Source organism: Streptomyces lacaronensis (assembly GCF_047337785.1).
In the GTDB taxonomy this organism is placed as follows: domain Bacteria; phylum Actinomycetota; class Actinomycetes; order Streptomycetales; family Streptomycetaceae; genus Streptomyces; species Streptomyces lycopersici.
Map to the genome: position 1 here is coordinate 1,537,702 of NZ_JBLHDK010000003.1, position 57,671 is coordinate 1,595,372.

Annotated in this window: 10 protein-coding genes and 1 pseudogene (2 of these 11 only partly in view); 4 read left to right on the plus strand and 7 right to left on the minus strand. The window is 72.3% G+C overall.

Annotated elements, in window-relative coordinates; translation table 11 throughout:
* The 6 genes and pseudogenes from ACMTAK_RS07085 to ACMTAK_RS07110 all read right to left on the minus strand — a co-directional run.
* A pseudogene (locus ACMTAK_RS07085) lies at positions 1 to 1,411 on the minus strand (type I polyketide synthase) (its annotated part extends 3,614 nt beyond the left edge of the window); the annotation flags it as partial.
* Positions 1,412 to 1,427: 16 nt separating this feature from the next.
* A complete protein-coding gene (locus ACMTAK_RS07090) occupies positions 1,428 to 13,580 on the minus strand; it encodes an SDR family NAD(P)-dependent oxidoreductase (protein WP_413805380.1) in 12,153 nt (4,050 codons plus the stop codon).
* Positions 13,581 to 13,622: 42 nt separating this feature from the next.
* Entirely contained in the window at positions 13,623 to 25,949 is a 12,327-nt protein-coding gene (locus ACMTAK_RS07095; RefSeq protein ID WP_413805381.1) for an SDR family NAD(P)-dependent oxidoreductase, read from the minus strand.
* A 16-nt stretch (positions 25,950 to 25,965) separates the two neighbouring features.
* Positions 25,966 to 38,103, minus strand: coding sequence for an SDR family NAD(P)-dependent oxidoreductase (locus ACMTAK_RS07100; RefSeq protein WP_413805382.1), 12,138 nt, complete (start codon positions 38,101 to 38,103; stop codon positions 25,966 to 25,968).
* Between the two features lie 41 nt (positions 38,104 to 38,144).
* Complete coding sequence (locus tag ACMTAK_RS07105; protein WP_413805383.1) at positions 38,145 to 44,834, minus strand: SDR family NAD(P)-dependent oxidoreductase; 6,690 nt, start codon at positions 44,832 to 44,834, stop codon at positions 38,145 to 38,147.
* A 41-nt stretch (positions 44,835 to 44,875) separates the two neighbouring features.
* Positions 44,876 to 52,204 (minus strand): type I polyketide synthase, encoded by a 7,329-nt coding sequence (locus ACMTAK_RS07110; protein WP_413805384.1) that lies wholly within the window; start codon positions 52,202 to 52,204, stop codon positions 44,876 to 44,878.
* 244 nt (positions 52,205 to 52,448) lie between these two features.
* Between ACMTAK_RS07110 and ACMTAK_RS07115 the strand changes: the two genes are divergently transcribed.
* The 4 genes from ACMTAK_RS07115 (at position 52,449) to ACMTAK_RS07130 (ending at position 57,051) form a co-directional block, all read left to right on the plus strand.
* Positions 52,449 to 53,261 (plus strand): SAM-dependent methyltransferase, encoded by an 813-nt coding sequence (locus ACMTAK_RS07115; RefSeq protein WP_413805385.1) that lies wholly within the window; start codon positions 52,449 to 52,451, stop codon positions 53,259 to 53,261.
* Between the two features lie 727 nt (positions 53,262 to 53,988).
* Positions 53,989 to 54,759, plus strand: a complete 771-nt coding sequence (locus ACMTAK_RS07120; protein ID WP_413805386.1) for an AfsR/SARP family transcriptional regulator — start codon at positions 53,989 to 53,991, stop codon at positions 54,757 to 54,759.
* An 18-nt stretch (positions 54,760 to 54,777) separates the two neighbouring features.
* Complete coding sequence (locus ACMTAK_RS07125; RefSeq protein WP_413805387.1) at positions 54,778 to 55,017, plus strand: DUF5988 family protein; 240 nt, start codon at positions 54,778 to 54,780, stop codon at positions 55,015 to 55,017.
* 87 nt (positions 55,018 to 55,104) lie between these two features.
* Positions 55,105 to 57,051, plus strand: coding sequence for a Xaa-Pro dipeptidyl-peptidase (locus ACMTAK_RS07130; RefSeq protein ID WP_413805388.1), 1,947 nt, complete (start codon positions 55,105 to 55,107; stop codon positions 57,049 to 57,051).
* On the opposite strand, the gene ACMTAK_RS07135 is transcribed toward ACMTAK_RS07130, so the two are convergent.
* On the minus strand, positions 56,951 to 57,671 hold the 3' portion of the coding sequence (locus tag ACMTAK_RS07135) for a class I SAM-dependent methyltransferase (protein WP_413805389.1). Its footprint extends 143 nt past the window's final position; 721 of the gene's 864 nt are visible here — the last part of the coding sequence; its start codon lies off the right edge, out of view; the stop codon is at positions 56,951 to 56,953. The genes ACMTAK_RS07130 and ACMTAK_RS07135 overlap by 101 nt on opposite strands.

Genomic DNA, 57,671 nt, shown 5'->3' on the forward strand with positions numbered 1-57,671 from the left:
CCTGCCCGGCAGGCGGACTCGGCTCGGGGGCCTGCTCCAGGATCAGATGGGCATTGGTGCCGCTGATCCCGAACGACGACACCCCGGCCCTGCGGGGGCGCTCACCCCTCGGCCACGCCACCGGTTCCGTCAGCAGCCGCACCCCGCCGCCTTCCCACTCCACATGCGAGGTCGGCTCATCGATGTGCAGGGTCACCGGCAGCGTCTCGTGGCGGAGCGCCATCACCATCTTGATCACACCGGCCACCCCGGCGGCCGCCTGGGCATGGCCGATGTTCGACTTCAGCGACCCCAGCCACAGGGGCCGTTCACCGGGCCGGTCCCGGCCGTAGGTGGCCAGCAGCGCGTGTGCCTCGATCGGGTCGCCGAGGGAGGTGCCCGTGCCATGGGCCTCCACCGCGTCGACCTGATCGGCGGCGAGCCGTGCGTTGGCCAGGGCCTGGCGGATCACCCGCTCCTGCGATACGTCATTGGGCGCGGTCAGTCCGTTGCTGGCACCGTCCTGGTTGACGGCCGAGCCCCGGATCAGGGCCAGCACCCGATGGCCGTTGCGCCGCGCGTCCGACAGCCGCTCCAGCAGCACCAGGCCGACGCCCTCGGAGAAGCCCGTGCCGTCCGCAGCGGCCGCGAAGGACTTGCAGCGGCCGTCCGGGGCCAGCCCGCGCTGCCGGGAGAACTCGGCGAACGCGGTGGGTGTGGTGAGCGCGGTGACCCCGCCCGCGAGCACCAGATCGCATTCGCCCTGGCGCAGCGCCTGGCCCGCCAGATGCATGGCCACCAGCGACGACGAACACGCCGTGTCCACCGTCACCGCCGGGCCCTCCAGACCGAAGGTGTACGCCACCCGGCCGGAGACCACGCTGGTGAGGCTGCCGGTCGTGGCATAGCCCTCGAAGCCCTGCGGCACCTGGGGCATCCGGGACAGATAGTCCTGGCTTGACACGCCCGCGTACACACCGGTCCGGCTGCCCTTCATCGTCATCGGGTCGACGCCAGCGCGCTCGAACAGCTCCCAGGCCACCTCGAGCAGCAACCGCTGCTGCGGATCCATCGCCAGGGCCTCGCGCGGGCTGATCCCGAAGAACTCCGCGTCGAAGCGGTCGGCGCCGTCCAGGAATCCGCCGTGCCGGACATAGCTGGTGCCGGGGTGGTCGGGGTCCGGGTGGTAGAGGCCCTCCAGATCCCAGCCGCGGTCGGTGGGGAACGCGGTGATGCCGTCGCCACCGGAGGCCACCAGCTCCCACAGCTCCTCGGGGCAGCCGACCCCACCCGGATAGCGGCAGGCCATGCTCACGATGGCCACCGGCTCCTGCAACCGCTCCTCCATCTCGCGCAGCCGCTGACGGGCCTGCCCGAGATCCACCGTGACCCGCTTCAGATACTGGCGGAGTTTCTCTTCCGTACCCGACATCAGTCCTCACTCACGCTCAAGAGGGCAGTTCCCTGTCGATGAACTCGAACAACTCGTCGTCCGACGCGGAGGCGAGGCCGCCGTCGTCAGCGGCGGGGCGGTGCTCGCCGGTGGCCTCGGCCGGTGTGTCGTCGTTGAGCCGCCACAGCAGCGCCTCCAGGCGCTTCGCCAGCCGACCGCGGGCCTCGTCGTGGGCACCGAGCCCCGCCATCGCCGCCTCCAGCCGCTCCAGCTCGCCTAAGACGGGCGCCGAGGTGTCCGGCTGCGCGGGGCACAGCCGCGTCCGCAGTTCGGCGGCGATGGCCGAGGGCGTCGGATGCCTGAAGACGACGGTGGCGGGCAGCCGCAGCCCGGTGGCGGCGGCGAGCCGGTTGCGCAGTTCGACACCGGTCAGCGAGTCGAAGCCCAGGTCCTTGAACGGGGCGTCACCGGACACCGCCCCGGCGTCGGCGTGGCCCAGGACCGCCGCGGCCTGCGTGCGCACCAGCGTGAGCAGGATCCGGTGCTGCTCCTCCGCGGGCACCGCCGTGAGCTGGGCGACCAGACCGGCGGCGGGCGCCCTGGTGGCGGCGGTACGACGGGGGGTCGTCCCGCTGTCGAGGAGCGTGCGCAGCAGGGCGGGCAGGGTGTCCGCGGGCTGGGCGGCCAGGGTCCGGAGGTCGAGCCGTACGGCCGCGGGTTGCGGGGCGCCGTGCCAGCATGCGGCGTCCATCAGCCCCAGTGCCTGCTCGCCGGACATGGCGGCGATGCCGGAGCGGGACATCCTGGCCAGGTCCGCCTCGTCCAGATGCCCGGTCATACCACTGGCATCGGCCCACAGTCCCCAGGCCACCGAGACCGCCGGGAGGCCCATGGCCTGGCGGTGGACGGCCAGGGCGTCGCAATAGGCGTTGGCCGCCGCGTAGTTGGCCTGGCCCGGACTGCCCATCACGCCCGCGGCCGAGGAGAACATCACGAACATGCCGAGCCGCAGCCGCGCGGTGGCGGTGTGGAGATGGGCCGCGGCCGTGGCCTTGGGCCCCCACACCCGCGCCAGACGCTCCGGGGTCTGCGAGGTGACCACCGCGTCGTCCAGCACACCCGCCGCGTGGACGACACCGGTCAGGGGGTGTGCCGGGTCGATGCCCGCGACGAGGTCGTGCACCGCGGGGCCGTCGGTGACGTCCACCGCCTCGATCCGGGCCTCGGCCCCCAGGTCGGCGAGTTGGGCCACCAGTTCCTTGGCCCCGGGTGCGTCGGGGCCGCTGCGGCTCACCAGCAGCAGATGGCGGACGTTCCAGGTGCGGACGAGATGTCCGGCGACCAGTGCGCCGAGGGTGCCGGTGCCGCCGGTGATGAGCACGGTGCCGTCCGGGTCCACCGGGGCGGGGACGTCCAGGACCAGCTTGCCGGTGTGCCTGGCCTGGCTGAGATACCGCAACGCCTCACGCGCCCGGCTGAGCGGCCACGCCTGTACCGGGGGCGGTTCGAGCACACCGGAGGCGAACAACTCGCCCAGTTCGCCCAGCATTTCGCCGATGCGGTCCGGACCGGCGTGGGTGATCAGGTCGTAGGCCCGATACGTCACTCCGGGGTACTCGGCCGCGATCAGCTCCGGGTCGCGGATGTCGGTCTTGCCCATCTCCAGCAGTCGGCCGCCCTCGCGGAGGAGACGGAGCGAGGCATCGACGAAGGGCCCGGCGAGGCTGTTGAGCACCACGTCCACACCCCGGCCACCGGTGGCCTCCCGGAGTGCCTCTTCGAAGGCAAGGTCGCGCGACGAGGCCCGGTGGGCCGCGTCGATGCCCATCTCCTCCAGGGTCCCGTGCTTCGCGGGGCTCGCCGTCGCGTAGACCTCCGCGCCCAGGTGCCGCGCCATCCGCACGGCGGCCGTTCCCACGCCACCGGTCGCGGCATGGATCAGCACCGACTCTCCGGGCCGTAGCCCGGCGAGGTCCGTCAGTCCGTACCAGGCGGTCAGATACGCCACCGGCACGGCCGCCGCCTGCCGGAAGCTCCAGCCATCCGGAATCGGCGCCAGCAACCGCGCGTCGGTGACCGCGAGCGGTCCGAACGACTGGTCCAGGACGCCCATGACACGGTCGCCCACGGACACATGGGTCACCTCGGGGCCGATGTCCACCACGACCCCGGCGCCCTCACCGCCGAGTCCGGTCTGGCCGGGCACCATGCCCAAACCGACCACGACATCACGGAAGTTGACACCGGCGGCGCGTACGGCGATCCGCACCTGGCCCGCGCCCAGAGGCTCCAGCACCTCGGGGCAGGGCACCGGTACGACGTTCTCCAGGGTCGCCGTGCCCGCGGTGTCCAGCCGCCATGCCTCGGGCTGCGCCACGGGGCCCGCCAGCCCCGCGCCACCGGTACCGGCATGGACCAGACGGGGCACGAGGACCCGACCGGCGCGGAGGGCCAGTTGGGGCTCGTCCATCTCCACGGCGCGCGCCACGGCGATGCGCACGGCGTCGGTGTACGGGTCGGCTTGGGAGCCGGGCCCATCGTCGCGGTCGAGGAGGACGAAGCGGCCGGGGTTCTCCGACTGTGCGCTGCGCACCAGGCCCCATACGGCGGCCGCGGCCAGGTCCACCCGGGCGGTGCTCTCGGGGCCGTCCACCGCCACCGCGCCTCGCGTGATCACCACCAACCGGGCGTCCGTCAGAGGTGGTTCGGCCAGCCAGCCCCGTACCAGCTCCAGCGCCCGTTCGGTCGCCGACAGCGCCTCGGCCGACGCCTCCTCGGCGCCCTCACCGGTGGGCCTGGTCAGGTCGGTCAGGTCGGCGAGAACGACGGGCGGTACGGGCTCGTCGTCTTCGAGTGCCGCGACGAGCGCGGCCGGATCCGGGTGGCCGCCGGCCCCCAGGACCGCCCAGCCATCGTCCCCGGCCACCGCCTCTCCGGCCCCTGCCACCGCCTCTCCGGCCCCGGCCGCGAGCGGCAGGGGAGTCCACTCGATGGTGAACAGACTGTCCGTGGCATGGCTGCCGGGGGCCACCGCCGCCCGCAGCTGATCGACGCTCGCGGGCCGCATCGCCACGGAGTCGACGGTCAGCACCGGAGCGCCGACGGCGTCGGCCACGGTCAGCCGCAGTGCGCGCTCGCCCTCGGCGGTCTCCTGGTGGGGAGAGAGACGTACCCGGACCGTGGTCGCCCCGGCCGCCCACAACGTCACGCCGTTCCAGGCGAATGGCAGCCAGACCCGGCCATCGGTGGGTTCGTCACCGGTCGTGCCGGTGTCACCGTGCGTGTCGAGCTGGTCGATCAGCAGCGCGGGATGCAGCGCGGTGTCCAGCAGCGCCGGATGGATACCGAATCCGGTCTGCTCCCCTGCGGCCTCGGGCAGGACCACCTCCGCGCACACGTCGGCCCCGTCCCGCCACACGGCCCGCAGCCCCTGGAAGGACGGTCCGTAGGCATAGCCCGAGGCCGCGACCCGGTCGTAGAACCCCTCGACGCCGAGCGGTGCCGCACCGGCCGGAGGCCACGCACCGCCCAGTCCCGGCGCCTCGTCGGAGCGGTCCGGGGGCGGGCTCAGCACACCCTCCGCATGGCAGATCCAGCCCGTGCCGGAGTCTCCTTCACCGGCGGCGGGCCGGGAGTACACCCGCACCTCGCGGCGCCCGTCCTCGGCGGCCTCGCCCACGACGATCTGCACCCGTAGCCCGCCCGACGGCGGCAAGACGAGTGGCACGTGCAGCGCCAGCTCGTCCACGCCGCCACAGCCGACCTCATCGGCCGCCCGCAGCGCCCACTCGGCCAGCGCCGCCCCCGGGACCAGCACCGCGTCCGCCACCATATGCTCACCGAGCCATGGGTGCGTACGCGCCGAAATCCGGCCCGTCAGCACATGGCCACGGCCATCGGCGAGTTCCACGGCGGCGCCCAGCAGCGGATGTCCGGCGGAGGCAAGCCCCAGGTCGGCCGGGTCGCCGGCGCGTCCGCCGTGGCCATCGAGCCAGTAGCGCTCGCGCTGGAACGCGTAGGTGGGCAGAGGGACCACACGGGGTGCCGGGGAATCCGGGTACAGGGTGGTCCAGTCGACGTCGACCCCGGCGGTGAACGCCTGGGCGAGCGAGTGGAGGAGCTGGGCCTGGCCGCCGTGATCGCGGCGCAGGGTGGGCACGGTGACGGCCGGAATCTCGGCTTCTTCGAAGGTCTCCTGCAAGCCGAGGGTGAGCACGGGGTGGGTGCTGGCCTCGATGAACACCCGATGGCCATCGGACAGCAGGGCCTGGACGGCATCGGTGAACCGGACCTGCTCACGGAGGTTCCGCACCCAGTAGTCCGTATCCAGGGCGGAGCCGTCGGTCCGGCCACCGGTCACGGTCGAGTAGAACGCCGTACCCGAACCGGACGTATCAAGCGGACGGACACCGGTCAGGAGCTCGTTCAACTCCTCACGGATCTCGTCCACTTGAGGTCCGTGCGAGGCATAGTCCACCTCGATCGGCCGCGCCCGCTCCCCCGCGTCCTGGCACGCGGCCACGACAGCGGCCACCTTCTCCGGCGGACCCGAGACCACCGTGGACGAGGGGCCGTTGACGGCTGCGACGCCTACGCCTCCGGCCTGGTTCCCCAGGTCGGAGAGCAGTTGGCCCGCCCGCTCCTGGCCAACGCCGAGGGAGGCCATCGCCCCGCCACCGGCCAGCCGCCGCAGCGCCTTGCTCCGCTGCGCCACGACCTTGGCGCCGTCCTCCAACGACAGGACCCCGGCCACCACGGCCGCCGCGATCTCGCCCTGGCTGTGGCCCACCACCGCCGCAGGACGTACGCCATGTCCGGCCCACACCGCCGCCAGCGACACCATCACGGCCCACAACACCGGCTGGACCACATCCACCCGCCCCAGATCCGCCGCGCGCTCCGCACCGCGCAACACATCCGTGAGCGACCAATCCACATACGGCGCCAGCGCCCGCTCGCAGTCCGCCACCCGGGCCGCGAACACGGGCGACGCTTCCAGCAGCGCTGCTCCCATACCGGCCCACTGCGAACCCTGGCCGGGGAAGACCAGCACCGGGCCTGCGTCTCCCGTCAGCGCCGCCGCTCCCGACCGCACGACGCCCGGATGCGCCACATCCTCCGCCAACGCCTCCACGGCGGCCAACAACTCCGCGCGGTCATCGCCCACCACCACCGCTCGATGCTCGAACACCGATCGCGTGGTGACCAAAGACCACCCCACATCGACGGGCGAGAGCTCGGACGCGCCGCCCACGCGGTCGGCCAGGGCGGCGGCCTGGCCGCGCAGCGCCTCCGCGCTCCGCGCCGAGAGCACCCAAGAGAACGTGCCCAGGTCGGAGGAGAACGGCTCCGTCTCCGGCCCGTCCGCCTTGGGAACCTCCTCCTCAGGAACCTGCTCCAGGATCACATGGGCGTTGGTTCCGGAGGCGCCGAACGAGGACACCCCGGCCCGGCGCGGCCGCTCACCGTCCGGCCACTCCACCGGCTCGGTCAGCAGCCGCACCGCACCGCTCTCCCAGTCCACATGCGAGCTCGGCTCATCGATATGCAGCGAGGCAGGCAGCATTCCATGGCGCATGGCCTGCACCATCTTGATGACGCCCGCGACACCCGCCGCCGCCTGCGTATGCCCGATGTTGGACTTGATCGAGCCCAGCAGCAGCGGCCGCTCGACCGGGCGTTCCTGACCGTAGGTGGCCAGGAGCGCCTGCGCCTCGATCGGATCCCCCAACGTCGTACCCGTACCGTGCGCCTCCACCGCGTCGACATCCGATGCCGACAACCCGGCGCTCGCCAGAGCCTGCCGGATCACCCGCTGCTGCGACGGACCGTTCGGTGCCGTCAGCCCATTCGACGCGCCGTCCTGGTTGACCGCCGACCCACGGATCACCGCCAGCACCTCATGGCCGTTGCGCCGGGCGTCCGACAGCCGTTCCAGCAGCAGAACGCCCACACCCTCGCCCCAGCCCGTACCGTCAGCGGCCGCCGCGAAGGGCTTGCAGCGGCCATCGGGGGCCAGGCCGCGCTGACGGGAGAAGCCGGTGAACACATCCGGGGTGGCCATCACCGTCACCCCACCGGCCAACGCCAGCGTGCACTCCCCCTGCCGCAACGCCTGCGCCGCCAGATGCATCGCCACCAACGACGACGAACACGCGGTGTCCACCGTCACCGCCGGGCCCTCGAAGCCCAGCGTGTACGCCACCCGACCGGAGACCACACTGCCCGAACCCGCGAGCATCGCATAGCCCTCGAGCTTCACATCCGCGCCGCCGCCGCTGAGCCCGGCGGCGTAGTCGTGGTACATCACGCCCGCGTAGACACCGGTCGGGCTGCCCTTCAACGACACCGGGTCGATCCCCGCCCGCTCCAGCACCTCCCACGACGCCTCCAACAGCAACCGCTGCTGCGGATCCGTCGCCAGCGCCTCGCGCGGATTGATCCCGAAGAACGCCGCATCGAACGCATCGGCGTCATGGAGGAAGCCACCCTCGTTCGCATAGCTGGTGCCCGGGTGATCGGGGTCCGGATGGAACAGCCCGTCCAGGTCCCAGCCCCGGCCGGTCGGAAAGTCCCCGATCACGTCCTTCCCCGACGCGACCAGGTCCCACAGCGTTTCGGGGGAGTCCGCACCTCCCGGGAAACGGCAGGTCATGCCGATGATTGCCACGGGATCGTCCGCATTGGCCCGCACCGCGAGGGGAGCACGGGAGCCCCCGGTCTCGCCCGTCAGCCGGGTGCACAGATACTCCGCAAGCACCCGAGGCGTCGGATAGTCGAATACCAACGTCGCCGGCAACCGCAACCCCGTCACCACCGACAACCGATTACGCAACTCCACCGCCGTCAACGAATCAAAACCCAACTCCTTGAACGCCGCATCCACCCGCACCTCACCCAACGAACCAAACCCCAACACCACCGCCACACCACCCCGCACCACATCCACCACCACACCCAACCGACCAGCCGCATCCAACCCCACCAACTCAGCCGCCAACCCCGAGGCCGACGGACCACCCTCAGCGGCCCGCCGCCGGGCACGGCCGGACACCAACCCCCGCAACACCGCCGGAAGCCCCTCACCGGCCACCCCGGCCGGGTCGAAGTCCACGGCCACCATCAGCGGGTTCGCGAACCGGCACGCGGCGTCCAGCAGGGCCAGCCCGCGCTCGGACGCCAACGGCCTCATTCCGCGCAGCCGCGTCAGATCCGCCCGGCCCATATGCCCGGTCATCTCGCTGGCCCGCGCCCACAGCCCCCATGCCAGGGAAAGCCCGGGCAGCCCAAGCGCCCGCCGATGGGCCGCCAGCGCGTCGACAAACGCGTTCGCCGCCGCGTATCCGGCCTGACCCGCGTTGCCCACGACTCCGGCGGCCGACGAGAACATCACAAACATGCGGAGCGGAAGATCCGCCGTGGCGGTGTGCAGATGGGCGGCCGCCGTGGCCTTCGCCGCCCACACCCGAGCCACCTGTTCCCGCGTCTGCGAGGTGACCACCGCGTCATCCAGCAGCCCTGCCGCGTGAATGACACCGGTCAGCGGATGCGCCGGATCGACACCGGCCACCGCCTCGGCCACCGCGTCCGCGTCCGTGACGTCCACCGCGGCGATCCGCACCCGCGCACCGAGATCACTCAGCCGCTCGGTCAACTCCGGTGCGCCGGGCGCGCCCGAGCCACGTCGGCTGACCAGGACCAGATGCTTGACCTGCCACGTACGTACGAGGTGCTCGGCCACCAGACCGCCCAGCAGACCCGTGCCACCGGTGATCAGCACCGTGCCGTCCGGGTCGAGCCCACCAGGGGTCAGCCCGCCGGATTCCGCCTCGTCGGCAACGCCGGTGTCACGGCCGGTGTCATGCGCGCGCATCAGCCGGGGCACCAGCGGCCCCTCGGTGCGCAGCGCCGCCTGTGGCTCATCCGCCCGTACGACACGGACCACAGCATCCGCCACCTCATCCGCGGCCGGATCGATGGCCCGGTGGAGATCGAGGAGAACGAATCGGTCCGGGTGCTCCGCCTGCGCACTCCGCAGCAGACCCCACAGCCCGGCGGCGGCCATATTCAGCTCTCCACCGCCGGTTCCGCCTTCAGGGTTCCCGGTCGGCACCGCGCCGCGTGTCACCACCACCAACCGGGCATCGGCCAGCCGTGGTTCGGCCAGCCACCCCTGCACCAGATCCAGCGCATGGCCGACGGCAGCCAGGCCATCAGTCGCCCTCGCCACGGCTCCGGCCTCCGCCGGACCACCGTCGGCGGGCAGGCAGGTCACGGCAAACGCTGGAGGTGGCGTACCGTCGTCGAGCGCGGCGACCAGCCCTTCGAGACCCGGATGGCACACCACTCCCCCGCCGCCGAGTCCGGGCTCCTCGGCCAGGTGCAGCGCGTCCTCGCCCAGGACGACCCAGCCCGTGGTGTCGGAGGCGTCCACGTCCGGCACGTCGGGCATCGGGATCCAGCCCAGCGTGAACAACCCATCGACGCCACGTCCGCCCACGGATCGCAGCTGACGGGGGTCGGCGGGGCGCATCGTCAGGGAGTCGACCGTGAGCACCGGGGCGCCCAGGCCATCGGCCACGACCACCCTCAACCCGCGCTCACCCGCCGCACCGTCCCGATGGGGCGAGAGCCGGACCCGGACCGTGGTCGCCTCCGTGGCCCACAAGGACACGCCGTTCCAGGCGAACGGCAGCCGCATCCCCCCGTCGTCGGTCGCCTCGATGTCGACGGCGAGCAGCATGGGGTGCAGGGCGGCGTCGAGCAGTGCCGGATGGATGCCGAATCCCTCCGCGTCCCCGGCCGCCTCGGGCAGCGCCACCTCGGCCAGGAGGTCCGCACCGTCCCGCCACACCGCGCGCACCCCTTGGAACGACGGCCCGTACGCATAACCCGCCGCCGCGGCATGCTCGTAGAAGTCCTCGACGTCCATCGGCTTCGCGCCCTCGGGAGGCCAGACTCCCGCCAGCTCCTCGGCCTCGGTCGGCGCGGTCGGCGCGGTCGGCGTGGTCGGCGTGGTCGGTGGGCTCAGGACGCCCTCGGCATGGGACACCCAGTCGGGATCCGCGCCGGGCTCGGCATCGCGGTCGGGCCGGGAGTACACCCGCACATCGCGCCGCCCGTCCTCGGCGGCCTCGCCCACCACGATCTGCACCCGCAGTCCGCCCGACTCCGGCAGCACCAACGGCACCTGTAGCGCGAGCTCCTCGATGCCGCCACTGCCCGCCTCATCGGCCGCCCGCAACGCCCACTCCACCAGCGCCGCACCCGGCACCAGCGACGCTCCCGCGACCACATGGTCACCGAGCCAGCCGTCACCGCCGGTGGCCGACACCCGGCCGGTCAGCACCAGCCCGCCAGCGGCAAGGCCCACCGCCGCCCGCAACAGCGGATGCTCCACCCGCTGGAGCCCCGCGGCACCCACATCTCCGACCCCGCCGGTGGCGGTGGCCCAGTAGCGCTGGCGCTGGAAGGCATACGTGGGCAGATCGACGGTACGAGGGGTGGGGCCACCCGGGAACGCGGCCCTCCAGTCGACATCGACCCCGGCGGTGAACGCCTGGGCGAGCGAGTGGAGGAGCTGGGCCTGACCGCCCTGGTCGCGGCGCAGGGTGGGCACGGTGACGGCCGAGATCTCGGCTTCCTCGAAGGTCTCCTGCAAGCCGAGGGTGAGCACGGGGTGGGTGCTGGCCTCGATGAACACCCGATGCCCGGCGGCCAGCAGCGCCTGAACGGCATCGGTGAACCGCACCGGCTCACGGAGATTGGTCACCCAGTAGGCGGCGTCCAAGTCGGTGGTGACGGCACGGCCGCCCGTCACGGTCGAGTAGAACGCCGTATCCGAACCGGACGTATCGATCGGACGGACGCCCTCCAGCACCCGCGCCAACTCATCGCGGATCTCCTCCACCTGAGGGCCGTGCGAGGCATAGTCCACCTCGATCGGCCGCGCCCGCTCCCCCGCCTCCTGGCACGCGACCACGACAGCGGCCACCTGCTCCGGCGGACCCGAGACCACCGTGGACGAGGGGCCATTGACGGCTGCCACACCCACTCCGGCGGCTTGGTCTCCCAAGTCGGACAGCAGCTGCCCCGCCCGCTCCTGTCCCACACCGAGCGACGCCATCGCCCCGCCACCGGCCAGCCGCCGCAACGCCTTGCTCCGCAACGCCACGACCTTCGCACCGTCCTCCAAGGACAGCGCCCCCGCGACCACAGCCGCCGCGATCTCGCCCTGGCTGTGGCCCACCACCGCCGCAGGACGTACGCCGTGTCCGGCCCACACCTCTGCCAACGACACCATCACCGCCCACAACACCGGCTGCACCACATCCACCCGCCCCAGATCCGCCGCACCCTCCACCCCACGCAACACATCCGTGAGCGACCAATCCACATACGGCGCCAGCGCCCGCTCACACTCCGCCACCCGAGCCGCGAACACCGGGGACGCCTCCAGCAGCTCCGCACCCATCCCCACCCACTGCGAACCCTGACCCGGAAACACCAACACCGGACCCACATTCCCCGCCAACGCCGCCACCCCCGACCGCACCACACCCGGATGCGACACACCCCCCGCCAACGCCCCCACACCACCCAACAACCCGGCCCGGTCACCACCCACCACCACCGCCCGATGCTCAAACACCGACCGCGACGAGACCAACGACCACCCCACATCGACCAACGAAAGCTCGGACGCGCCGCCCACCCGCTCAGCCAACGCCGCTGCCTGCCCCCGCAACGCCTCCACACTCCGCCCCGACACCACCCACGGAACCACCCCGCGCTCCTCAGGGGTCGGCGCCGACGCATCCTCCTCAGGAGCCTGCTCCACGATCACATGCGCATTGGTTCCGCTGATCCCGAAGGACGACACACCGGCCCGGCGCGGGCGCTCACCGTTCGGCCACTCCACCGGCTCGGTCAGCAGCCGGACACCGCCCCCGTCCCACTCCACATGGGGCGTCAGTTCCTCGGCATGGAGGGTGGCCGGGAGTACGTCGTGCCGCAGCGCCATCACCATTTTGATGACACCGGCCACACCCGCCGCACCCTGCGTATGGCCGATGTTGGACTTCAGCGAGCCGAGCCACAGCGGCCGGTCCTCCGGCCGGTCCCGGCCGTACGTGGCAATCAGCGCGTCGGCCTCGATCGGGTCACCCAGCTTGGTGCCCGTGCCATGCGCCTCCACCGCGTCCACCTCGGACGGGGCCAGCCGGGCACTGGCGAGGGCCTGGCGGATCACCCGCTGCTGGGAGGGGCCGTTCGGCGCGGTGAATCCGTTGCTGGCGCCGTCCTGGTTGATGGCCGAACCACGGATGACCGCGAGTACCCGATGACCGTTGCGCCGGGCGTCGGACAGCCGCTCCAGCAGTACCAGGCCGACACCTTCGCCCCATCCCGTGCCGTCGGCGTTCGCCGAGAACGCCTTGCACCGCCCGTCCGGGGACAGCCCGCGCTGCCGGGAGAAGCCGGTGAACACCTCGGGGGTGGTCATCACCGTCACCCCGCCGGCCAGGGCCAGGGCGCACTCCTCCTGCCGCAGCGCCTGGCACGCCAGATGGATCGCGACCAGCGACGACGAGCACGCCGTCTCCACCGTGACGGCCGGTCCCTCCAGGCCGAGGGTGTAGGACACCCGGCCCGAGAGCAGGCTCGGTGCGTTGCCCGCGTATCCCTCGGATCCCTTCTGTGGAAGGTCACCCGATGTGGTGCCGCCGGTGGTGGCCGTACCGGCGTAGACGCCCGTCCGGGAGCCCTTGAGGGACACCGGGTCGATTCCCGCCCGTTCGCATGCCTCCCAGGCGGTTTCCAGCAACAGTCGCTGCTGGGGGCTGGTGGCGAGCGCCTCGCGCGGGCTGATGCCGAAGAACTGCGGGTCGAATCGGTCGGCGTCGTAGAGGAATCCGCCCCGGCGGACATATGTGGTGCCGGGGTGGTCCGGGTCCGGGTGATAGAGGCTGTCGAGGTCCCAGCCGCGGTCGGCGGGGAAGTCCCCGATGGCGTCCACGCCGTCCGCGACCAGCCGCCACAGGTCCTCGGGCGTGTTCACCCCGCCCGGGAACCGGCAGGCGATGCTCACGACCGCGATCGGCTCCTGGTATCGCTCCTCCACCTCACGCAAACGCCGGCGCGTATCGTGCAGATCCGCGGACACACGCTTGAGATACTCGACCAGTTTCTCTTCATTCACGTTCACCATGAGGTTTCACCCGGCCCTCAGCGGTCGTCGCGCCCGGCACATTCAGGACACGCCCAGTTCGTTGTCGATGAAGTCGAGAACCTGGGCCGCGGACGCGGACTCCAGCCTCTCCGCGGCGGTCATCTCTTCCTCCGCCGACTTTCGTGTCGCCTTCCACTTCGCCAGCAGGCTTTCGAGCCGTGCCGTGACCGCCCCCGAGTCGTCGTCTTCCATCTCAAGGCCGATCAGGGTGGTTTCGAGCCTGGCCAGTTCGTTGAGGACCGGATCGGCGCCTCCCCGGCCCGGTGTGGCGCCGACCGCCGGGGCGATGCGCTCCAGGAGGTAGCCGGCGAGCACGACCGCGTCCGGATAGTCGAAGACGAGGGCGGCGGGCAGGCGCAGACCGGTGGCGGCGGCGAGTCGGTTACGCAGTTCCACGGCGGTCAGCGAGTCGAAGCCCAGCTCCTTGAAGGTGGTGTCCGCCTGCACCGCTTCGGCGTCGGCGTGTCCGAGCACGGTGGCCACATGGCCACGGACCAACTGGAGGACGGCGCGGCGCTGTTCCGCGGCGGACAGGCCCGCCAGCCGGTCGGCCCAGTCGTCCGGCCGTGCGTCGGCCGCCGCCGCCGTACGCCGCGCCACCGCGCCACCGGCACCGGAGGCGGCGAGGGCGCGGAGCGTGGCGGGGAGGCTGTCGGCGGGCTGGGTGGCGAGGACACGCGTGTTCATATCCGCCGCGATCAACTGGTGGCCGCCGTGCTCGGACGCCGCGTCGAGCAGCCGGAGGGCGTGGTCCGCGGCCATCGCGGTGACGCCCGAGCGGGACATCCGGGCCAGGTCCGCGTCGGCGAGGCCGCCGGTCATCTCGCTGGCCTCGGCCCACAGGCCCCACGCCACCGAGACCGTCGGCAGGCCCAGCGCCCGGCGGTGGGCCGCCAGCGCGTCGCAGAAGGCGTTGGCCGCCGCGTAGTTGGCCTGCCCCGGGCTGCCCATGACTCCGGCGGCCGACGAGAACAGCACGAACGCGCCCAGGCGCAGATGTGCCGTCGCGGTGTGCAGATGCGCCGCGGCGGTGGCCTTCGCCGCCCAGACCCGCGCCAGCCGCTCGGGAGTCTGCGCGGTGACGACGGCGTCGTCCAGCACACCCGCGGCATGGATGACCGCGGTCAGCGGATGCGCGGGATCGACCCCGGCCACCAGATCGGCCACGGCTGTCGCGTCGGTGACGTCGGCCGCGACGATGCGTACTCCCGCGCCCAGGGCGGTCAGCCGGGCGGCGAGGCCCTGGGTGCCCGGCGCGTCCGCGCCCCGGCGGCTCACCAGCAACAGATGGCCGATCCGCCAGACCCGTACGAGGTGTTCGGCGACCAGCGCGCCCAGCGTGCCGGTGCCACCGGTGATGAGGACCGTGCCGTCCGGGTTCACCGGGGCGGGAACGTTCAGGACCAGCTTGCCGGTGTGCTTGGCCTGGCTGAGATGGCGCAGCGCCTCACGTGTCCGGCTCAGCGGCCAGGTCCGGACCGGCAGCGGCGGCAGGGCCGCGGTGGATCCGGGGGCGCCGGTGGATCCGGTGACTTCGGTGGCCCCGGCGGCCCCGGTAGCTCCGGCCACCTCGGTAGCTCCGGGGGTTACGGTGACCCCGGTGGCCTCGGTAGCCCCGGTGGTGAACAGCTCGCCCAGTTCGCCCAGCATCCGGCCGATGCGTTCGGGTCCGGCATCGGTGATCAGGTCGTAGACCTGGTACGTCACCCCAGGGTGCTCCTCCGCGACATGCTCCGGGTCACGGAGGTCGGTCTTGCCCATCTCCAGCAGCCGACCTCCCTCGCCCAGCAGCCGCAGGGAGGCGTCAACGAAGGGCCCGGCGAGGCTGTTGAGCACCACATCGACACCACGTCCGCCGGTGGCCTCGCGGAACACCTCCTCGAAGTCCAGATCGCGCGACGAGGCCCGGTGGGCCGCGTCGATGCCCATCCCCTCCAGCACACCGTGCTTCGCCGGGCTCGCCGTCGCGTAGACCTCCGCCCCCAGGTGGCGGGCGATCCGCACGGCCGCCATGCCCACACCGCCGGTCGCGGCATGGATCAGGACCGACTCCCCGGCCCGGAGCCCGGCCAGCTCCACGAGCCCGTACCAGGCGGTCAGGTATGCCACCGGCACCGAGGCCGCCTGCGGATAGGTCCACCCGGCGGGAATGGGCGCCACCATGCGGGCGTCGGTCACCGCCGTCGGGCCGAACGCGCGGTCGAAGACCCCCATGACCCGGTCGCCCACGGCGAGCCCGGTCACCTCGGACCCATGGCCCAGCACCACGCCGGCGCCCTCGCCACCGAGCCCCGTCTGGCCCGGGACCATGCCCAAACTGATCAGTGCGTCGCGGAAGTTGATACCGGCCGCGTGCACCGCCACCCGCACCTGCTGTGGTCCGAGGGGCCCGAGCACCTCCGGGCACGGCACCGCCTTCACGTTCTCCACCGTGGCCGCGCCGGTCAGCTCCAGCCGCCATGCGGGCTGTCCCACCAGTGCGGCCACACCGCCGCTGCTCACACCACCGGCACGCATCAGCCGGGGCACCCGAAGCCGCCCCGCCCGCAGTGCGACCTGCGGCTCGTCCAGGTGCGCCGCCCATGCCACCGCGCTGCGCACGTCCTCCGCGAGCGGCTCGGCGTCCGGGTCGAGATCGATCAGAGAGAACCGCCCAGGGTTCTCCGCCTGCGCACTGCGCACCAGCCCGCAGACGGCGGCCCCGGCCATGTTCACGCCGCCATCTCCAGCGCCTTCAGTCTCGGAAGCGTCGATCGCCGCCGCTCCCCGCGTGGCCACCACCAGCCGGGCGTCGGCCAGCCGAGGTTCGGCCAGCCAGCCCCGCACGAGCTCCAGCACCCACTCCGAGGCCGCCAGACCGTCGGCCGCCAGGTCTGTGCCGAGGTGCCTCTCGGACGTGTCGCCGAGGGCGGGCAGATACGCGATGGCCACCGAGGGAACGGGGCCGTCACCGTCGAGTGCGGACACCAACGCCTCCAGATGCGGATGGCGTACCCCGCCCGGCACGACCGGCCCGCACTCGTCCGGCCCCAGAACCACCCAACCGCCGCCGTCCGCCGGATCCGTCTCCTGACCCTCCGTATCGGTGTCCTGTGCGGGAATGGGCGGGGACGTCCACTCCAAGGTGAACAGCCCGTCCACCTGCGGCCCGCCGGAGGTTTGCGGTTGGTCGACGGCGGCCGGGCGCATCACCAGCGAGTCGACGGTCAGCACCGGACCGCCCACGGCGTCGGCCACCTCGACCCGCAGCCCGCGCTCGCCCTCAGGGCCACCCGCCTCCTGCCGTCGGGGCGAGAGCCGCACCCGTACGGTCGTGGCACCGCCCGCCCACAGCGATACGCCACTCCAGGCGAACGGCAGCCACACCCGGCCGTCGTCGTGGTCCTCCTCGGGCCGGTCCAGGAGGAACGCCGGATGCAGCGCGGCGTCCAGCAGCGCCGGGTGGATCCCGAACCCCTCCGGGTCTCCGGCGGCCTCGGGCAGCGCCACTTCGGCGAGCAGATCGGCGCCGTCCCGCCATACCGCCCGCATTCCACGGAACGACGGCCCGTACGCGTACCCGGACGCCTCGGCGCGCTCGTAGAACCCGTCCAGCCGTACGGGCTCCGCGCCCACCGGAGGCCACGCCGGGTCCGGCTCGCCAACCGGGCCCCGCGCGGGGCTCTGCGGAGACGGCGGCCCCAGGATGCCCTCGGCGTGGCATACCCAGCCCGGTTCGGCGCCGGGCTCCACATCGCGGTCGGGCCGGGAGTACACCCGCACATCGCGCCGCCCGTCCTCGGTGGCCACGCCGACCACCACCTGAACGCGCAGCCCACCGGACGCGGGCAGGACGAGCGGTACCTGGAGCGCCAGCTCCTCCACCCCTCCGCAGCCCGCCTCGTCGGCGGCCCGCAGCGCCCACTCGACCAGCGCCGCGCCCGGCGCCAGCGCGGCGCCCGCCAGCACATGCTCGGCCAGCCAGCCCCCGGCGCCCCCGGCCGTAACCCGGCCGGTCAGCACCAGCCCGCCATCGGCGAGCCCGACGGCCGCCGGCAGGTGCGTGTGCTCAACGCGCTGCAGCCCGGCGGCCCCCACGTCCCCGACGCCACCGCCCGCCGCCAGCCAGTAGCGCTCGCGCTGGAAGGCGTACGTCGGCAGATCGACCGTCCGGGGCGCCGGATCGGCCGGGAACCAGCGGACCCAGTCGACGTCCGCGCCATGGGTGTGCAGTTGGGCGAGGGCGTGACCGAGTGCGTGGGCATCGGGGCGTTTGCGGCTCAAAGTGGCGGCCACCAGCGGGCTCGGCCGCCCGGCCCCGGCCTCACCCGTATCGGTGTCGGCCGCCGCCTCATCGGTGGCGGCCGTCGCCTCGTCGGTGGCGGCCGTCGCCTCGTCGGTGGCGAGGTGCTGAAGGGTGTGCTGGGTCGCGGTGGCCAGGACGGGGTCGGGGCCGAGCTCGAGGAAGACGCCGGTTTCGGGTGCGATATGAGTGACGGCGGGATGGAATCGCACGGGTTGGCGGATGTGCCGCACCCAGTAGTCCGGTGTGGCCATCTCCTCATCGGCCGGCTCACCGGTGAGGTTGCTGAGCACCGGAAGGGCGGGCCGGTGGAAGGTCAGGCCGTCGATGGCTCGCGCGAACGGCTCCAGGATGGGGTCCATCAGCGGGGAGTGGAAGGCGTGGCTGACCATCAGCGTCCTGGTCTTGCGGCCCCTCGCCGCCCAGGTGGCGCGGATGTCGGCGACCAGCTCGATCGGGCCGGATACCACGGTGTTGCCGGGGGTGTTCAGGGCGGCGATGCCCACCTGGCCGTCGTATGCCACCAGATCCTCGGCGAGTTCGTCGGCCGTGGCGGAGATGGTGGCCATGCCTCCGCCGGTGGGGAGTTGACCCATGAGCGTGGCGCGGGCGGCCACGAGTCGGCAGGCGTCGGGGAGGTCGAAGACCCCGGCGACATGGGCGGCGGCGATCTCTCCGATGGAGTGGCCGATGACGGCGTCGGGGCGTAGGCCGAACGAGTCGAGCAGTCGCGCCAGGGCGATGTGCAGCGCGAACAGCCCCGCCTGGGCGTAGGTGGTGTGGTCCAGCAGCCCCGGCCGCTCGGCCACACCGTGGAAGACCACATCGCGGAGGGGATGGTCCAGATGGGGGTCGAGCAGCCCGCAGACCTCGTCGAACGCGATGGCGAACACCGGGAACCGGTCGTACAACCCGGCCCCCATCCCCTGGCGTTGGCTGCCCTGACCGCTGAAGAGCCACACCGTCTTGCCCGCCACCGCCGCTCCACTGCCGGGGAGCACCACACCCGGATGAGGCTCTCCGGTGGCCAGCGCCTCCACGGCGGCCAGCAGCTCGGCGCGGTCATCGGCCAACGCCACCGCCCGGTGCTCGAAGAGCGACCGGGCAGTCGCGAGCGACCAGCCCACCTCGACCGTCGACATCTCCGGGCACCCGGCCACCCGTTCGGCCAGCGCCGCGGCCTGGCCACGCAGTGCCTCCGCGCTCCGCGCGGACAGCAGCCATGGGACAGCCGGTAGGCGGCCGGGGGAGGCCACGGGCTCGGTCGTGACACGCTCGACCCGCTCGGGGGCCTGCTCAAGAAGAAGATGGGCGTTGGTGCCGGAGGCGCCGAACGAGGACACCCCGGCCCGGCGCGGCCGCTCACCGCCCGGCCACTCCACCGGCTCGGTCAGCAGCCGCACCGCACCGCTGTTCCAGTCCACATGGGGAGTGGGTTCGTCAATGTGCAGCGAGGCGGGCAGCGTTCCGTGCCGGATCGCCTGCACCATCTTGATGACACCCGCGACACCCGCCGCCGCCTGGGCATGCCCGATGTTGGACTTGATCGAGCCCAGCAGCAGCGGCCGCTCGACCGGGCGTTCCTGACCGTACGTGGCCAGGAGCGCCTGCGCCTCGATCGGATCCCCCAATGTCGTACCCGTACCGTGCGCCTCCACCGCGTCGACGTCGGACGGCGACAGACCGGCGCTAGCCAGCGCCTGCCGGATCACCCGCTGCTGTGAGGGGCCGTTGGGCGCGGTGAGCCCGTTGGACGCGCCGTCCTGGTTGACAGCGGAGCCACGGATCACGGCCAGGATGTCGTGGCCGTTGCGGCGGGCGTCCGACAGCCGTTCCAGCAGCAGAACGCCCACGCCTTCGCTCCAGCCGGTGCCATCGGCCGCAGCGGCGAAGGGCTTGCAGCGGCCATCGGGGGCCAGGCCGCGCTGACGGGAGAAGCCGGTGAACACATCCGGGGTGGCCATCACCGTCACCCCACCGGCCAACGCCAGCGTGCACTCCCCCTGCCGCAACGCCTGCGCCGCCAGATGCATCGCCACCAACGACGACGAACACGCGGTATCGACCGTCACGGCTGGGCCTTCGAAGCCCAGCGTGTACGCCACCCGGCCCGAGACCACACTGCCCGAACTGGCCAGCATGGCGTAGCCCTCCAGCCGCGCGTCGCCGCCGCTGAGCCCGGCGGCGTAGTCGTGGTACATCACGCCCGCGTAGACACCGGTCGGGCTGCCCTTCAACGACACCGGGTCGATCCCCGCCCGCTCCAGCACCTCCCACGACGCCTCCAACAGCAACCGCTGCTGCGGATCCGTCGCCAGCGCCTCGCGCGGATTGATCCCGAAGAACGCCGCGTCGAACGCATCGGCGTCGTACAGGAACCCGCCCTCGCGCGCGTACGAGGTGCCGGGGTGATCGGGGTCCGGATGGAACAGCGCATCCAGGTCCCAGCCCCGGCCGGTCGGAAACTCCCCGATCACGTCCTTCCCCGACGCGACCAGATCCCAGAGTTCCTCGGGCGAGCTGACCCCACCCGGGAAGCGGCAGGTCATCGCGACGATCGCGATCGACTCATCCGCGTCGGCCCTCGCGGCGAGGGGAGCACGGGAGCCCGCGGTCTCGCCCGTCAGCCGGGTACACAGATACTCCGCAAGCACCCGAGGCGTCGGATAGTCGAACACCAACGTCGCCGGCAACCGCAACCCCGTCACCACCGACAACCGATTACGCAACTCCACCGCCGTCAACGAATCAAAACCCAACTCCTTGAACGCCGCATCCACCCGCACCTCACCCAACGAACCAAACCCCAACACCACCGCCACACCACCCCGCACCACATCCACCACCACACCCAACCGACCAGCCGCATCCAACCCCACCAACTCAGCCGCCAACCCCGAGGCCGACGGACCACCCTCAGCGGCCCGCCGCCGGGCACGGCCGGACACCAACCCCCGCAACACCGCCGGAAGGTCCTGACGAGCCACCCCGGCCGTGTCGACGGCGGCGGCGACACAGAGGGGGCTGCCCTGGGCACAGGCGGCATCGAGCAGGCCCAGCGCCTTCTCGCTGGACATCGCGGTGATACCCGAGCGCGACATCCGGGCCCGGTCCGTCGCGACGAGCTTTCCGGTCAGCTCGCTTGACTGGGCCCATAGGCCCCATGCCACCGACAGCCCCGGCAGGCCATGGGCCTGACGGTGGGCGGCAAGGGCGTCACAAAAGGCGTTCGCCGCCGCGTAGTTGGCCTGCCCGGGACTGCCCAGGACGCCAGCGGCCGACGAGAACATCGCGAACAGGGACAGCGGAAGATCGGCAGTGGCGGTGTGCAGATGAGCCGCACCCGTCGCCTTGGCCGCCCACACCCTGGCAAGCCGTTCGGGCGTCTGCGAGGTCACCACCGCGTCGTCGAGCAGCCCCGTGGCATGGATGACACCGGTCAGCGGATGATCGACGTCGATCCCCGCCACGAGCTCGGCCACCGCCGACGCGTCCGTGACGTCCACGGCGGCGATCCGCACCCGCGCGCCCAACTCCTCCAGGCGCGCTGTCAGTTCGTCGGCTCGCGGGGCGTCCGGCCCGCGACGGCTCACCAGGAGGAGATGGCCGACCTGCCGGGTGCGCACCAGATGTTCGGCCACCAGGCCGCCGAGGGTGCCGGTGCCGCCCGTCACCAGCACGGTGCCGTCCGGATCGAGCGCCACAGGGGCGTCCCGTCCCTCCGGACCGCTGTCGGCGGAGGCACGGATCAGCCGTGGCACCCACACCCGCCCATCCCGCACGGCCAACTGCGGTTCGTCCAGATCCACCGCTCGCGCGACGGCGTCCCGTACGTTGTCCGCGCTCGCGTCGGCTGCCGGGCCGAGGTCGGTGTCGAGGTCGGTGTCGAGGTCGGTGTCGAGGTCGAGGTCGAGCAGCAGGAAACGCCCCGGGTTCTCCGCCTGAGCGCTCCGCAGAAGCCCCCAGAGCGCGGCGGCGGCCACATCCGTACCGCCCTCGGCGTCGGCGACGGTGACCGCGCCACGCGTCATCACGACCAACCGGGCATCGGCGAGCCGTGGCTCGGCAAGCCACTTCTGCACCAGTGCCAGAGCCCGCTGTGCCATCGCCAGACCAGCCGCCGCCAGACCGGCAGTCGCCAGGTCGGCATCGGCATCGGCGTCCTGGCGCGGGAACTCGGCGAGCACCACGGCCGGAACCGGCTCCCCGTCATCGATCCTCGCGAGCAATGCCTCCAGATCCGGGGCAGCACCCTCGGTGGCCAGCACCACCCAGCTACCGCGATCGGCCACCGGCCCGTCGGTCCGAATCGGCTGCGGCAGTGGGATCCAGTCCAGGACGAACAGACCCTCCACACCACGCGTCGCCCCAGCCCGCAACTGCTCTACGACAGCCTGTCGCGTCACCAGGGAGTCGACCGTCAGAACGGGGTCGCCCACGGCATCGGCCACCACCAGCCGCAGCCCGCGCTCACCCTCGGCACCGCCCTGATGCGGGGACAGCCGAACGCGTACGGTGCTGGCTCCAGCGGCCCACAGCGACACCCCGTTCCAGGCGAACGGCAACCACACCTGGTCGCCATCCCGCTCCTGGTCAGGCCCGGTGTCGAGCAGGAGGGCCGGGTGCAGGGCCGCGTCGAGCAGCACCGGGTGGATGCCGAACCCGTCCGCGTCGCCCGCCACCTCGGGCAGCGCCACCTCGGCCAGCAGGTCCGCACCGTCCCGCCACACCGCGCGCAACCCCTGGAACGACGGCCCGTACGCATAACCTGCCGCCGCGGAGCGCTCGTAGAACCCCTCCAGATCAACCGGGTGCGCACCCGCCGGAGGCCATGTGCCGCCCAGCCCCTCGGCCGACCGGTCCGTGCCTTCCGGTGCTGCCGGGCTCAGCACCCCCTCGGCATGGCACACCCAGCCCACATCGGCGCCCGGGTCGGCCTCGCCATCCGGACGGGAGTAGATCCGCACATCACGCCGCCCGTCCTCCGCCGCAGCGCCCAGCACCACCTGGACACGCAGCCCGCCCGACTCGGGCAGCACCAACGGGACCTGCAGCGCCAGCTCCTCGACCCCACCACAGTCGACCTCATCGGCCGCTCGCAACGCCCACTCCACCAGGGCCGCCCCCGGGGCCAGGGCGGCGTCCGCCACGATGTGCTCGCCGAGCCAGCCATCACCGCCACCGGCCGCAATGCGCCCGGTGAGCAGATGGGTGCTTCCATCGGCCAGCTCGACGGCGGCGCCCAGCAACGGATGGCCCGCGGCGACCAGACCGAGCCCGCTGGGGTCACCGGTCGCACCCGAGGCGTTCATCCAGTAACGCTGGTGCTGGAAGGCGTACGTGGGCAGATCGACGGTACGAGGGGCGGGGTCGGCCGGAAACGCCGCCCTCCAATCCACCTCAACCCCGGCGATGAACGCCTGACCGAGAGAATGGAGAAGCTGAGCCTGACCACCATGGTCGCGACGCAAGGTCGGCACGGCGACCGCGTCCACCCCCGCCTCCTCAAAGGACTCCTGCATACCGAGGATCAGCACCGGGTGAGTACTGGACTCGATGAACACCCGATACCCATCCGACAGCAGAGCCTCGACGGCGTCGGCGAACCGCACCCGCTCCCGCAGATTCCGCACCCAATAGTCCGTACCCAGGCCAGCCGCATCGACCCGGCCCCCCGTCACCGTCGAATAAAACGCCACCTCATCCGCCCCACCGACAACCGGGCGGACACCAGCAAGGACCTCGTTCAACTCCTCACGGATCTCCTCCACCTGAGGGCCATGCGAGGCATAGTCCACCTCAATCAGCCGCGCCCGCTCCCCCGCCCCCTGACACGCGACCACGACACCGGCCACCTGCTCCGGCGGACCCGAAACCACCGTCGACGAAGGCCCATTCACAGCCGCCACACCCACACCAGCGGCCTGACCGCCTAGCTCCGACAACAGCCGCCCCGCCCGCTCCCGACCCACCCCCAGCGACGCCATCGCCCCACCACCGGCCAGCCGCCGCAACGCCCTGCTCCGCAACGCCACGACCTTCGCACCGTCCTCCAACGACAGCACCCCCGCGACCACAGCCGCCGCAATCTCACCCTGGCTATGACCCACCACCGCCGCAGGACACACCCCATACCCCGCCCACACCGCCGCCAACGACACCATCACGGCCCACAACACCGGCTGGACCACATCCACCCGCCCCAGATCCGCCGCACCCTCCACCCCACGCAACACATCCGTGAGCGACCAATCCACATACGGCGCCAGCGCCCGCTCACACTCCGCCACCCGAGCCGCGAACACCGGGGACCCTTCCAGCAGCTCCGCACCCATCCCCACCCACTGCGAACCCTGACCCGGAAACACCAACACCGGACCCACATTCCCCGCCAACGCCGCCACCCCCGACTCCACCACACCCGGATGCGACACACCCCCCGCCAACGCCCCCACACCCCCCAACAACCCGGCCCGATCACCACCCACCACCACCGCCCGATACTCAAACACCGACCGCGACGAAACCAACGACCACCCCACATCAACCAACGAAAACTCGGACACACCACCCACCCGCTCAGCCAACACCGCAGCCTGCCCCCGCAACGCCTCCACACTCCGCCCCGACACCACCCACGGAACCGCGCCGCCCACCTCAGGGGAGGGCACCGACGCATCATCCTCAGGAGCCTGCTCCACAATCACATGCGCATTGGTGCCGCTGATCCCGAACGCGGACACCCCGGCCCGGCGTGGCCGCTCGTTCCTCGGCCACTCCACCGGGTCCGTGAGCAGCCGCACCGCCCCGCCGGACCAGTCCGCGTGCGGGGTCGGCTCATCGACGTGCAGTGTGGCGGGCAGCAGTTGATGGCGGAGGGCCATCACCATCTTGATCACACCGGCCACACCCGCCGCACCCTGCGTATGGCCGATGTTGGACTTCAGCGAGCCGAGCCACAGCGGCCGGTCCTCCGGCCGGTCCCGGCCGTACGCGGCGAGCAGCGCCTCGGCCTCGATCGGGTCGCCGAGCGTGGTGCCCGTGCCATGCGCCTCCACCGCGTCCACCTCGGCGGACGACAACTGTGCGTTGATCAGCGCCTGGCGGATCACCCGCTGCTGCGAGGGGCCGTTCGGCGCGGTGAGCCCGTTCGACGCGCCGTCCTGGTTGATGGCCGAACCCCGGAGCACCGCCAGCACCTGGTGGCCGTTGCGCTGTGCGTCGGACAGCCGCTCCAGCAACAGGAGCCCCACGCCTTCCGAGAAGCCCGTGCCGTCGGCGGCGGCCGCGAAGGGCTTGCAGCGGCCGTCGGGGGCGAGACCGCGCTGGCGGGAGAACTCCACAAAGGTATTCGGGGTGGTCATCACGGTCACGCCACCGGCCAGCGCCAGGGTGCACTCGCCCTGCCGCAGCGCCTGGCTGGCCAGATGCATCGCGACCAGCGACGACGAACACGCCGTATCCACCGTCACCGCGGGCCCCTCCAGCCCGAGGGTGAAGGCCACCCGACCCGAGACGACGCTCAGGGTGTTTCCGGTGAGCAGATATCCTTCCGCGCTCTTTTCGATCTGCGGGGTACCGAAGCCGAGGATTCCGGCGCCCGCGTAGACCCCGGTGGGGGTGCCCTTCAACGAAGCGGGGTCGATTCCGGCGCGTTCGATCAATTCCCAGGAGACTTCCAGCAGTTGGCGCTGCTGGGGCTCGGCCGCCAGGGCCTCGCGCGGGCTGATGCCGAAGAAGGTGGCGTCGAAGCCGTCGGCCCGGTCGAGGAATCCGCCGTGGCGGACATAGCTGGTGCCGGAGTGGTCGGGGTCCGGGTGGAACAGCCCGTTCAGGTCCCAGCCACGGTCGGTGGGAAACTCCCCGATCGCGTCCCCGCGCGAGGCGACCAGCTGCCACAGGTCTTCGGGCGAGGTGATTCCGCCGGGGAACCGGCAGGCCATGCTGACGATGGCCACCGGCTCCTGGGAACGCTCCTCCATCTCACGAAGCCGCCGACGTGTCTGCCCCAGATCGGCCGTGACCTTCTTGAGGTACTGGCGGAGCTTCTCTTCGGTACCCGACATCAGTTCCGCGCCTCCATCAGGGCAATTCACGGTCAATGAGCTCGAACATCTCGTCGTCCGAGGCGGCTTCGAGGGCGTCGAAGTCGGTCGCGCCGGCCGGGTCGCCGGATCCGCCGCCGTTCCACTTCGCCAGCAGGGCGCCCAGCCGTTGGGCGATCCGCTCCCGGCCTTCGTCGTCCGTGTCGAGGGTGGCCAGGGTGGTGTCCAGCCTGGCCAGCTCGCCCAGGACCGGGTCGACGGCGTCCCGCCCCGGCGTGGCCCCGTCGCCGGGGGCCAGCCGTTCCAGCAGGTGGTCGGCGAGTACGGCCGCCTCCGGGTAGTCGAAGACCATTCCGGCGGGCAGGCGCAGTCCGGTGGCGGCGGCGAGGCGGTTGCGCAGTTCGACGGCGGTCAGCGAGTCGAAGCCCAGCTCCTTGAAGCTGGCCTCTGCCTGCACGGCGTCCACGTCGGCGTGGCCGAGCACCGTGGCGGCGTGGCCACGGACCAGGTTGAGGACGAGTCGGTGTCGTTCAGCCGTTGACAGGCCCGCGAGCCGGGCGCCCCAGTCGACCTGTCGGCCCTCCCCGGCCGCCGCCGCGGTGCGCCGCCCGGCGCCGCCACCGCCGCCGGTGGCGGCCAGGGCGCGCAGCGTGGCGGGCAGGCTGTCGGCGGGCAGTCCGGCGAGGGTGCGCGGGTCCACCTGCGCGGCGACCAGATGGGCGCCGCCGTGCTGGACCGCGGCGTCGAGCAGGGCCAGCCCGTGCCGGGTGCTCAGGGCGGCCACGCCGGTACGGGACATCCGGGCCAGATCCGCCTCGGCGAGGTGTCCGGTCATGCCGCTTGCGTCGGCCCACAGGCCCCAGGCGATCGAGACTCCCGGCAGCCCGAGGGCCCGGCGGTGGGCGGCGAGCGCGTCGCAAAAGGCGTTGGCGGCGGCGTAGTTGGCCTGTCCCGGGCTGCCGAGTGTGCCCGAGGCGGAGGAGAAGAGGACGAACATGCCGAGCCGCAGATGCGCCGTCGCCGTGTGCAGATGGGCCGCGGCCGTGGCCTTGGCCGTCCAGACCTGCGCCAGCCGTTCGGGGGTCTGTGAGGTCACCACCGCGTCGTCCAGCACACCGGTGGCGTGGATGACTCCGGTCAGCGGATGCTCCGGAGCGATCCCCGCCACCAGCTCGGCCACCGCCGAGGCGTCGGTGACATCCACCGCCGCGACGCGCACCCGCGCGCCCAGTTCCTCCAGCCGGACGGTCAGGTCGCGGGCGCCCGGAGCGTCCGGTCCCCGCCTGCTCACCAGCAGCAGATGGCGGATACCCCAGGCGCGGACGAGGTGTTCGGCGATGTAGGCGCCCAGGGTGCCGGTGCCACCGGTGATGAGGACCGTGCCGTCCGGGTCGACCGCGGCGGGCACGTCGAGCACCAGCTTGCCGGTGTGCTTGGCCTGGCTCAGCTGCCGCAGCGCGTCCCGCGCCCGGCTGAGCGGCCAGGGCCGTACGGGTGCGGGCCGCAGCACTCCGGCGGCGAACAGCTCGCTCAACTCGCGCAGCATCTCCCCGATGCGGTCCGGCCCGGCGTCGGGGACCAGGTCGAAGGCGCGATAGCGGACGCCCGTACGCACGGCAGCGAGGTGTTCCGGGGCACGGATGTCGGTCTTGCCCATCTCGGAGAGCCGTCCACCGTCGGCCAGCAGCCGCAGGGAGGCGTCCACGAAAGGCCCTGCGAGGCTGTTGAGCACCACATCGACACCACGTCCGCCGGTGGCCTCGCGGAACGCCTCCTCGAAGTCCAGATCGCGCGACGAGGCCCGGTGCGCCCGGTCGATGCCCATCTCCTCCAGCACACCGTGCTTCGCCGGGCTCGCCGTGGCATAGACCTCGGCGCCCAGGTGGCGGGCGATCTGCACCGCCGCCATGCCGACGCCGCCGGTGGCGGCGTGGATCAGCACCGTTTCGCCGTTCCGCAGCCCGGCCAGGTCCACCAGCCCGTACCAGGCGGTGAGGAACACCACCGGTACGGCGGCCGCCTGCCGGAAGTTCCAGCCGTCTGGGATCGGCACGACCATGCGCGCGTCCGCCACCGCCCGGGGGCCGAACGCGCCCTCGAACAGGCCCATGACCCGGTCGCCCACGGCGAGCCCGGTCACCTCCGGGCCGATGTCCACGACCACTCCGGCGCCCTCACTGCCACGGAACACCCCGCCCCCGGGGTACATCCCGACGACGATGAGCGCATCGCGGAAGTTCATGCCCGCCGCGTGCACCGCGATCCGGACCTCTCCCGGCCCCAGCGGCTCCAACACCTCGGGGCACGGCACGGGCGTCACATGGTCCACGGTGGACGCGCCAGCCACGGCGAGCCGCCACGCGGACTGTGCCACCGGGCCCACCAGACCACCGCTGCCGGGGCCGCCCGCACGCGTCAAGCGGGGTGCCCGCACCCGGCCGGAGCCCACCGCCACCTGCGGTTCGTCCAGGGCGACGGCCCTCTGCACACCGTCCAGCACCGCCGCGCCGGTCTCGTCGGGGTCGGGCGTGCCGTGCGGATCGCTGTCGAGCAGGATGAACCGGTCCGGGTTCTCCGCCTGTGCGCTGCGCAGCAGCCCCCACACGGCGGCACCGGACGTGTCCACGGCCCCGGAGCCGGGGTTCTCCGCCACGGGGCCACCGGACGCGACCGCGCCGTGTGTCACCACCACCAAGCGGCTGTCGGTCAGCCGGGGTTCGGCCAGCCAGCTCCGCAGCAGGTCCAGGGTCCGCCGTACGGCCACCAGGGCATCGGCCTCGGCGGCCCCGATGTCCACGGCGGTCGTCGAGGCCGGTACGGCGGTCAGCGCCACCGGGGGCACGGTTGCCCCGGCGTCGATCGCCGCGACCAGCGACTCCAGGTCCGGGTGGCGGACCATGCCCGAGGGGGCCCAGTCCAGGCCCTCGGAGCCCAGCGCCACCCAGCCGCCGTCCCCTGCCACCGGCTGGGGCAGGCCCGTGTCCGCGCCGGGCGCCACCTCGGGGAGCGGGATCCAGTCCAGGGTGAACAGCCCGTCCACGGCGCCTCGTCCGGCGGTCCGCAGCTGATCCGTACGGGCCGCGCGCAGCACCAGCGAGTCGACCGTCAGAACCGGGTCGCCCACGGCGTCGGCCACGGCGATACGCAGCGCCCGCTCGCCGTCCGCGCCCTGCTCACGCGGGGACAGCCGGACGCGTACGGTGGTCGCTCCGGCGGCCCACAGGGACACGCCGTTCCAGGCGAACGGCAGCCACACCCGGCCGTCGTCGTGCCGTTCCTCGGGCCGGTCGGGTTGGTCGGGCCGTTCGAGGAGGGACGCCGGGTGCAGCGAGGCGTCCAGCAGCGCCGGGTGGATGCCGAATCCGGCCTGGTCGCCCGCGGCTTCGGGCAGCGCCACCTCGGCCAGCACATCCGCACCGTCGCGCCACAGCTTCCGGACGCCCCGGAACGCGGGGCCGTATCCATATCCGGCGGCCTCGGCACGCTCGTAGAAGCCGTCCGTGTCCAGCGCCTCCGCGCTCGCCGGGGGCCAGGCCCCGGCGAGCTGGGGTGCCGGTTCGCCCTGGGGGCCGAGTACGCCGGCCGCATGGCATACCCAGACCGGGGCGGCGGTGGTTTCGGCGTCGCGATCGGGCCGGGAGTACACCCGTACCTCGCGGCGTCCGTCATCGGCGGCCTGGCCCACCACCACCTGGACGCGCAGACCACCGGTTTCGGGGAGGACGAGCGGGACTTGCAGGGCGAGTTCCTCCACCGTGCCGCAGCCCGCCTCGTCGGCTGCCCGCAGCGCCCATTCGACCTGGGCCGCGCCCGGCACCAGCCGGGCGCCCGCCACCACGTGTTCGCCGAGCCAGCCCTCGCCACCACCGGCCGTCAGCCGTCCGGTGAGCAGATGGGTGCTGCCGTCGGCGAGCTCAACGGCCGCGCCGAGCAGCGGGTGGTCCGCGGAGACCAGGCCGAGGTCGGTGGGGTCGCCACCCCGGCCCGCGGTGCCCTCGAGCCAGTAGCGCTCGCGCTGGAAGGCGTAGGTGGGCAGCGGGACGGTGCGGGGCGCGGGGGCGGTGGGGAACAGGGTGGTCCAGTCGACGTCGACCCCCGCGGTGAACGCCTGGGCCAGCGATCGCACCAGCTGGGCGAGATCGCCGTGATCCCGGCGCAGGGTGGGCACGGTGGCGGCGGGGAAGCCCGCCTCCTCGAAGCTCTCCTGCATGCCCACCGTGAGGACCGGGTGGGTGCTGACCTCGATGAACACCCGGTGGCCAGCGGCCAGCAGCGCCTGGATCGCCTCGGCGAACCGTACCGGCTCCCGCAGGTTCCGTACCCAGTAACCCGTGTCCAGGACGGAGCCGTCGGCACGGGCACCCGTCACGGTGGAGTAGAACACCACCCCGGAGGATCCGGGCGTCCCGACCGGCTCGACTCCCCTGAGCAGCTGGGTGAGTTCGTCGGCGATCTCATCGACCTGGGGACTGTGCGAGGCGTAGTCCACCTCGATCATCCTGGCCCGTTCCCCGGTGTCACGGCAGGCGGCCACGGCCGCGGCCACCTGCTCCGGCGGGCCGGACACCACCGTGGAGGCGGGGCCGTTCACGGCGGCCACGACCACGGCGGTGGCGCGGTCGCCGAGGCCGGACAGCAGATCCGTGGCCTGTTCCTGACCCACGCCGAGGGAGGCCATGGCCCCGCCACCGGCCAGTTGGCGCAGCGCCCGGCTGCGCAGGGCCACGATCCGGGCGCCGTCCTCCAAGGTGAGCGCCCCGGCCACACAGGCGGCGGCGATCTCGCCCTGGCTGTGGCCCACGACGGCGGCGGGCCGCACCCCGTGGCCCGCCCATACGGCGGCCAGGGACACCATCACCGCCCAGAGCACCGGCTGCACCACATCCACCCGGCTCAGATCGCCCGCGCCGTCCACGCCGCGCAGCACATCGGTGAGCGACCAGTCGACGTGGGGCGCGAGTGCTCGTTCGCACTCGGCCACCCGGGCGGCGAACACCGGTGAGGCGTCCAGCAGTCCGGCGCCCATCCCGATCCACTGCGAGCCCTGGCCGGGGAAGACCAGCACCGGGCCCGAGCCGCCCGTGGTGGCGGCCGTGCCCGTGTGCACCACGCCCGGGTGTGTCTCGTCGGCCGCCAGCGCCTCGATGGCCGCCATCAGTTCGGCGCGGCTCTCGCCGACCACCACGGCGCGGTGGTCGAACAGGGTACGGGAGCGGATGAGGGACCAGCCCACCTCGACGGGCGAGGCCGTGGGGCCGGTGGTCAGCCGCGCGGCCAGCGCCCGCGCCTGGTCCCGCAGCGCGCCCGGCCCCCGCGCGGACAGCACCCAGGGCACCACCCGGGGTGCACTGGACTCGGGCTCGTACTCCGTACGTTGGTGGGGGACCTGTTCCAGGATCACATGGGCGTTGGTGCCGCTGATGCCGAAGGAGGACACACCGGCCCGGCGCGGACGCTCGCCCGCCGGCCACTCGACCGCCTCGGTGAGCAGCCGCACTCCGTCGTCGTCCCAGTCCACATGCGGGCTCGGCTCATCGATGTGCAGCGAGGCGGGCAGCAGGCCGTGGCGCATCGCCATCACCATCTTGATCACACCCGCCACGCCCGCGGCGGCCTGCGTATGACCGATGTTGGACTTGATGGAGCCGAGCCACAGCGGACGTCCCTCCGGCCGCTCCTGCCCGTACGTGGCCAGTAGCGCCTGCGCCTCGATGGGATCGCCGAGTGTGGTGCCCGTGCCGTGGGCCTCGACCACGTCGACGTCCGCCGGGGAGAGCCGTGCGGTGGCCAGGGCCTGGCGGATCACCCGCTGCTGGGATGGCCCGTTCGGCGCGGTCAGACCGTTGGACGCGCCGTCCTGGTTGACCGCCGATCCGCGGATCACCGCCAGTACCTCACGGCCGTTGCGGCGCGCGTCCGACAGCCGCTCCAGGACGAGCAGCCCGATGCCCTCGCCCCAGCCGGTGCCGTCGGCCGCCGCGGCGAACGGCTTGCAGCGGCCGTCCGGGGCCAGTCCGCGCTGCCGTGAGAACTCCACGAAGGTGTTCGGCGTGGCCATCACCGTGACACCACCGGCCAGGGCCAGGGTGCACTCGCCCTGCCGCAGGGCCTGCGCCGCGAGATGCATCGCCACCAGCGACGACGAACACGCCGTGTCCACCGTCACCGCCGGCCCCTCCAGGCCGAAGGTGAACGCCACCCGGCCGGAGGCGATGCTCGGTGTGCTGCCGGTCATCAGCCGGCCCTCGACACCCTCGGGGGTGCGGCCCAGGAAGCGGCTTCCGTAGTCGTCGTACATCACCCCGGTGATCACCGCGCCACGGCTGCCGCGCAGGCTCACCGGGTCGATGCCCGCGCTCTCGAACGCCTGCCACGCCGTCTCCAGCAGCAGCCGCTGCTGGGGGTCGGTGGCCAGCGCCTCGCGGGGCGAGATCCCGAAGAACTCGGCGTCGAACCGCGGCGCCTCGTAGAGGAATCCGCCCTCGCGTGCGTAGCTGGTACCGGTGTGGTCCGGGTCGGGGTCGAAGAGGCCACCGAGGTCCCAGCCGCGGTCGGCGGGGAACTCCCCGATCGCGTCCACGCCCTCGGCCACCAGCCGCCACAGCTCCTCGGGGGAGCCGACGCCGCCCGGATAGCGGCAGGCCATGCCGACGATGGCGATCGGGTCGTCGTCGGTGGCCACGACGGCCGGCGTCGTCGGGAGCGGTGTCCCGGCCGGTGCGCCGACCAGCCGCTCCCGCAGGAAGCGCACCAGGGCGTCGGGGGTCGGATAGTCGAAGATGACGGTGGCCGGGATCCGGGTGCCGGTGGCGGCGTTGAGCCGGTTGCGCAGGTCGAGTGCCGTGAGCGAGTCGAAGCCGAGGTCCTGGAAGGCCCTGCCCAGGTCGATGGCCTCCGGTGCGGGATGGGCGAGCACGGTGGCCACCTGGTCGCGTACCAGCTCTCCGATGAGCCGGTCCTGCTCCTCGGTGGACAGCCCGGTGAGCCGCCCGGACAAGGAGCCCGAACCGGCGTTCCGCGCGGCCCGCGCGGGGACGTGCACCAGCCGCCGCAGTACGGGCGGAAGTGGCCCGGCGGCGGCCCGTGTGCGCAGCGCCGCGAGGTCGAAGCGCGCGGGGACGAGCGTGGGGTGGTCGGTGGTGAGTGCCGCGTCGAGCAGCGTCAGCGCCTGCTCGTTGGAGACGGCGGCGATACCGGAGCGGGCCATCCGGGCGAGGTCCGCGTCGTCCAGGTGACCGGTCATGCCACCGGCGGACGCCAGCAGCCCCCAGGCCAGCGTGTGGGCCGTCCGCCCCTCGGCGCGGCGGTGCTCGGCGAGGGCGTTGAGGAACATGTTGGCCGCGGCGTAGTTGGCCTGGCCGCCGTTGCCCATGATGGAGGCGGCGGAGGAGAACATCACGAACGCGGCCGGATCCATGTCCCGGGTCAGCCGGTGCAGATGCCACGCGGCATCCAGCTTCGGGGCGAGTACGGTGTCGAGTTGCCCGGGGGTCATGGCGGTGACCACACCGTCGTCGAGCACCCCCGCGGCATGGATGACGGCCGTCAGCGGATGGGCTTCGGGGAGCGAGGCGAGCAGGGCGGCCAGCGCCTCGGGGTCGGCGGCGTCACACGCGGTGACGCGTACGTCCGCCGCGCCCAGCGCGGTCAGTTCGTCCGCGAACGCGTCGATGTCCTCCCTGATGCCACCGTGCCTGCTGACCAGCAGTAGATGGCGGGCGCCGTGTGCGGCGACCAGATGGCGAGCGACCAGTCGGCCCAGGGCTCCGGTGCCACCGGTGATCAGCGCGGTGCCGTCCGGGTCGAGGGCGCGGGGCGGCCCGTCTCGGTCAGGGCGAACGGTGACCAGACGGGGCACATGGGCCGTTCCCGCCCGCACCGCCACCTCGGATTCGGCACCGGCGACGGCGGCCGGAAGGACGGTGCGCAGGGCATCGCGCGAGGCGGGGTCGTCGTCCAGGTCGAGCAGCAGGACGCGCTCGGGGTGTTCGGCCTGGGCGGCGCGGACCAGGCCCCATACGGGCGCGGTGGCCAGGTCGGCGGGTCCGTCCCCGGGGCCGGTGGCGACCGCGCCACGGGTGGCGATGACCAGCCGGGCCCCGCCGCACCGCTCGTCCGTCAGCCAGGTGCGCAGCGCGTCGAGGACGTGATGGACCGCCGCGCGTACGCGGGCGGGTGTTTCGTCGGGGTGTGATGAGGTGTCCGGTGCGCCGGGGCATTCGAGGATGACGATGTCGGGGGCGGGCTGTCCGCCGTCCAGGGCGGCTTGTAGTGCGGCCAGGTCCGGGTGTGCCGGGAGTGCCTGGTCCGGGTCCTGGGATCCGACGAGCGCCCAACTCGCCGAGGGCGGGGCGGTGTCGGCGGAGACCGGATACGGCTGCCAGTCCAGGCGGTACAGCGGGGCGTCGGCCGCGGCGGCGCGGGCCGAGCGCCAGCGGTCGGCGGAGACCTCCCGCAGCCCGAGGGCGTCGATGGTGGCCACGGGCGCGCCGTGGTCGTCGGTCAGCCTCAGGGTGATGGTGTCCGGGGCGGTGGGGCTGATGCGTACGCGCAGCCGGGTGGCGCCGGTGGCGAAGAGCCGCACCCCGCCGAAGGAGAACGGCAGCCGGACGGTCCCCTCGGCGCCTTCCGGCGCGTGGCCGCCGCCGAAGCGGCCCATGCCGCCGGAGCCGCCGAAGAGCTCCTCCACCGGGTGCAGCGCGCTGTCGAGCAGGGCGGGGTGCAGCCCGTAGCCGTCGGCCTCGCCGCGCTGTTCGGGGGGCAGACGTACCTCGGCGAACATCTCGTCGCCGAGCCGCCATGCGGTGTGCAGTCCGCGGAAGGCGGGCCCGTAGGCGTACCCCCGCGCGGCCAGGCGCTCGTACAGGTCCGCCACATCCACCGGGACGGCCTCGGCGGGCGGCCAGGCCGTGGCCGGCGGCTCGTCGTCGGGCGGTGGCGTGGCCGCGTCGGACAGGAGGCCGGTGGCGTGGTGGCGCCAGGCGGCCGGGGCGTCCAGGATGTCGCCGCTCTCGTCGGCGGGGCGCGAGGCGATGGTGACGGTCCGTCGTCCGGCCTCGTCGGGCGGGGTGACGGCGAGCTGGATCCGTACCGCGCCGGAGGCGGGCAGGATCAGCGGGGTCTCCAGGGTGAGGTCGTCGATCAGCTCGCAGCCGGTGTGTGCGGCGGCGAGGAGGCCCAGCTCCAGCAGGGCCGTACCGGGCAGGGGGACGCTGTCCGCGATGGTGTGGTCGGCGAGCCAGGCGTGGGTGTGCGCGGACAGCCGTCCGGTGAGCAGCAGCCCTCCGTCGGGCGTTTCCACGGCGGCCTGGAGCAGGGGGTGGCCGGTGGCGCCGAGGCCGACGGCGCGTACGTCGGCGGTGGCGCTCGGGGCAGGCCGCCAGTACCGCTGCCGCTGGAACCGGTAGGTGGGCAGGTCGACATGGCCCGCGTCCTCGGGGACGGCGGCGGCGAAGTCGACCGTGCCGCCGTCGATGTGCGTCAGGGCGAGGGCGGTCAGCAGCGTACGGGGCTCGTCGCGGCCCGGGCGCAGGGCGGTGGCGAACACGGGCGCGGGGTCCGGGGTATCAGGGGTGTCGGCTGTGTCGGCGGCCAGGGCGTCCTGGGCCATGGTGGTGAGGACGGCGTCCGGGCCGAGTTCGAGGTAGCGCGTCACGCCCTCGCCGTGCAGGGTGCGCAGTCCGTCGTGGAACCGTACGGGCTCGATGACGTGGCGCACCCAGTACTCGGGGTCGCGGAGCTGCTCGGGGTCGGCCTGCCGGCCGGTGACGTTGGAGATCACCGGGATGCGTGGAACGTGGTAGGTGAGCCGCCGCGCCACCTCGCGGAAGTCGTCGAGCATGGGGGCCAGAAGGGGCGAGTGGAAGGCGTGGCTGACCCGGAGCCGCTTGGTGCGGTGCCCTTGCTCCTTCAGGGTGCGGGCGATCTCGTCGACGGTTTCGGCGGCTCCGGACACGACCACCGAAGTGGGGCCGTTGATCGCGGCGAGCGCCACCCGGTCCTCGTGGCCCGCGAGCAGGGGGAGAAGCTGCTCCTCGGTGGCTTCCACGGCGGCCATGGCGCCGCCGGAGGGCAGCGCCTGCATCAACCGGCCGCGGGCGGCCACCAGTTCGCAGGCGTCCGGCAGGGACAGCACGCCCGCCACATGTGCCGCCACCAGTTCGCCGACGGAGTGTCCGGTCAGGAACGAGGGGGTGAGGCCGAATGACTCGACGAGCCGGAAGAGCGCGGTCTCCAGGGCGAAGAGGGCCGCCTGGGTCACGCCGGTGCCATGCAGGGCCCGCGCCTGGTCGGTGTCCTCCGCCGCGAACAGGATTTCGCGGAGCGGCCGGCCGGGCAGCGGATCGAGATGGGCGCAGACCTCGTCCAGAGTGGCGGCGAACACCTCGAAGGTCCGGTACAGGTCACGGCCCATGCCGGGCCGCTGGCTGCCCTGGCCGGTGAACATGAAGGCGGTGCCACCGGAGCGGGCGGCCGCCGTGGCCCGGATCAGCCCGGGGTGGCTCTGGTCGTCGGCCAGGGCCCGTACGGCGGCCAGCAGCGTGTCACGGTCCTCGCCGATGGCCACGGCCCGGTGCTCGAAGGCCGAGCGGGTCCGGGACAGCGACCGGCCCACATCGGCCACGGGCAGCCCGGGGTGGGCGGTGAGGTGGGCGGCGAGCGCCTCGGCTTGGTCCCGTAACGCCTGGCCGGTACGGGCGGACACCACCCAGGGCACCACGCGGCGGTCCGGCGCCGCCGCCTCCGCGGCGGTCGGCTCAGGGGTCCCGCCCGACGCGGAGGGCTCGTCGGCGGGGGGCTGTTCGAGCAGCAGATGGGCGTTGGTCCCGGAGATGCCGAAGGAGGACACCGCGGCCCGGCGGGGCCGCTCGCCACGCGGCCACCCGACGGCCTCGGTGAGCAGGCGTACGGCGCCGGTGTCCCACGCCACGTGGGGCGTGGGCTCGGTGACGTTCAAGGTGGCGGGCAGCGTCTCATGCCGCATCGCCATGATCATCTTGATGACACCGGCCACGCCGGCGGCGCCCTGGGTGTGTCCGATGTTGGACTTGACCGACCCCAGCCACAGCGGCCGGTCCTCGGTCCGGTCCCGGCCGTAGGTGGCGAGCAGCGCATGGGCCTCGATGGGATCGCCGAGACGGGTTCCGGTGCCATGCGCCTCCACCACGTCCACCTCGGCCGGGGACAGTCGTGCGTTCGCCAACGCCTGGAGGATGACGCGCTGTTGGGAGGGTCCGTTGGGCGCGGTCAGCCCGTTGGAGGCGCCGTCCTGGTTGATGGCCGAGCCCCGGATCACCGCCAGCACCCGGTGGCCGTTGCGCCGGGCGTCGGACAGCCGCTCCAGCAGCACCAGGCCCACGCCCTCGGAGAAGGCGGTGCCGTCGGCGTCGGCGGAGAACGCCTTGCACCGGCCGTCGGGGGCCAGCCCGCGCTGCCGTGAGAACTCGGTGAAGACGTTCGGGATGGCCATCACCGTCACCCCGCCGGCCAGGGCCAGGGTGCACTCGCCCTGCCGCAGCGCCTGACCGGCCAGGTGCATCGAGACCAGCGAGGACGAGCACGCCGTGTCCACCGTGACGGCCGGCCCCTCCAGGCCGAGGGTGTACGCCACCCGGCCGGAGAGCACACTGGGCGCGTTGCCCGTCACCAGGTAGCCCTCGGCGCTCTTCTCGATATGCGGGGTGCCGAAGCCGGGCAGCGCGGTCCCGGCGTACACGCCCGTCGAGGTGCCCTTCAGCGAGACCGGATCGATTCCGGCGCGTTCGAGCAGTTCCCAGGACACCTCCAGCAGCAGCCGCTGCTGCGGGTCGATGACCAGCGCCTCGCGGGGGCTGATCCCGAAGAACTCGGGGTCGAAGCGGTCGGCGTCGTAGAGGAACCCGCCCTCGCGCGCGTGGCTGGTGCCGGGGTGGTCCGGGTCCGGGTGGAACAGTCCCTCCAGGTCCCAGCCGCGGTCGTCGGGGAACTCCCCCATCGCGTGCGCCCCGGAGGCCAGGAGCCGCCACAGCGCCTCGGGCGAGTCGGCCCCTCCGGGGTAACGGCAGGCCATGCCGACCACGGCCACCGGCTCCTGGGAGCGGTCCTCCAGCTCGCGCAGCCGCTGACGCGTTTCGTGCAGATCGCCTGCCACTCGCCTCAGATAGTCGACCAGCTTCTCTTCATTAGCGTGCGTCACGGAGGATCACCCGGCCTTCAGCGAAGGGCGCGCCACGTTGTTCATGACAGGCCAAGTTCGTTGTCGATGAATTCCAGAACCTGATCGGCGGTCGCCACCTGCAACCGCTCCACGGCGTTGCCGTCGTCCGCCCGCGCCGACGAGCACATCGCCTTCCACTTGGACAGCAAGGTCTCCAGCCGGACGGTGACCGCCCCGGAGTCCACGTCCTCGACGCCGACGGCCGACAGGCTGTTCTCCAGCCTGACCAGCTCATTGAGGACGGGGTGGGGCTGGGCTGCCTCTGGCCCCGGAGCACCCGGCTCACCGTCCGGGGAGAGCTCCCGGCGCAGGTGCTCGGCCAGCGCCGCCGCCTCCGGGTGGTCGAAGACGAGCGCCGCGGGCAGCCGCAGTCCGGTGGCCGCGGCCAGCCGGTTGCGCAGCTCCACGGCGGTCAGAGAGTCGAAGCCGAGGTCCTTGAACGACGCGTCCGGCTGCACCACACCGGGATCGGCATGGCCCAGGACCGTGGCCGCCTGGGTGCGCACCAGGTTGAGCAGCAGCCGGTGCTGTTCGGCGGGCGGCAGCCCCGTGAGCCGGCCCGCCCAGTCGGTGTTCGGTCCACCGGCGGCCGCCGTGGGCCGGGCCCGCCCGCCGCCACCGACGGTGGCGAGCGCCCTCAGGGGGGTGGGGAGGGTGCCGGGGGCCTGAGCGGCGAGGGAGCCGGTGTCCAGATGGAGCGCCAGCAGATGCGGATGTCCGTGGTGGCAGGCCGCGTCCAGCAGCGCCAGCCCCTCCGCGGTGCTGTTGGCCTTGATGCCCAGGCGGGCCATCCGGGCCAGATCGGCGTCGGCCAGCCGTGCGGTCAGGCCGCTGGTGGCCGCCCAGAGTCCCCAGGCCACCGACAGCCCGGGAAGCCCGGCCGCCTGGCGGCGAGCGGCCAGGGCGTCGCAAAAGGCGTTGGCGGAAGCGTAGTTGGCCTGGCCGGGCGTACCGAGATCGGAGGCGAAGGAGGAGAACAGGACGAACATGCCCAGCCGCAGATGCGCGGTGGCGGTGTGCAGATGGGCCGCCGCCGCGGCCTTCGCCGCCCAGGCCCGCGCCAGCCGCTTCGGATCCTGCGAGGGAAGCATCGCGTCGTCCAGCGCCCCCGCCGCGTGCACGACACCGGTCAGCGGGTGCGCCGGATCGACGCCCCCGAGGACTTCCGCCACCTGGGCGGCATCGCCGATGTCGCAGGCGGCGATGCGTACGTCGGCCCCCAGGTCCGCGAGCCGGGCCACCAGCTCCTTCGCCCCGGGCGCGTCCGGGCCGCTGCGGCTCACCAGCAGCAGATGGCGGATGTTCCGGCTACGGACGAGGTGCTCGGCGACGCGTGCGCCGAGGGTGCCGGTGCCACCAGTGATGAGCACGGTACCGTCCGGCTCCACCGGGGCGGGGACGTCCAGGACCAGCTTGCCGGTGTGCCTGGCCTGACTGAGACACCGCAACGCCTCACGCGCCCGGCTGAGCGGCCACGCCCGTACCGGGGGCGGTTCGAGCACACCGGAGGCGAACAACTCGCCCAGTTCGCCCAGCATTTCGCCGATACGGTCCGGACCGGCGTCGGCGATCAGGTCGTAGACCCGATACATCACCCCGGGGTGCTCGGCCGCGATCAGCTCCGGGTCGCGGATGTCGGTCTTGCCCATCTCCAGCAACCGCCCGCCCTCACGGAGGAGACGGAGCGAGGCGTCCACGAACTCACCGGCGAGGCTGTTGAGCACCACATCGACGCCACGGCCACCGGTGGCCTCACGGAACGCCTCCTCGAAGTCCGGATCGCGTGACGAGGCCCGGTGAGCCTGGTCGATGCCCATCTCCTCCAGCACACCGTGCTTCGCCGGGCTCGCCGTCGCGTAGACCTCCGCGCCGAGATGCCGGGCGATCCGCACCGCGGCCGTCCCCACACCACCGGTCGCGGCATGGATCAGGACGCGCTCGCCCGCCTGGAGACCGCCCAGCTCCACGAGCCCGTACCAGGCGGTGAGAAACACGACGGGGGCCGCGGCCGCCTGCCGGAAGGTCCAGCCTTCGGGGATGGGTACGACCGTACGGGCGTCCGCCACGGCCAGCGGGCCGAACGCGCCCTCGAACAGGCCCATCACCCGGTCGTCCACGGCGAGTCCGGTCACGCCGGGGCCAACCTCCCGCACCACACCGGCGCCCTCGCTGCCACCGAACACCGCGTCACCGGGATACATCCCCAACACCATCAGCGCATCACGGAAGTTGACACCCGCCGCATGGACATCGATGCGCACCTGGCCCTCCCGCAGAGGCTCCAGCGCCTCCGGGCACGCCACCGGCCGTACGCTGTCCACCGTCCCGGCGCCGTCGAGCCCGAGCCGCCACGCGGACTGCCCCATCGGGGCCGCCAGGCCCGCGCTCGGCGCGGCGCGTACCAGCCGGGGCATCAGCGCCCGCCCCGCGCGCAGGGCCAGCTGCGACTCGTCCATGTCGATGGCGCGTGCCACGGCGTCGGTCACGAGGTCGGCGGACACCTCCTCCTGAGGGTCGAGATCGAGCAACAGAAAACGACCCGGGTTCTCGGCCTGCGCACTGCGCACCAGACCCCAGACCGCGGCGCCCGCCACATCCACGCTCTCGGCCATGAGGTCAACGCCAACCGGGTCACCGGTCGCGACGGCCCCACGGGTCACCACCACCAACCGGGCCTCGGCCAGGCGCGGCTCGGCCAGCCAGCTCTGCAAAAGCTCCAGGACCCGCTCCGCCGAGGCCAGCCCGTCGGCCGCCATCCCGCCATCCCGGGCATGGACCGCCTCGGCGGGCTCCAGGGCAAGGACGACGGCGGGGGCGGGGGCGCCCGCGTCGAGCGTGCTGATCAACGCCTGCGGATCCGGATGGCATACGGCGGCGGATCCGGCCGGAGCCCGGTCCTCGGGCCCCAGGATCGCCCAGTCGGTCTCATCGGCCGAGTGATGCGCGGACCGCCCGTCGCCGTTGGGCGGCGCGGGGACCGGCAAGGGGGCCCAGTCCATGACGAACAGCCCGTCCACGCCCGGCCGGTGGGCCGTATGGAGCTGATCGGCGTCGGCGGAACGCAGCACCACCGCGTCGGCGCTCAGCACCGGGGCGCCCAGGGCGTCCGCCACGGTCACCCGCAGCGTACGTTCCCGCTCCGCGCTCGGCTCATACGGAGAGATCCGTACCCGTACCGTGCTCGCCCCGGCCGCCCACAGCGACACCCCGTTCCAGGTGAACGGCAGCCACACCCGGCCATCGGCCGACCCGGCGTCACTCGGTGACCCATCGGTCAGCAAGACGGGATGCAGGGCCGCGTCGAGCAGCGCCGGGTGGATACCGAACCCCGTCCGCTCCCCCGCGGCCTCGGGCAACGCCACCTCGGCCAGCAGATCCGCACCGTCCCGCCACACGGCGCGCAGCCCCTGGAAAGCGGGGCCGTACGCATACCCCGATGCCGCGATCTGTGCGTAGAAGTCCGCGGGGTCGATCGGCTTCGCACCCGCCGGTGGCCATACCCCGCCCAACTCCTCCTGTGGCGTGGAGCCGTCGGGAGGCGGGCTCAACACGCCCTCCGCATGGCACACCCACCCGGCCGCCGTGTCGGCGCCGTCGTGCGAGTACATCCGCACATCACGTCGGCCGTCGGCGCCCGGCCCACCGACCACCACTTGCAGGCGCACCCCACCGCTGGACGGCAGCACGAGCGGTACCTGGAGCGCCAGCTCCTCCACCCCACCGCAGCCGACCTCGTCGGCGGCCCGCAACGCCCACTCGACCAAGGCCGTCCCGGGAACCAGGACCGCGCCCGCCACGACATGGTCGGCGAGCCAGCCATGGGACTGCGCCGAGAGGCGTCCCGTCAGCAAATGGCCCTGGCCGTCGGCGAGTTCCACGGCGGCGCTCAGCAGCGGATGGCCCGCGGCGACGAGCCCGAGGTCGGCGGGATCGGCGCCCCGGCCACTGAGGCCGTCGAGCCAATAGCGCTGGTGCTGGAAGGCGTACGTGGGCAGATCGACGGTACGAGGGGTGGGGTCGGCCGGAAACGCCGCCCTCCAATCCACCTCAACCCCGGCGATGAACGCCTGACCGAGAGAATGGAGAAGCTGAGCCTGACCACCATGGTCGCGACGCAAGGTCGGCACGGCGACCGCGTCCACACCCGCCTCCTCAAAGGACTCCTGCATACCGAGGATCAGCACCGGGTGAGTACTGGACTCGATGAACACCCGATACCCATCCGACAGCAGAGCCTCGACGGCGTCGGCGAACCGCACCCGCTCCCGCAGATTCCGCACCCAATAGTCCGTACCCAGGCCAGCCGCATCGACCCGGCCCCCCGTCACCGTCGAATAAAACGCCACCTCATCCGCCCCACCGACAACCGGGCGGACACCAGCAAGGACCTCGTTCAACTCCTCACGGATCTCCTCCACCTGAGGGCCATGCGAGGCATAGTCCACCTCAATCAGCCGCGCCCGCTCCCCCGCCCCCTGACACGCGACCACGACACCGGCCACCTGCCCCGGCGGACCCGAAACCACCGTCGACGAAGGCCCATTCACAGCCGCCACACCCACACCAGCGGCTTGATCTCCCAAGTCGGACAGCAGCCGCCCCGCCCGCTCCCGACCCACCCCCAGCGACGCCATCGCCCCACCACCGGCCAGCCGCCGCAACGCCCTACTCCGCAACGCCACGACCTTCGCACCGTCCTCCAACGACAGCACCCCCGCGACCACAGCCGCCGCGATCTCACCCTGGCTATGACCCACCACCGCCGCAGGACACACCCCATACCCCGCCCACACCGCCGCCAACGACACCATCACCGCCCACAACACCGGCTGCACCACATCCACCCGCCCCAGATCGACGCCCCCGGCTCCCCGCAGCACATCGGTAAGCGACCAATCCACATACGGCGCCAACGCCCGCTCACACTCCGCCACCCGCGCCGCGAACACCGGGGACGCCTCCAGCAGCTCCGCACCCATCCCCACCCACTGCGAACCCTGACCCGGAAACACCAACACCGGACCCACACCACCCATCAGCACCGACGCACCCGACTCCACCACACCCGGATGCGACACACCCCCCGCCAACGCCCCCACACCCGCCAACAACCCGACCCGGTCACCACCCACCACCACCGCCCGATACTCAAACACCGACCGCGACGAAACCAACGACCACCCCACATCAACCAACGAAAGCTCGGACACACCACCCACCCGCTCAGCCAACACCGCAGCCTGCCCCCGCAACGCCTCCACACTCCGCCCCGACACCACCCACGGAACCACCCCGCGCTCCTCAGGGGAGGGCGCCGACGCATCCTCCTCAGGAGCCTGCTCCAGGATCAGATGGGCGTTCGTGCCGGAGATGCCGAACGACGACACCGCCGCTCGGCGGGGCCGCTCCAGACGGGGCCACTCCACCGGCTCATTCAGCAGCCGCAGCCCGCTGCCCTCCCACTCCACGTGCGGGGTCGGTTGGTCCAGATGCAGGTTCGCGGGCAGTCCGGGGTGGCGGAGTGCCATCACCATCTTGATCACGCCCGCCACGCCCGCCGCCGCATGCGTATGGCCGATGTTGGACTTCAGCGAGCCCAACAGCAGTGGCCGGTCGGCGGGGCGGTTCCGGCCATAGGTGGCGATCAGGGCCTCGGCCTCGATCGGGTCGCCGAGTTTGGTCCCGGTGCCGTGTGCCTCGAGGGCGTCCACATCGCCCGGCTCCAGCCGGGCGTTGGCCAGCGCCTGGCCGATGACGCGCTCCTGGGCCACGTCGTTGGGCGCGGTGAGACCGTTGCTGGCACCGTCCTGGTTGATGGCAGAGCCCCGGATCACGGCCAGCACCCGATGGCCGTTGCGACGGGCCTCCGAAAGCCGCTCCAGCACCACCAGCCCGACGCCTTCGGAGAAGCCGGTGCCGTCCGCGTCGGCGGCGAAGGACTTGCACCGGCCGTCCGGGGCCAGTGCGCGCTGCCGGGAGAACTCGGTGAACATGATGGGGGTGGCGAGCGAGGTGACACCGCCCGCCAGGGCCAGGGTGCACTCCCCCAGCCGCAGTGCCTGCACCGCCAGATGCATGGCCACGAGCGAGGCCGAGCATGCGGTGTCCACCGTCACCGCCGGCCCCTCCAGACCGAAGGTGTAGGCCACCCGGCCCGAGATCACACTGGTGAGTCCGCCCGTGGTGGCGTAGCCCTCGAACCCCTCGGGGATGCGCGGGGCCCTGGACAGATAGTCCTGGCTGGACACACCGGCGTAGACACCGGTGCGGGTCCCCTTCAGCGACATCGGGTCGATACCGGCCCGCTCCAGGGATTCCCACGCCATCTCCAGTACCAGCCGCTGCTGCGGGTCCATGGCGAGCGCTTCCCTGGGGCTGATGCCGAAGAATGCCGCGTCGAACCGGTCCGCCTCGATGAATCCGCCCTGGCGGACACAGCTGGTGCCGTAGTGCTCCGGATCGGGGTGGTAGAGGTTCTCCAGGTCCCAGCCACGGTCCGTCGGGAAGTCCCCGATCGCGTCAACGCCCGAGCCGAGCAGTTCCCACAGCTCCTCCGGGGAGGTGACCCCGCCGGGAAAGCGGCAGGCCATGCCGACCACGGCCACCGGCTCATGGGAACGCTCCTCCACCTCGCGCAAGCGCAGACGCGTATCGTGCAGATCGGCGGAAACGCGCTTGAGGTACTCGACCAGCTTCTCTTCGTTCGCCATGAGGGTCACCCGGCCTTCAGCGATCGTCGCGCCCGGCACATTCAGGACACACCAAGCTCGTTGTCAATAAACTCAAGGACCTGATCCGCGGAGGCGGACTCCAGCCTCTGAGCCGCGCTCATTTCATCCGTCGGCTGCCGTGGCAATTGCGTGCTCGGAGGGACGGTCGCGGTGGGGGTGGCGTCGGTACCGTCGGAGGTCAGCCGTCGCACCAGATGGTGGGCGATGCCTTCCGGGGTCGGATGTCTGAAGATCAGGGCCGCGGGCAGCCGCAGGCCCGTGGCGGCCGCGAGGCGATCGCGCAGTTCGACGGCGGTCAGGGACTCGAAGCCCAGCTCCTTGAAGGTGGCGTCGGCGTGCACCGCCTCGGCATCGGTGTGCCCCAGCACGGTGGCGGCGTGGTCGCGCACCAGGCCGAGGAGGGTGCGATACCGCTCCACGGCCGACAGCCGTGCCAGCCGGGCGGCCCAGTCGACGGACGACGCTCCGGCGGCGGCCGCCGCGGCGCGCCGCCGTACGCTTCCGCCACCGACACTCTCAGCCGCCACTCGGCCGGTGTTCGGGGACCGCAGCTGATCGGCGTCGGCCTGACGCAGCACCAGCGCGTCGATCGTCAGCACCGGGGCGCCCACGGGGTCCGCGACGACGACCCGCAGTTCACGCTCGCCCTCGGCCTCGGTGGCCTGCGGACGGGGGGTGAGTCGGACGCGTACGGCGGTGGCCTCGGCCGCCCACAGGGACACACCGCCGATGGTGAACGGCAGCCACATCCGGCCCTTGTCCTCCTCCCCCTGGGTCCGGGCCATCCGGTCCGTCGCGTCCATCAGCAGCGTCGGATGCAGCACCGCGTCCAGCAGGGCGGGGTGGATACCGAATCCACCGTTCTCTCCCGCGGCCTTGGGCAGTTCCACATCGGCCAGCAGATCCGCGCCCTCCCGCCACACCGCGCGCAGCCCCTGGAACGCGGCTCCGTAGACGTATCCGGATGTGGCGATCCGTTCGTAGAACCCGTCGATGTCCACCGCCCGCGCTCCGGGCGGCGGCCAGGTCCGGGGCAACTCCCCCGACCGGCTTTCCGGTACGGCGGGGCCGAGGACGCCCATGGCGTGGCACATCCAGTCGGTGTCGCCACCCGTGCGAAGGCGGTCGTCGGGGAGGGAGTAGATCGCGATGTCGCGGCGTCCGTCGTCGGCGTGCGGGCCCACCACCACCTGGACACACCGGCCGCCCGTCGCCGGCATCACCAGCGGCAGCCGCAGGGCGAGCTCCTCCACCGCGCCACAGCCTGCCTCGTCGGCCGCCCGCAGCGCCCACTCCACCAGCGCGGCTCCGGGCACCAGGGCCACGCCCGCCACCACATGGTCGGCGAGCCAGCCGTGCGTCTGCGGGGAGATACGTCCGGTCAGCACATGGCCGCTGCCGTCGGCGAGCCGCACCGCGGCGCCCAGCAGCGGATGGTCCGCGGCCACCAGGCCGAGGGCGCCGGGGTTCCCGCCGGGCCCGCCGGGGGCGTCCAGCCAGTAGCGCCGACGCTGGAAGGCGTACGTGGGCAGATCGACCGTACGGGGCGTGGGGGCGGCCGGGAAGGCGGCCGACCAGTCCACCTCGGCGCCGGCGATGAACGCCTGCGCGACCGACTTCGTCAGCTGGGCCAGGTCCCCGTGGTCCCGCCGCAGGGTGGGCACCGCGGCGGCGCCGATCTCGGCGTGCTCGAAGCTCTCCCGCATCGCCATGGTGAGAACGGGATGGGTGCTGGCCTCGATGAACACCCGATGCCCAGCCTCCAGCAACGCCTCGACGGCATCGGCGAACCGCACCCGCTCCCGCAGATTCCGCACCCAGTAGTCCGTGTCCAGCGTGGATACATCGGTCCGGCCACCGGTCACGGTGGAGTAGAACACCACCCCGGAGGCTCCGGGCGCCTCGACCGGATCAACTCCCCTGAGGCGCTGGGTGAGTTCCTCGGCGATCTCATCGACCTGGGGGCTGTGGGAGGCGTAGTCCACCTCAATCAGCCGCGCCCGCTCGCCCGCGTCCTGACACGCGGCCACCACCGTGGCCACCTGCTCCGGCGGCCCGGACACCACAGTGGACTCGGGCCCGTTCACCACCGCCACCACGACCGCGGCGGCCCGATCGCCGAGCCCGGTCAGCAACTCCTCGGCCCGCTCATCGCCCAGTGCCAGCGAGGCCATGGCCCCGCCCCCGGCGAGTCGCCGCAGGGCCCGACTGCGCAGCGCCACGACCTTCGCACCGTCCTCCAGGGACAGCGCTCCGGCCACCACGGCCGCCGCGATCTCACCCTGGCTGTGGCCCACCACGGCGGCGGGGCGCACACCGTACTCGACCCATACGGCGGCCAGGGACACCATCGCCGCCCAGAGCGCGGGCTGCACCACGTCCACCCGGCTCAGCTCGGCGGCGCCTTCGGCTCCCCGCAGCACATCGGTGAGCGACCAGTCGACGTGGGGCGCGAGCGCTCGTTCGCACTCCGCCACCCGGGCGGCGAACACCGGTGAGCCGTCCAGCAGCTCGGCGCCCATCCCGGCCCACTGCGAGCCCTGCCCGGGGAACACCAGCACCGGGTCCGCGTCCACTGCCGCGCCGGAGCGGGTGGCACCCGGGCCCACCACACCCGGATGCGTCTCTTCGGCCGCCAACGCCTCAAGGGCGGCGGTGAGTTCATCGCCGTTTCCGCCGACCACCACCGCGCGATGGTCGAACTCCGTCCGGGTGGTGATCAGTGACCAGCCCACGTCCCGGGGCGACGGTGTGTCGTCGGCGGCCATGTGGGCGGCCAACTCCCGGGCCTGCCCCCGGAGGGCTTCGGCACCGCGGGCGGACAGCACCCAGGGCACCGGCCGGTCGTCCTCGTCCGTCCGCGGGCCGCTGGGGACGGATTCGGGTTCGGGGGCCTGCTCCACGATCAGATGTGCGTTGGTGCCGCTGATGCCGAAGGAGGACACGCCCGCGCGGCGGGGGTGTTCGTCACGCGGCCACTCCACCGGCTCGGTCAGCAGCCGCACCGCACCACTGTCCCAGTTGGCGTGGGGGCTGGGCGCGTCGATGTGCAAGGTGGCGGGCAGCAGGCCGTGCCGCATGGCCATCACCATCTTGATGACGCCCGCCACGCCGGCCGCGGCCTGGGTGTGGCCGATGTTGGACTTCAGCGAGCCCAGCCACAGGGGCCGCTCTTCCGGCCGCTGCTGCCCGTAGGTGGCCAGCAACGCCTGGGCCTCGATCGGGTCCCCCAGGGTGGTCCCGGTGCCGTGCGCCTCGACGGCGTCCACCTCGGCCGGGGACAGCCGGGCGTCGGCGAGGGCCTGGCGGATCACCCGCTGCTGGGAGGGGCCGTTGGGCGCGGTCAGGCCGTTGGACGCGCCGTCCTGGTTGACGGCCGAGCCCCGGATCACAGCGAGCACCCGGTGGCCGTTCCGCCGGGCGTCGGACACCCGCTCCAGGAGCAGCAGGCCGACGCCCTCGCCCCATCCGGTGCCGTCGGCGGCCGCCGCGAAGGGCTTGCACCGCCCGTCGGGGGCCAGGCCGCGCTGGCGGGAGAAGCCGGTGAACATGCCGGGTGCGGCCATCACCGTCACCCCTCCGGCCAGGGCCAGCGCGCACTCGCCCTGCCGCAGTGCCCGCACCGCCAGATGGATGGCCACGAGCGACGACGAACACGCCGTGTCCACCGACACCGCGGACCCCTCCAGGCCGAAGGTGAACGCCACCCGGCCGGACACCACGCTCGGGGTGCCGCCGGTGAGCAGATGGCCGTCGAGCCCCTTGGGCGCCTCGTGCAGCCGGGGGCCGTAGTCCTGGGGCATCACTCCGACGAACACCCCGGTGGCGCTGGACTGGAGGGCGGTGGAGCGGATGCCCGCCCGTTCGAAGGTCTGCCACGCGGTTTCCAGCAGCAGCCGCTGCTGCGGGTCGGTGGCCAGCGCCTCCCGGGGGCTGATCCCGAAGAACTCCGCGTCGAATTCCGGTGCGTCGTAGAGGAAGCCGCCCTCGTGGGCGTAGCTGGTGCCGGGGCGGTCCTGGTCGGGGTCGAAGAGTCCGGCCAGGTCCCAGCCGCGGTCCCGGGGGAACTCCCCGATCGCGTCGACGCCCTCGGCCACCAGCCGCCACAGCGCCTCGGGCGAGTCGACGCCGCCGGGGAAGCGGCAGCCCATGGCCACCACCGCGATCGGCTCGTCGGCGTCGCGCGGTACGGGGGCCGCTTGCGCCGATGGTCCGGTGGCAGGGCTGGTGTGAGCCCGCAGATGGTCGGCGACGGCCAGGGGCGTGGGGTGGTCGAAGGTGAGCGTGGCGGTCAGGGGCAGCCCGGTGGCGACGCCGAGCCGCTCACTCAGCTCGGTCGCCGCGAGCGAGTCGAAGCCCAGTTCCTTGAAGGTCAGGCCGGGATCGATGGCGTCCGGCTCGGAGTGTCCGAGGACGAGGGCCACTTGGGTCCGTACGACCTCCAGCGGGTCCCGGTCCGGTCCCGTGTCGCCGGGCCCGGCCGTCTCTCCTGCGGGCGCCGCCTGGTCCGGGGCGGCCTCCGTCCCGGTGGTGTGAGTGCCCCGCGCGGTGGATCCGGGTGTGACGCCGGGCCAGTAGCGGTCCCGCTGGAAGGCGTACGTCGGCAGGGGGACCCGTTGCCGGGTGTGCCCGCCGCAGGCCCGGTCCCAGGCCACTTCGGCGCCGCGGACATACGCCTGGGCCATGGCGGCGGCGAAGGTGCGTACCTCGGGGCGGTCGCGGCGCAGCGCCGCCACGGCGGCCGGGCGCGGCCGCCCGGGGGCCGGTCCGGGCCGCGCCGTGAGGCATTCGCGGGTCATGGCCGTGAGCGGGGCGTCCGGCCCGAGTTCGAGGAAGGTGGTGACACCGGCGTCCAGGAGGGTGTGCACACCGTCCATGAAGCGCACCGCGTGGCGGGCGTGCCGGGCCCAGTAGTCCGGTACGGCGAGCTCCGAGGCGGTGGCGAGCCGTCCCGTCACATTGGAGACGAGGGGGATGGCCGGTGCGGAGAAGGTCAGCCCGGAGGCGACGGCGCGCAGTTCGTCGAGCAGGGAGTCCATGTGCGGCGAGTGGAAGGCGTGGCTGACCTTCAGCAGCCGGGCCTTGCGGCCACGCTCGCGCCACGCGGCGGCCGTCGCGTGGACGGCGTCGTGGTCACCCGAAATCACCACGGATGACGGGCCGTTGACGGCGGCGAGGTCCAGCCGCTCCTCCCGCCCGGCGAGCAGTCCGGCGGCCTCGTCCGGGTCGGCCTGGAGCGCGGCCATCGCACCCGTCGCCGTGATCGACTGCATCAGCCGGCCGCGGGCGGCCACCAGGGCGCAGGCGTCGGGCAGGGTGAGCACACCGGCCACATGGGCCGCGGCGATCTCGCCGACCGAGTGGCCCATCAGATGGCCGGGGGTGAGCCCCCAGGATTCGGCCAGCCGGTAGAGGGCCACCTCGATGGCGAACAGCGCGGGCTGGGTGTACGCGGTGCGGTCGAGCAACGCCGCTCGCGGGGACGGGGGTTGGGCGAACATCACCTCGCGCGACGGCTCTGCCAACTGCCCGTCCAGACAGTCGCACACCTCGTCCAGCGCCGCCGCGAAGGCCGGATAGGCGGCGTACAGTTCACGGCCCATGGCCGCTCGCTGGCTGCCCTGGCCGCTGAAGAGGACGGCGAGACCGCCGTCCGTGGTGCTGCCTCGCACCACTCCGGCGGCCTCCGTGCCGTTGGCCAGCGCGTCCAGCCCGCTCAGCAGCTCGTCGGCGCCCGCCCCGAGGATCACGGCGCGGTGCCCGAACGCGGTCCGTGTGGTGGCCAGAGAGTGTCCGACGTCGGCCGGGGAGAGGCCGTCGTGGTCCGCCAGATGGCCCCGCAGCCGCCCGGCCTGGGCGCACAGCGCCGCGGGGGTCTTCGCGGAGATCGGCCAGCCCACCACGGGAGGCACGAGGCCGTCGTCGGCGGGCACGGGCGCCGACGCGGGTGCTTCGCCGAGGACGAGATGGCAGTTGGTGCCGCCCATGCCGAAGGAGCTGACCCCGGCGAGCAGCGGCCGGTCCGGACGGGGCCACTCGCCGAGCCGGTCCTGGACCCGCAGTCCGAGTTCGGCCAGCGGGATCCGCGGGTTCGGGGTGGTGAAGTGGAGGCTGGGCGGCAGCAGGCGATGGGTGATGCCGAGGGCGGTCTTGAGCAGTCCGACGATGCCCGCGGCGCCTTCGAGGTGGCCCACGTTGGTCTTGGCGGAGCCGACGAGCAGTGGTGTGCCGTCCGTCCGTACGGTCCCGAGCGCGGCGCCGAGCGCCGCCGCCTCGACGGGGTCGCCGACGGGGGTTCCGGTGCCGTGCAGCTCGACGTACTGGACCTCGTCGGGTGAGACTCCGGCCCGCCGGTGGGCGGTGCGCACCACGTCCTCCTGGGCCGCCGGGCTGGGGGCCGTCAGCCCGGCGGTGGCGCCGTCGTTGTTGACGGCGCTCGCGTGGATGACGCAGTACACCGGGTCGCCGTCGCGTACCGCCGCGGCGAGTGGCTTGAGGAGGACCGCCGCGCCGCCCTCGCCACGCACGAGGCCGTTGGCGCGGGCGTCGAAGGTGTGGCAGCGCCCGTCCGGGGAGAGTCCGCCGAACTGGGCGGCGGCGGCCGCCATGCTGTCCTCGGTGAGGATGAGGTTGACGCCTCCGGCCAGGGCCAGGGTGCACTCCTGGCGGCGCAGGCTCTCGCAGGCGGTGTGCACGGCCACCAGCGAGGAGGACTGTGCGGTGTCGACGGTGAGGCTGGGGCCGCGCAGACCGTAGCCGTAGGAGACCCGGTTGGCGATGATGCTGCGGTGGACACCGGTCATGGCGTGCCGGGTGGCCGCGGTGGCGTCCCGGCGCAGGAGGGCGGCGTACTCGTCCCAGATGGCACCGACGAACACACCGGTCGGGCTGTCCTTCAGCGTTCCGGGCCGGACTCCCGCGTCCTCGAACGCCTCCCAGGCGAGTTCGAGCATCAGCCGCTGCTGCGGGTCCATGGCCGTCGCCTCGCGGGGCGAGATGCCGAAGAAGGAGGCGTCGAAGGTATCGACGCGGTCCAGGAAGCCGCCGTACCAGGTCGGCGCCGACCGGTCTGAACCGTCGCTGACGGAACCGTCGGTGGCGGCGCCATCCGTGGCGGGACCATCCGTAGCGGCGCCATCCGTGGCGAAGCCATCAGCGGCGGGCCCATCAATGGCGGAGGCGCCGGTCCCTCGGCGGTCGTCCGGCATGGCGGTGATGGCGTCCCCGCCCTCCCGCAGCAGCCGCCAGAAGGCCGACGGGCTGGGTGCGTGCGGCAGGCGGCAGGCCATTCCCACCACGGCGATGGGCTCCGCGTGCTGAGGTGTGCGGGTGGGCTCGTCGCTATCCATCGCACCCCATATGGCATTCGGAGAACGGCTGCGTGTTCGTGGTCATGGGCGGCACTCCCGCTCCGGATTGATGATCGGTGCGAGCACGTGGCCCATCGTGGGGCGCGGTTCTAAAGCAAGACCAAATAGGCCACGGCCGGTGACTTTAGAGACGCGTTACCGGAACCCCGGACGATCGCTTGAGCGGGTGAGCCCTTATGTGCCCTGGGCCGACCCGATCTTTCGAGCACACAGGAGGAGTGCCATGACCTCTCCCTCGGCCGTGCCACCGGGCGGCACGGTGTCGGACTACTACAGCTCGCTGGGCCCGCTTCTGCAGATGGCGTGGGACGACAACTTCCACTTCGGCTACTGGGACGGTCCGTCCGATACCCGTTCGGTGCAAGAGGCCACCGATCGCTTCACGGATCTGCTGATCGAACGGCTGCGGGTGGGGCCGGGAGACCGGGTGCTGGATGTCGGCTGTGGTATCGGGAAACCGGCGATGCGGCTGGCGTCCGCCACCGGCGCCAACGTCCTGGGCGTCACGATCAGCGAGCTCCAGGTCAAACAGGCGACCGAATCGGCCCGGCTGGCCGAGCTGTCCGGCCGGGTGGCATTCCAATACGCCGACGCCATGGCGATGCCTTTCGACGACGCGGCTTTCGACGCCGTACTCGCATTCGAATCGATCAATCACATGGACCGTCCGACGGCGCTGCGGGAGATGGCCCGTGTGCTGCGGCCGGGAGGCCGGGTGGTGCTCACGGATGTCACCCCGCCGAGCGACGGCAGTTATCAGCCGGACGACGATCCCGCCGTGGTCACCTCGCTGACCCGGCTGGAGGACTGGCCCGGCCTGGTCGGTGACGCCGGGCTGGTGCTCGATGAGCTGACCGATGTCACCGAGAACACCAAGGACACCGCCAACCGCATGATCGACGGCATCCTGCGCTGTCGCCGGGAGTTCGAGGCGCGCCACGGGGTCAGCGTGCAGGAGGTGCTGGACGCCGCCAAGTCGGCGCTGCCCACCGTGCCCAGCGCCGGCTGTGCCATAGTGGTGGCCCACAAGCCCTGAATGGGCGGCAAACCTGACGTTTATTCGAGAACCCTTCATGGGTCCCGCGCAGACGGAATTCTCCGCTCCTCATCAAAGCGGCGCCAAGGGGCCCATGATCTCGCAAGATGCGCTTGTCCCGGCCGATGTGATCCGCGTATTCTCTTTCGCGGACTGCAACACCTCAAGTGCCGGATATCCGGACTCCGATCTTCCGGACCGTATTGCGAATACCCGCTCCGCACCGTCGAGGACGCCGCCTCGAGGGCGCGTATATCCGGATTCTAGGTGAGGTGGGTAGTCATAGGACTCGCTTACGATGTGGGGCACCTGCCGAAGGCGTCGATCTCGTCCATCCTCTGATTCCTCGGCAGGTCCGCAACAAAAGAGGGGTGAGTAATGGCAGTCGCGAACGGCGTGCGTCAGTGGATCCGGCGGCACCGACCGTCCCCGACCAGTGCGGCGCGGTCGGACCACTTTCCACACGCAAGCGGCTCGGCAAGCGCCCACTTCCCATCCCCTTCGGGGTCGCCGGACTCCGGGGACGTGACAATTCCAGCACGCCACCCGGACGGGAGGGGGCGACGATCCGCATGGACCACCAGAGCCCGACCCGCACACGCGTTCGCCTCCGGAAGCAGACCGCCCTCGAAATCGAGAGAACACACAGACAACCCCGCGGGCAATTCCGGCAAAGACGCCGACTGTCCCATGACCGCACTCGTCGGCGACTCGGATGGGGCACATCGTGCGATATGAGATCATGGGACCTCTCCGCGTAGTGGAAGAGGAGAGGAAATTAACTATCAGGGCGCGGAAGATCGAGGTCCTGCTGACCGTCCTCCTCGTCCGCGCCGATCAAGTGGTCCCGATCGACCAGCTCATCACGGAGATCTGGGGAGAAGACCCGCCGCGCCGGGCGGTCGCCGGGCTTCATGTGTATGTCTCCCAGATCCGTAAGTTCCTGCGCCGGCCCGACCAGAACGAAAGCCCCGTTATCACCCGCCCACCGGGATATGTCCTGCGACTGGGCCACGACCGCCTCGACTTCCACTGCTTCGAGCGGCTGGTATGCGAGGGCCGGGACCATCTGCGGGAGCGGCGTTACCAGCAGGCCACGGCGACTTTCGAAAGCGCGCTCGATCTCTGGCGCGATCCATTGCTGGACGACGTATGCCATGGGCCGATCCTCGAAGGCTTTCAGACCTGGCTGAAGGAGGCCCGGCTGGAATGCATCGAGATGCTGACGGATTCCCGGCTCATGCTCGGCCGTCATCGCGAGCTGGTGAGCGATCTGTATCAGCTGACCACCGAGCATCCCTTGCGGGAGGCACTGCACCGTCAGTTGATGCTGGCGCTCTACCGCTGTGGCCGCCGGGCGGACGCCTTGCATGTGTATCAAGCGGCACGCAAGACGCTCAATGAGGAACTCGGGCTCGAACCGTGCCGGGCCCTACAGGACATGCAGCAGGCCATCCTCACCTCGGATGACCGACTGGAACTGCATGTTCCCGTTTGAGGAGGACCGCGTAAGGAGGTGGAGACATTGAGCGAACACGTCGGTTATCTGTTCGAGGGCAATCCGATCGAGGTCGTCCTCGAAGGCGGACCGGACGATCTGCCCCGGGCATTCCGGACCGGGCGGTCGACGCTCACCGCCAAGAAGCTCAAAATCCAGCACCGCAATGGATACGAACACTTCGAACTCGTCAACGATTCCGCTGACATCACCACAGCGATCTTCCGCTGGACCATGCGTACGAAAATCGCCGAGTAGCCTCCATGGCTCCGGAACCCCGGGATCGCCGACCGGCCACCGCCGGCCGGGTGGTCCCGGGGCGGGGGCCGTGGCCGGGAGGTCCGTATGCGCACTTCACGATGGAGCGGGGTCGTGATCGCCGCGCTCACGATGTCGACGGCCCTTGCCGCACTGCCCGCCGGGCCCGCGTCGGCCCGGACGTCCGCCAGACCCGCCACCAAGGTGGTGGACGGCCGTACTCATCCGGTGTTCTCCTACGCGGACGCCGTACGTGAGCATCTGATGGTCCAAACGCCGGTCGACAGTGACGGCGATGGCCACAAGGACCGGGTCGCGGTGGACATCATCCGGCCCAAGGAGACCCAGCAGGGTCTCAGGGTGCCGGTCATCATGTCGTCCAGCCCGTACAACGACACCGTGGGCCGGGGCTTCGAGTCGGAGCGCAAGACCTACGACGCCCAGGGCAACCCGGCCAAGTTCCCTCTCTTCTACGACAATTACTTCGTACCGCGCGGCTACGCCGTGGTCGATGTCGATGTGACCGGCACCGGCGGATCCGACGGGTGTCTGACGGTCGGCGGCGCCGCCGATGTGGCGGCCGCCAAGGCCACCATCGACTGGCTGGGCGGCCGCGCCACCGCGTACGCGGCCGACGGCGGCGAGGTGAAGGCCTCCTGGTCCACCGGCAAGGTGGGCATGATCGGCCACTCGTACGAGGGCATGCTGGCCAACGCGGTGGCGGGCACCGGGGTGGAGGGGCTGGAGACCATCGTCCCGATCTCCGGAGTCAGCTCCTGGTACGAGTTCGCCCGCACCAACGGCGCCAAGCACTGGAGCGGTTTCGCCTCGTATCTGACCACCGCGCTGGACACCGACCCGCCCCAGAAGTGCCAGGCGGTGCGCGAGCGGTTGCAGGCCGGTGAGGACGACGCCACCGGCAACTACAACGCCCACTGGGATGAGCGTGATTACATCGCACGGCCCGCGCCCGAGGTGAACAAGGTGCGCGCGAGCGTACTCGCCGCGCATGACATCAACGACTACAACATCCGGATCGACCAGCTCGCGAACTGGTGGGGTGCGCTGGCCGAGCGCGGGGTGCCACGCAAGCTGTGGCTCGGCCGCTACGGCCACACCGATCCATTCGACTGGCCCGGTCGGCGTGCGCGGTGGGTCGACACCGTGCACCGGTGGTTCGACCACTGGCTGTACGGCGTCCAGAACGGAATCATGGACGAGCCCCGCGTCGATCTGCAGACCGGCCCGGACACCTGGACCACCCAGGCCGACTGGCCCGCGGGCACCTCCTCGGTGCCCCTTCACCCCCGGCCCGACGGCTCGCTGGCGCTGAGCCCCGCGAGCGGCACCGCATCCTTCACCGACACCAAGCTGAGCGAGGCGGATCTCACCGCCGACCCGTCGGCGAACCGCCCCGGCCGGCTGGCCTTCCTCACCCCGCCGCTGCGCACCGGGGTACGGCTGTCCGGCACACCCACCGCCGATCTGCGGGTCACACTCGACAAACCGACGTCGAACCTCACCGCGCTGCTCGTGGACTACGGCGAGGACGAACGGATCGACTGGAACCGCAACGAACCCCAGAACCGGATCCACGACGGTCTGCGGGGGCTGGACGAGGAGTCCTGCCACGGGGAGAGCACCGCCCAGGACGACGCCTGCTACCAGCGGACCGCCAATGTGACGGCGCGCAAATCCTCCGAGGTGATCGCCCGGGGCTGGATGGACGCCCAGAACCGCCACTCGCTCACCACCCCCGAGCCACTCACCCCCGGCCGGTCCTACCGGATCACCTGGAAGACCCTGCCGGGCGACTACGAGATCAAGCCGGGCCATCGGCTGGGACTCGTCCTCGGCGGCACCGACGCCGACTTCCTCTACTTCGAGGACCCGACGGGGGCGAAGGTGACGGTGGACCTGGGGGGCAGCCTGGTCACCGTACCGGGCAACCCCGCCTCCAGGCGTGGATCACATGGGCGCCGAGGTCCGCGTACCCCCCGGCCATGCGGTGGCCGCTCTCGTACCGGGCCGTGAGGTCGCGGTAGCGGATGTCCTCCCTCGCGGAGAAGCCCAGCCGGCGCAGTTCGTCCGCGAGCTCGTCCGGCGTGAAGAAGCTGAGGAAGGGCTCTCCGGCCTCGGCGGCCCATGCCGCGCGCGCCTCGTGCACGGCACGTTGCTCCGGTGGCAGCGCGTCCGGCGGCTCGCCGTAGTCGAAGACCACGCCCGAGCCGTCCGGCAGGGCCGCGATGAAGCCGAGCGTATCCAGTACGGCGGTGTGCGTCAGATACGGCACCACTCCGAGCCAGAAGAAGAACGCCGGGCGGGCCGGGTCGAAGCCCGCCGCCGTCAGCCCGTCGGCCAGGCTCCGCCGCTCGAAGTCCACCGGCGCGAAGGTCAGTGACGGCGGTACGGGGATCTCCGCGGCGGCCAAACGGTCGCGCTTCCACTCCTGGGTGGCGGGATGGTCCACCTCGAACACCCGCAGGCCCTCCGCCTCGTACGGATTGCGGCAGCCGAAGGTGTCCAGTCCCGCCCCGAGTGCCACCGCCTGCCGTACCCCGCGTGCCACGGCTGCCGCGACGGCGTCCTCGGCGAACCGCGCACGGGCGGCCACGGACAGCCGCACATCCTCGCGCTCGGGGTGGAAGGCCGCC

Coding starts and splice junctions, on each gene's coding strand:
- ACMTAK_RS07110 (WP_413805384.1), bottom strand. CDS start 52,204: ATGGATAGCGACGAGCCCACCCGCACACCTCAGCACGCGGAGCCCATC.
- ACMTAK_RS07095 (WP_413805381.1), bottom strand. CDS start 25,949: ATGTCGGGTACCGAAGAGAAGCTCCGCCAGTACCTCAAGAAGGTCACG.
- ACMTAK_RS07115 (WP_413805385.1), top strand. CDS start 52,449: ATGACCTCTCCCTCGGCCGTGCCACCGGGCGGCACGGTGTCGGACTAC.
- ACMTAK_RS07130 (WP_413805388.1), top strand. CDS start 55,105: ATGCGCACTTCACGATGGAGCGGGGTCGTGATCGCCGCGCTCACGATG.
- ACMTAK_RS07105 (WP_413805383.1), bottom strand. CDS start 44,834: ATGGCGAACGAAGAGAAGCTGGTCGAGTACCTCAAGCGCGTTTCCGCC.
- ACMTAK_RS07090 (WP_413805380.1), bottom strand. CDS start 13,580: ATGGTGAACGTGAATGAAGAGAAACTGGTCGAGTATCTCAAGCGTGTG.